Genomic DNA, 57671 nt, shown 5'->3' on the forward strand with positions numbered 1-57671 from the left:
TTTGAAAGAAATTCCTAAAAAACTAGTTGTAATTGGTGCTGGATATGTTGGAACAGAACTAGGGACTGCTTATGCTAACTTTGGTACAGAGGTTACATTCCTAGAAGGTGCAAAAGATATTTTAGGCGGATTTGAAAAATCGATGACTCAATTAGTTAAAAAAGGTCTGAAGAAAAAAGGCGCTACAGTGATTACAGAAGCAATGGCTAAAGGCGTGGAAGAAACAAAAGATGGTGTAAAAGTTTCATATGAAGTAAAAGGGAAAGAAGAAATAATTGAGGCGGATTATGTCTTAGTAACTGTAGGCCGTCGTCCAAACACAAGTGAAATTGGTTTGGAACAAGTGGGTATCGAATTAGATGAAAAAGGTCTTATTAAAGTTGATAAACAATCCCGTACAACTGTGAAGAACATCTATGCTATTGGTGATATTGTACCAGGTGCTCCATTAGCGCATAAAGCTTCTTATGAAGGTAAGATTGCTGCAGAAGCAATTAGCGGTGAAAAATCTGAAGTTGATTATATTGGTATTCCTGCTGTTGCTTTCGTTGAGCCAGAATTGGCTATGGTTGGTCTTACTGAAGCACAAGCAAAAGAAGAAGGCTATGACGTGAAGGTTGGTAAGTTCCCATTCGCGGCAAATGGCCGTGCATTATCCTTAAATAATACAGACGGTTTCTTAAAACTTATTACTCGTAAAGAGGATGGATTAATTCTAGGAGGTCAAATCGCTGGACCAAACGCTAGTGATATGATTTCTGAAATTGGACTAGCTGTTGAAGCTGGTATGACTGCAGAAGACTTAGCACTTACTATTCATGCTCATCCAACATTAGGTGAAATTACAATGGAGGCAGCAGAAGTAGCGTTAGGTTCTCCAATTCATATAATGTAATTTAAATTAAGAAGATAACCCAAGAGTCATCTGGGTTATCTTCTTTATTATGGCTCTAAAATATATGTTGGGGTTTTAATAAAATTTAAGCATAAAAAAACACGCAAGCTCCTATATCCTTTAAACTTGAATTGACGAGAAACAAGTGGATAGGAGTTGCGTGTATATGTATTTTAACATGAAATTACCTGGATTAGAAGAAATGAAAATAACGAAAACAGAGGAGATAGAGGGATCCTTTCATATTCATGTTCAGTTGCCAAAAAAACCTCATAAATGCCCTTCTTGTGGGGAGATAACAGAGCGTATTCATGATTATCGAGTGCAAAAAATTCAGCATTTAAAATTGTTTGAACGTAGAACCTATATTTTTTATCGTAAGCGTCGTTATAGGTGTGAGTGTGGAAAGAGGTTTGTAGAAAACAATAATATTGTCTATCGTTATCAGCGACATACGGTGGAATGGAATCAGGCGTTAGGTTTTCGAGTGATAAAGGGGAAGAATTTCAAGGATACTGCTGCCCAATTTCATACGTCATCCAATACAGCTATGCGACGTTTTGATAACGTATCAGCTGGTAAATTACGTGAGGTTAAAGCTCTGCCACGGGTAATAGCGATCGATGAATATAAGGGCGATACAAATAAAGGTAAATATCAGACCATTATCGGTAATGGTGAGACAGGTGAGCCTTTGGATATTCTTCCTGATCGGTCCGTAAAAACGGTGAAAAAGTATCTACAGGAAAAGGGAGAAAAAGTAGAAATAGTCATTATGGATATGAGTCATAGCTTTAAATCAGCTGTTCAACAAGCATTGGGGAATCCTATTATTATAGCGGATCGATTTCATTTCTGTCGTTATATTTATTGGGCACTCGAACGTGTGCGAAGACGAGTTCAAAAAGAATTCCACCCTTATGATCGTAAAAAGTGCAAGCGAATGAAGCATGTATTTTATAAGCATTATGAAGCCCTTAGCGCAAAACAACATTGGTACTTAGAAAGATATTTAGGGTTATCAGAAGATTTGAGAACAGCTTATGGGTTAAAAGAATCTTATCGAACTTGGTTTGAAGAAGCAAAGAAAATAGGAAAAGATAATATGAAAGAGGTTAAAGAAGGGCTGTATCAGTTTTATACGCAAGTAAAAGATGCGGGTTTAGAGGAATTTGAAAAAGCGATACAGACGCTACAAAATTGGCAACCTGAAATATTGAACAGCTTTGCCTTTGGGTATAGTAATGGGTTTATTGAAGGATTGAATAATCAAACAAAGGTTATCAAGAGAAATGCCTTTGGATTCAAGAGATATGATCGATTGAGATTAAGGGTATTATTACACCATCAATTTAAATCCGTAGCCAATTCAATAGGTTAAAGGGGTAGGAGCTAATAGCCCCACCCCAACATTTGACTTAGAACCAAAAAATCAAGCACCATCAAAGTGCTTGATTTTTTGTTTGTATGAAAAGTCCTGGGAACCATATCTATTTCTTCACTTTTGCAACGGTAACAATATAGTTGCCGAATGGTACCTTTGTAATAAGTTGTACGGCTAAGATGGATATAATAACCGTTAATCCATACGAGATTGGTAATAGGTACGATTGAAGGAAGAGTTGTGGTATGAATTTATTTAATAATACAATAACGATGGGATGGACTAAATAGATGCCCATGGATAGATTCCCAATTTTTACTACCATATTCTGTATACGTGGTTGCTTATTTAGTAGGAAATATAGTCCTGAACCCGCAACAAAAGCAATGGGTATATAGAAAAAGTTAAGACGGTAATTCGAGCTTAACCATCCGTTTAATTCAAGCTGTATGGTAGATACTACAACAATAATCACGCCTAGGATAAAACATGTTACACGATTCTTGTTAATCCAGTTTGACAGAGAAGACCAATAATATGCAAGTAATCCGCCAATCATAAAGTAGAAAATCCATTTCAAGATAAATACGTGATCATTAAAAAATTTATCGAAAATACCTATCCCAGTAGATACATCAAATTGAATAAAGTAAAGATTAATAAAGAATGCTATTAGGGTTGCAATTAATAGATGATTGATCTTCCGTAATAACTGAAGAAAAGCAAACAGAATATAAAACTGTACCACTATCGCTATAAAATATAGATGATAATAACTTTCCCCGGTTAAAAAGAAATAAATAAAGTCTTTTATTTCTTTTGCGGTTTGGAAGCTTGGCAATGTATACGTCTGAAAATAATGACGGAACAAGACGTAAAAGATGCTCCAAACGAGAAAAGGAATCATTATTTTAGTGAATCGGGATTTGACAAAATAGGATAGCTGAAATCCACGATTGTTTACCTGGTTAAATAGTAAAAAACCACTAATAAGTGCAAACATAGCGGTCCCATACCTTGTTATTTGGTTAAAATAATAGACTAAAGTAGGTTCGGCATCCATCTCATTAATGAACATGGCTGTTACATGTATCATGACAATACATAAACTAGCAATCGCTCGAACGAAACTAACCTCAAAGAAGTATTTTTTCTTTTTTGGCTTTTCCGTCCTTTCCATAATATTTAATGTATTTGTACTTTCCATTATAACAACTCCAAAATAGATATTAAGATTATAAATTCTATTATATAGGATACATACAGTTAAGGTAGATTTAAAGGTTTTTTATATTTCAGTTGGATTACAAATTATTGCAGGTTAGGGGGCAGTAATAAGTTGTAAAGAAGGATTTTGGAAAAATTTGTCGTATATTGATATATTGATAGAAAAGGGGGATGAATATGGTTAGAAATAGGGAGAGTAAAAGCAGGATCGTTGTAACTTTTATTCTAGCGATTACTTTTTCACTTGTAGTGACTTCTCATGTGAGTGCTGCAACTTTTTCGGATGTAGACAGTGTTCCTTGGGCAGAAGAAGAAATAATATTTTTGCATGATGAACGTATCATAAATGGACTCCCAGATGGTTCCTTTGGTGTATCGGATCATATTTCACGAGCAGATGCAGCTTTAATGTTAGCGAGGGCGAATCATTTACAGGACGACAATGTATTGGAGGAATCTCCGTTTTCCGATGTGGATGAATCGGCCTATTATTATGAGGGATTACAATTTGCCGTCCATGCAGGATATATGATTGGGTATCCAGATGGAAGCTTTGGACCACAAGATCCATTGACGAGAGAACAAATGGCAAAAATCATTGCAGAGGCATATGACCTGGAAGGAGTTTCTGGCGATTATTTTACAGATGTATCCAGTAGTTGGGCTGAGGAGTACATAAATAGTCTTGCTGTAAATGGCATCAGTAATGGTACGGCTGATGGAACATTTCATCCATCAGAAAATATTTCACGTGCGGAATTCGCTGTGATGTTGGCGAGAGCCATGAATGATGATTTTAAATTAGAACCTGCTGAGGTAGAAGTGGGGACGTCACGAACAAATCCTGCAGGAACTGGAGAAGTGATTACCGTCGAGAAAGATGACTGGTTAAATGGGTATCAAAAATATGAAGTAGAATTACTTGATACGATTTCTGGCGATGAGGCATGGGAGATAGTATCTGATGCCAATCCATTTAATAACGCTCCAAATTCAGGGATGAAATATGTACTTGCCAAATTTAGAGTAAAAGTTTTAGAACTGGAAAATGAACCATTTCAAATCAACCATGCAAAATTTGATGCAGTAAGTCAAGAAGGGGTTAAATATGAACAGTTCATTTCTATATCTGGTCTAAGCCCTGAATTACGAACAGATATTTATGAAGGTGGGGAGCATGAAGGTTGGACTTATTTTATGGTACATGAAGACGATGCCCCATTCGTTGTATTTAATCAAAACTGGGATGACGAAGTTTGGTTTGATTTAAGTAAGTAAATGAATGGATTGGAGATGGTTCTGTAGGGTACCCAAAAGTTAGAATATAACGTTGGGGCACCTCAGAACCGTCCCTCTATGAAGTGGTTAAAGAAGCTAAAGGTGATTTTACGTTTTTTAACCAATGAATAATAGTACTCCCCTTCATTAAATCTACATTTGGTTCTAATAGTTTTATATGACCAGACGTATGAACCAAGATGAAAGCTTTTAGATAATGGTCGATAAATTCCAATTCTACTTCATATATTCCGCTAGCAGGCAGCATTTTCTTTTCAAGCTGCACAAATCGACGGCCATTCCACATAGCTTTTACCGTGTAATCTTTTCCAAGAAAATGGTAAATTTCATGTACATTTGCTGATGATAGTCTTTGACGTATGGCTGTGGAACTGATTTTTTCCCCCTTATAATCATGACATTCTACCTTTGTTACGGTAATTTTGTGGTCGGAGTCATCCACAATTTGGTTGAGCTTTGCTGCTCCTTTTGCTCCATAGGAAAAATCAAATCCTGCTACGGCATGCACTACCTTGAGGTTAACCAAGTAGTCTTGGACAAATTGTTTTGGTAAGAGTTTAGCAAAATCAGGGGTGAATTCTACCAGATAGAATAGATCCACACCTAATTCAGCTAATATGGTTTGTTTTTCAGAAAATGTGGTTAAATGTGGAACCAATCGTTTACCACCAGATAATACATTAATAGGATGTGGACGAAAACTCATTACTGCTAGTGGTAGACCTCGGTTATTTGCTTCTTCACGCGCTTCGTTTATTACCTGCTGATGTCCTAAATGCACTCCATCAAAATAACCCAATGCCATGACACATGGTGTTGCTTGCTTATGAACGGTCTGTAAATTTTTGGCATTCATTAAAATGGTTTTCATCAAGCAGCCTACCTTTCAAACAAATTAGTCTCTAAAAATCAGAACGGTTGCTCTTACACCGTTACACCATTTATTGCACCAGAAGGAACCGTCCCTGCCACACCCATTAACTTCAAAGGGTGCAAGAGGAACCGTCCCAAAAAGCACTGGTGCAAAGGGAATTGTCCCTCTACTACCACTTTACACGTCTGCGAATTCTTTCAAATGACTATATTTACCAGAATAGAATAGTAATGGATTGCCATCTTTCACGGCGATATCCTTTACTTTACCGATAAATAAAGTGTGGTCGCCTTCTACATAGGTAGAAGATACTTCACAAGCTACCTGAGCTAAGGAATCTGGAATTACGGGCATACCAGCTAAACGATCAAAATAAACCTGTTGATCTTTGATTTGTCCGGCGAAAGTTTTGGAAATATCCTCTTGTTCGGCAGATAAAATATTCACTGAGAATTGATTTGATTCCTCAATTTTTTGGAGCATACGTGCATCTTCCTTAATAGAAATTACCACTAATTTTGGGTCAAGGGAAACAGACATAAAAGCATTTGCTGTCATTCCATGCTGCTCGCCATCTAATTCCGTTAAAATCACGGTAACTCCTGTTGCAAATTTACCCATTGCATCTCTAAATAAACGATTATCCATTAAAAATTACCTCCTACATATAATGAAAGTGTTTGCTAAGAGGGACGATTGTCACTTTTCCATCGATTTTTCATGTGTTATAATCATTTACAATATGAATATAGTGAAATTTATAAATGTTAAAACTTGTAAACGTTATCAATATAGTATGGATAAAAAGTGAATGGTCCCTCTAACCCTGATTCATACCTTTTGGAATCTGACAACTAAATCGTATCATCAATTTTAGTGTAATGAATCCTATGATTAGTATTAATTTTTAAATTATTTTAGTGTGAAACGTTTTAATTCTATGAAAAATGAACGATTTACGATTCATTTTGGAAGGGTGGATATACATGAACATGAATCTCGGCACTACCAATTTAAATGATATATTTGAATTACCTAAGGAAGAAGCGTTAAAGGCTTTTTATGATCGGATGGTTACCATTCCCAGTACTGCCATATCGGCTTTAAAAAGAGAGCTCGTTGTAGCAATGGGAGAAGATCGTTCCAAGGGGATCTTTATTCGTTATGGTTGGCATAGTGGTGTTAGTGATGGAAAAAAGGCGCTGACATTTCAATGGGAAGATGAACTTGATCTGATTCGTTCTGGGCCAAAGTTGCACATGGCACATGGTTATTTGGGTGATGTCGTAATAAATGATATTAAATATGATAAAGAGGGCGACTTGGAGTTCATCGATGTATCCTGGCTTCATTCATTTGAAGTCGATGAGTATTTAAAGGATGGGACTTATAGTAAACAAGCTGTTTGCCATATCCTGTGCGGGTATGCGAGTGGTTATTTATCAACGGTTTTAAAAAGGCCAATCCTTGTCAAGGAAACCAAATGTGGAGCAATGGGCTATGATAACTGTGAGGTTATTTGTAAGCCCATAGAAAAATGGGGGGGAGAACAGGAATGCGAATATAGCTATTACCAATCCACTAGTATGATTCAGGAACTGGATGAAGTCACCGAAAAATTAAAAATGGAACGTGACAATTTAACTACAGCGTATAACGTTCATCGGAAATTAATTGAAGGATTACTTTCCAAGAAAGGGCTACAACGAATTGTTAATCTATTATATAAAACAACAGGCCTCCCTACATTTATTGAAGATGAATACAATCAGATTATGGTGAAGTCTGATGATGTGACCATTGACTTTGATTTGAATAAGTTAAGTGAAGATAAGGTTCATTTTATCCAAGTTTCACCTGAAATCGGAATCCTCCGAACCCCTATTTTCTTTGAACAACAGGTGAAAGGGTATTGTTCGTTTCTTTATACAAAAGATGAGAAGCCAAGTGATTTGGAGCATATGATTCTCGAACAAGCTTCCCTCACGGCATCCATTATATTATTAAATGAAAATATTAAAATTAATACAGAACAAAATATTAGACGTGGTTTTTTAAGTGATGTTTTAGAAAACAGGATAGAGAAAGAAGAACTTTATAAAATCGCCTATTATCTACATTTTAATCCAGAAGACTCCTACTGGATGCTCACGATGGAAAGAAATATCAATCATTCGGATATGAAAAATGAAATTGAAGTCAATGAAGGATTAGTCCGCCACATTAATTCATTTTTTAGGGAAAGAAATATCAATACGATTGTTTCGCAAAAATCAAGTGAAATTATTATGTTAGTGGAGTATTCTTCATTCCAAGAGTTATATATGAAGCAGTCCAAATTCATTCAACAGTTATTAAAGCATTGTTCACGTCGTTTCCCTGGCTACACTTTTCATGTGGGGGTTAGCTCCGTGGTGGAAAACATCGATCAGATATCCACTTTGTATGAGGAAACACTGGCAGCATTAAAGGCGAAAAATCCAAAAAAACGGGTTCAATATTATGAAGACTTAGGAATCGAGAGTGTTTTATTTCAAATACCTGATGAGACGTTAATCCATCGCTTTGTTCATAAACAGGTTGGGGAATTGCTCGAGGTTGATAAGAATCTAGACTTAATTCAAACGTTATATGCTTATATCGAGAATGGTATGAACATTAATGGTACAGCGAAGGCCATTTCTATGTCAATTAGTGGATTGCGGTACCGATTAGAAAAGATTAGTGATATTTTAGGGATAGACTTGGATGATACGAAAAGTGTTTTTTCTGTTTATATGGCATTAAATATTTTAAAGGCGAAGGGAGAAATTGCAATATAACTAACTTCCCGACCTTAGAAGAAAACAGTGAGTAGGACTGTTTTCTTCTAAGGTTTTTATTTTTTAGTAAATAGGTAATTACCAATGGAAAAAATAAGAATCATTTGCGGCACATCTACTACGAATCGGAAAAAACAGAATATATGAAAACAACCTTACAAACTATTGATATCCCCCTATCTTCCAGTATTTTAATCCCCCTTCAAATGATTAATTCGCATTTATAATCTAAAAATTAACATATTTTCGTATGTTTCATATCTATCATCCCAATAATGATGCAACTATAATAATAATTAATCAAAGCGCTTACAAAGTTATCATGATAACGTTTACAAACCTGAAGGAGGAATTTCCATTGACGACCAATACGTTAGATATTCAAAAGACAGTGAATAGAGAAGAGTTGATTCAAAAAGCAATAGAAGTTGGGGAATTAGCAGAGAAGCATGCTTTACAAGCAGATGTTGATGCAAAATTACCAGATGTAGTTGCTGACAAAATAAAAGAAGCCGGATTTCATAAGCTCCATCGACCAAAAGCATATGGTGGTCAGGAATTAGACTTCTATACATTTGGCGATATCATTCGAACAGTAGCCAATTATAGTGTACCAGCTGCATGGATCACGTATTTCTCTATTATCCATGAAACGTGGCCAGCATTTTTACCAAAACAGGGTCGGGAGGAACTATTCAATAGTAACGCCTTAATGGCTGATGTCTTTGCACCAGTTGGAAAAGTGACGGACGACCCAGATGGAAAAGGCTATCGAATTAGCGGTCACTGGAATTTCTGTAGTGGCGTGTTGTGGTGTGATTGGATTGCTCTTGGCGCGATTCATAAAATGAGAGATGCCGAAGAGCCAGAGCTAAGCTTGTTTATCGTTCATAAAAAGGATGCAGAAATCATTGATAACTGGGATCCAATCGGACTGCGTGGAACAGGTAGTAACGCGGTTAAGTTAGACGATGTATATGTCCCACCGCATTATGTTTTCCCGTTAAAACGAGTAGTGGAAGGCGCAACTGCCCCAGATGGCAACTATGAAGAGGACTACCAGCTTTTCAATGTTCCTTATATCGCTTACTTCTTATCTGGATTTCCACAGATTGCCATTGGTGGTTTAGAACGTCTTATTCGCGACTTTGAAGAAAAGACAAAAGGACGCATTCGTATTTACAATAACAATGCAAGCGAAAAAGATGGTGGTAGTGCTCAGCGCACGCTTGGAGAATTAAATGTTCAATTAACTTCCTTAAAAGCGATGGCTAAACAATACATGGATAAATTAACGTATTGTCAGGAAAACGGGATCCGCGTATTAGAAGAAGAAGAGCGAGAGCAGTTGTTCGCGATGCGTGGACATATTGCGAAAACAGCAGCAGAATTGGGAACTCGGATTATTATCACACTTGGTGGTAATTCAATATACAGAGATAAGCATTCCGAACGATTTGTTCGTGACCTCATTGCCGTTGCTGCACACCCATCCCATTTATATGAAGATGCAATGGTAGGATACGGTAAAACAGTTCTTGGCTATGATGGTCATCCAATGTGGTAATAGAACAAAAGCACAAAAGAACAAGCGCCCGTTTAGCGACGTGCGGAGGTAAAGGAAGACTCGGCTGTCGCTGGGCGTGGCTATACTTTTAATCATCATTAATCATACAGACTTAGAATTTTATAATTTCTTACTATATAAAAATTTTATCGGAGGGATATTTCATGGAAAAAGAACCAATTTTTGATGTTGCTCAGCTAGCTCATTTTGAAATTTACAGTCCTAAATTAGAGGAGTCTGTAACGTTTTTTTCAGACATCTTGGGAATGGAAGAAGTACATCGTCAAGGAAAATCTGTTTATATGCGTGCTTATGAGGATCAGTATCATAATACATTAATTATCACGGAAAATGATGAGGCTGGATTAGGCCATATGGCATTAAGAGCTAGATCCCCTCAAGCATTAGAGCGTCGTGTAGAAGCCATTGAAAAAACAGGCTATGGTATCGGTTGGATTGATGGAGATATCGGTCATGGCCCCGCATATCAATTTACAACACCAGATGGTCATAAGGTTGAGATTTTCTGGGAGGTTGACTATTATGATGCGCCTAATTCTCAACAAACAGCATTATTAAATCGCCCGCAAAGACGCCCGAAACGTGGTGTACCTGTACGTCGCTTAGATCACATCAATTTACTGGCAAAAGATACAAATAAAAATGTGGAATTCTTAGAAGCAGTACTAGGCTTTAACGTTCGCGAGCGTATTTTAGCTGAAGATAATAGTGACATTGCTACTTGGTTAAGCGTGTCTAACTTGGCACATGACGTTGCTATTATGGGAGATGCTTTAGGAGAAACCGGACGACTTCACCATATTTGCTACTGGTATGGCTATCCACAGCATTTACAAGATGTATCCGATTTACTAATTGAGGATGGTTATGAAATTGAAGTAGCCCCAATCAAACATGGTATATCTCAAGCATCTTGTATGTATGTTTACGAACCTGGAGGCAACCGTGTTGAGCTATTTGGTGATGCAGGCTATTTAATCTTTGACCCAGATTGGAGAACAGTGGAATGGAAGGCGGAAGATACGAATCAAGCTATACTATGGCATGGCGGCTCTAATTTGCCGAAAGACTTTTTCGAATATGGAACCCCTTTAAGAAGCAAGGAGCCAGTGGAGAATTAAGGATTCGTTGATTTCAATGTAGTTGAAAAAGAAGATTGCGCAGTGGATATTATTTGTGCAAACAGTGATACTGCCACATTATTTTATAGAAAATTACTAAAAATGATTTGATTCAAATTAATGATGTTGGTAGCATGAAAGAGGAAGGGATAGTTGGGTGTCCTCTTTCTTGCTAGTTATGAAAAAGATTATAGGAGGGTTTTACTTGGAATTCAGTTCAAAATACATGAAAATCAATGGAATCAATACCCATTACCATGAGGAAGGTTCAGGAAAAGAAAAAATGATCTTAATACACGGTTCAGGCCCAGGAGTGTCCGCTTTTGCTAACTGGAGACTTGTTATACCGCGTTTAAGTGAGTCACTTACAGTATTCGCTCCCGACATCGTTGGGTTTGGTGAAACAGATAAGCTTTCTAAAGATGAATACACCCTTGATCTGTGGGTAAACCATCTGATTGGCTTTATTGAAGCAGTATCCGATGAACCCGTATACTTAGTAGGAAATTCCTTCGGCGGAGCTCTATCCCTTCATGTTGCACATAGAAGACCCGATCTAGTGAAGAAATTAATCTTGATGGGAAGTGTAGGGGTGCAGCATAAAGTATCCTATGGTTTAGATCGCGTTTGGGGGTATGAACCAAGCCTTGAAAATATGCGTGAATTAATTCAGTTATTCTCTTATGACGAAAAAGCTGCGAATAATGAAGAATTGGTTCGTTTACGTTATGAAGCTAGTTTAAAACCTGAGACGAGGGATGCCTTTAAAGAAATGTTCTTTGATTCTCGCCAAGAAAGATTGGATGAACTAGCACTAGCGGATGAGGAAATTAAAAAAATTAACACAGAAACATTAATATTCCATGGTTTAAACGACCAAGTTATAAAATTCGAAGACACAAGCTACAGATTCATTCAGCTCTTACCACATGCCGAGCTACATCTATTTAACGAATGCGGCCACTGGACACAAATCGAAAAAACAGAGCCGTTTATCAATCATATCTTAGCATTTATTAATAAAGAGAGTGTACCTGTTTAATCGTGAATGCAGTAGGGATGGTACATCATAGTACATTTAACTGCCTAAGATAGAATAATTTTAGATTGTAATATCCCCTTGCAATGCTACATATTTCGTAGTAGTTGCAGGGGTTTTTATATTTTGAAACGAAAACTGTAGTGAAATCCATGCTAAGAACGAAAAGCTACTTATCGTTTTACTTGAGCCAATGTTTGGTTGAATCCTTGCATTTAGCATGTCGAAGTATGACGGAATTACCGTCGCTACGTCATCACCTACCATGCCACTTATCACACCACCAATTCTGAAACGCCCATCCATAGACCTGTACCCTTCTACCTACGTTTATTTACTGAAGTTTCAGAATATGTCAATTTTTGGTTAATATTGTTTCTCCATAATAGATAGTGAGTGGATTATGTCTATTAGGAGGAGGTTTTTATGAGTAGGTCAAAGGGAAGGAAGAAGTTTTTAGCTAGTTTAGTGATTAGTACGGTCCTTTTTACTGACATCGCAATGGTGTTGCCGGGTGACCGTGCTTTTGCAGAGGAGAAAGTGGGGAAGGTTACAACGGATCATGTACCTTCAAGTGAAGCAGCTAATCAGCAGGAAGATGGAAAGGAAGCAGCTTCTGAATCAGAAGACAGACAATCGTGCTGATTCTGAGAAGGATAATTTACCTGAAGAGAAACAAACCAATGAACATGATTCATCATTAAAAGAAGAATCGCCTTTAGAAGGTACTCCTACCAATGAAACAGTAAAGGAGGACAACAATTCAGAACAGGAAACGAAAGTAGAAGAAACGGAAGCAAAGGCTAAAATCGCGGAGTCCAACATGCAAGAGCAAACGAATTTCGATTCGAACCCACCATTATTAATTACAGAAATCTCTCCAAACTCAGAGGGTGGTGGGACGGACTACTATGAGTTTTTTGAACTCAATAATAATACGAATCAGCCATTATCTTTAATGAATTATTCCTTTGTTTATCGTTATACGAACACGGGAGAGGACCTTGTATTCCAGGTGCCACCTGTTACATTGGAGCCTCAGGAAACAGTGGTACTCTGGTTTAACAATGGAAATCTTACTTTACAAGATTTTAACGCGAATCAAGTTTGACAAGTGACCAAGTGGTGGAGTTTACCTCCGTCTTTCCAGGATTTAGTAATGGTGGGGATCGTGCCATTGTCGTGAAAGATAAGGACAGTACGGAAATCATCTCTGCTAGTTATTTGGGAGAAGATAATGATAATTCTGGAGCGGATATCCATTACCGCTATCCGACAGATGGGAAAGAGATGAGGAAGGAGCAAGGGTCTGCAATCCCTACACCTAGGACGATTGAAGCTTCCCAAGTTCCAGAAACACCTGTTACAGTGCCTGAAGACCCAGATGACGAGGAAGCACCAACCATCGAACATATGCCAATCACAGAAAGCAGTTCTTTTTTGCTGGTAGAGGTCGAAGCGACGATTACCGATAATACAGCCGTACCTTTAGCAACACTGTATTTTAAAGAAAAAGGAACGGATTCTTTTACATCCGTAACAATGAATCCGAGTGCAGAAGACCCAACCATCTATTCAGCGGAAATTCCGAGTAAAAGCGTTCAGACGGATGTTGTTTATTACATAGAGGCAACAGATGGTTGGAATGAAGCGAGAACAGAGGAGTATACGATATCTGTTGAAAAAGCGGATATTGATTTTGAAACGATTCCACCGTTTTTAGTAACCGAGGTGATGCCAGATACGGCCAATATCGGTGGTTCGGATGGGTATGAGTTTATCGAAATCTATAATAATACGAATCAAGCAATAGATTTTTCAGATTATAAACTGAATTACCGCTATGACAAGGATCCATCTCGTGATGTCATTTGGCCATCTGTACCAGAGGATGTTGTGATTCCTGCGGGAGAAACGCTCGTATTTTGGATTATCAATGCTAATAATGGCAATGCGACGGTTGCGGACTTTAATGCTCACTATGGTACAAATTTAGTAGAAAATGAAGATATTGTTCGTATTTATAGTGGGGGAATGGCCAATGGTGGCTCTCGTGGTCTAGTCGTGAAGACCAATGTGGGAAAAGAAATTTCTGTTTCTTATTATAATGATACGACCGCGGACGACACTCAGCCAGATAAAGGGATTGTGTTCAAGTATCCAGAAGATGGATCTATCGAGGCGATGAAAGTAAGTGCTGGTGTGGAAGATGGTACTCCAGGAGCGGTTGAAGTGTTTCAAGTTCCGGAAGATCCAGCCCCATTCGTAGAGGATTCGGTGGCACCAACTATTGAAAATGTAACCGAGTCTACAGAAATGGATGAAAAGGAAACGATTCAAATTGCCGCCGATGTACAAGAAAAACGAATTGCAACAGATTACTTCTCCGTGAATGTTTATACGGATACTGAAATTGGTAAAGTTGCTGATGTTCCTAGTGGTGAAATAGCTGACTGAGGTTGAATGGACTGGATTGGAAGCAGGTAAGCCCTATGCATGGTACGCTGTCGCAACGGGTGAATTTATCCGGAAAAGGGACTTCTGACATTTGGACCTTTGGAAAAGGTGAAAATGCAGAAGAGAATCCTGGTGAAGATGAGGATTCAGAGGATCCTGAAGATAGGCCTACTGTGGAGGTGAAACCGAAGAAAAATAATGGAACAGCAACCGTCCATTCACGAGACTTACGAGCTATCGAACACGGATCGATTGTAACCATTGACATAACCAACAAGAAAAAGAAACGTCGATTATTACTAACTAAAGATTGTTATAAATGGAGATCAAGAATAAACATTTGAAATGAGCAATGTAGATGTGAAGAATAAGTTTATAGTGGAATCATAGATGGTCGACTGCCTTTTTGGATTATTTGGGGACGGTTCTCCTACGAAGGATATCTATCTGGTGTACTAGAATCGTTCCTATTTATCCAACAATTCACCCGATTCCACAAAAATATAAATTTTCTGTTGACAGATTCCTAAGTTGTCAGGTATGATGATATCAATTCCTACTAATTGAATATGATTTTTTCTTATCAAGAGTCGGGGGAGGAACCTGGTCCGGTGATCCCGCAGCAACCGTTACGATGTAACAAGGTGCTAATTCCAGCAAGCTGATGCTTGAAAGATGAGTATGGGACATACATATTGCCTCTTCCTCATCGGAAGGGGCTTTTTATTTGGGAAGCCACGGACATTCTTTATGAATAAATGAATGAAATGGGTGGCATAAGAACCGTCCCTACCATACCATCAGCCACATCATGAGCAGAACACCACGAAGAAGTTCATCACCAGACTGACCCTCATACCATGACTTGCATCTATATATCATAGTAAAGTGAGAAAAATCTATTGAAAGTAGGTTCATTATTAGGGTTCCGTTCTCACTATTACCAACGTACTAAAGGTTAAATGATAGTAAGAGAACAATCCCGACTAAACCAAAGGGAGAGATTAGGATGACAGTGACAAAAACAGATAGCTTGTACAAGAAAGAGTATTTTGGAAGAATTGCAGAATTAAATAAGTATGCACCGGATGCTTTTCAATCATTTATGAAATTTAATGACCAAGCTTTAGCAGCAGGTAAGCTTACGGTGAAGCAAAAGGAATTAATTGCGGTAGCGGTTGCCCATATTACTGGATGCCCGTATTGTATTGATTTACATGTTGGAAATGCGAAGAAAAATGATTCTAGCAAAGAGGAAGTAGCGGAGGCTATTTTTGTTGCAACAGCATTGAAGGCTGGTTCTTCAGCAGCACACGGTGTTAGCGCATTGAATGCTTACGATGGTAAGGGAGACGATGAACTTTATAAAGCATCTTATTTTGCTAGACTAAAAGAATTTGCAGAGCTTAATGGAGAAACATTTAAAGCTTTCATAGACTTCGACCAAAAATCAATTAAAGCACAAAATATCACAGAAAAAGATAAAGAGCTTATCGCTGTAGCTTGTGCCCATACAACTGGATGTGCGTATTGCATTGACCTTCATACAAAAAATGCGAAGAAAACAGGTGCAAGCCTAGAAGAGATTTCTGAAGCAATATTTGTTGCTGTAGCATTGAAAGCAGGATCTGCCTTTGCACACAGTGTAAATGCCTTGAACGCGTATGATGAAAACTAATTAGAAAGCTGTTTTGTTTTTAAGGAAGGAGAAAGCAAGGGTCAAAAATGGTTCGGGAGGGACGGTGTTCTTACTGACGCACAAGGTGTAAAGAGGAAAGAAACATCCCCACCCAACCAAATGACTCTTCCATCCACCACTCCTTCTTCTTTCATCTTAAATCAAGATAATACATCAAAAAGGAGTATCAGAAAAATGACAAAGAAAAAGCAAATTCACTTAAATGGTTTTGTGCAGAATTCTCCTTCTCCACATTCGACTGGATTGTGGAAGCATGCTAAGGATAAGGGGATTCATCATAATCGGCTTCAATACTGGACAGAGACAGCGAAGGTTTTGGAACGCGGTAAATTTGATGCTGTTTTTATTGCAGATGTTCTTGGAACGTATTCGAAATATGGAAACAGCCATGATGCGGCAGTACGAAATGCTGTTCAGCTACCGGCACATGATCCACTTATGCCAATCACTGCGATGGCTGCGGCGACAGAACATATTGGCTTCGCTCCAACAATTTCGGCTACCTATGCACAGCCGTATTCCTTGGCACGCCAGCTTTCAACACTTGATCATTTGACAGAAGGCCGTGTGGCATGGAATGTAGTTACATCTTACTTAGATAGTGAAGCGATTAATCTCGGATTATCTGGTCGTATGCCGAAAGAGTTGCGCTATGACCGTGCGGATGAATTTTTAGAAGTCGTGTATAAGCTTTGGGAGCATAGCTGGGAAGAGGATGCCGTCGTGTATGACCGCGATAGAGATGTTTTTGCAGATCCGGAAAAAGTGCATGGCATTAACCATGAAGGGGAATTTTTTCAAGTTCCTGGTATTCATTTAACCGAACCGTCTCCTCAACGTACTCCCGTGTTATTCCAGGCAGGTGCGTCACCAAGGGGAAGAGACTTTGCGGCAAAACATGCGGAGGCTGTATTTACGAAGGGGCATTCACTGGAAGCATTGAGAAATTACTCCCAAGACCTTCGTCGGCGTACGGTGAGACAGGGTAGAAATGCCGATGATATTGCTATTTTCCCAATGGTATTACCGATTGTTGGTTCTACAGAAGAAGAGGCCATTTCTAAATATGAGGATTTGCAGAGTCATGTTAGCTATGAAGGAACAGCAGCAATGCTTTCCGGTCATACTGGCATTGACTTTTCACAATATGATCCAGATCAATATATAGAAGACATGGAGACAGATGCGGTACAAGGAAACTTGGATATGTACACGAAGGATCCGAATAAGAAATGGACATTACGCGAAGCAATTAAAAATCACGGTCTTGGCAATGGTACAGCTCGATTTATTGGTACTCCTGAGCAAATCGCAGACCAAATCGAGGAATGGGTAACTGTGGGGGATGCAGATGGCTTTAATATTGCACAAGGCTATTCATTAGAAACCTTCCGTGAATTTGTAGACCATGTTGTGCCTGAATTACAAAAGCGTGGGATTTATCGAACAGAATATGAAGGAAAGACACTTCGCGAAAACTTATTTGGACGTGGGTCACATTTGCCTGATAATCATCCGGCAAGAAAACTAGGGGTTCGTGTTGAAAGCTAGTATTTACTTTTTAAAAAGGAAAGGAGAAAGCCATGAGTGCGGTAACTTTATATACATGGATAGGGTTTGGAATATTCCTAGTTGTTATGCTTACCCTCGGGTTTGTCAGTGCCAGGAAAACAAAAAGTGTTAGTGATTTTGCGATTGGCGGGGGGCTAGGGCCATATGTGCTCGGGCTTTCCTTTGCCGCTACTTATTTAAGTGCAGCAACTTTTCTTGGCTATCCGGGGTGGTCCTATGATTGGGGACTGGCTAATCTGTGGATCTTTTTAGCGATGATTGGCGGTGGACCAATTGGTGTCATTATGGTTGCGAAAAAGGTTCGAAAATTAAACACCAAACAGAAATCACTATCCTTACCAGATTGGCTGGGTGATTTTTATAATAGTGACATTTTACGAGTAGGAACAGGATTGATTCTCCTCTTTAATATCTTTTATATTTCGGGGCAACTTGTAGCAGGTGCAAGGATTTTTGAATACTTACTAGGGATGAATTATACCACTGGTCTTATCTTCATCACGGCGATTGTCGTTTTTTATGTGTACATAGGTGGCGCTTTCGCTGATATTTATACAGATGCCGTTCAGGCAGTGCTGATGGCGATTGCTGGTCTGACTATCTTTATTTCTGGAATTGTTCTATTTTGGAACGGTGGAATTAGTGATACATTTGCAGGAATTGCAGGGAATATTGCTGAACAGGATGCAAATCTTGTAAAGGTGTTTAACCCAGATTCGGCTCACTTCTTTTCGGTTGGAGCAGTAATAGGTGCCATTGTCATTCAGTGGGCATTTGCATCTGCACCACACTTATTTAATAAAGTTCTTGGTTTGAGAAATGAAAAGGATCTTGGAAAAATGATTATCACCTATGTGGTGACAGCCTCCTTTTGTTTACTTGTCTTGTTTGGTGGTCTCTATAGTAGAGCGGCTATTGGCGATGGTGTCGTAACTGCTGACTTGGCTTTGATGGAGTATGTGACATGGGCCTTTCCAGCAATAATCGTTGCTATATTCGGTGTTGTCATTTTAGCAGCGGCGATGTCAACTACAGATGGGCTATTTGTATCCATTTCAACGGTGTTTGCTAACGATATTTTTCTGAAGTTTCTGGTAAAACGCGGTTATGTGAAGGTTAGTGATGAAAAGGCACAGAAAATTGCACTGCAATTAAGCCGACTATCTGTACCACTCGTTGGTCTTGCGGCATTTCTAATTGTGTTAAATCCACCAAAGTACATGGGAGATGTTATGTGGATAGGGATATCCGGAGTAGCTGCCGGAACACTCGGACCGATATTATATGCAGTATACGGGAAGCGCCGAGCTCCAGCCCGTGCCGCGGAAATATCCATGGTTGCCGGGTTGGTATCGTACTTGGTCTTGTATTTTGGGGGAATCATACCAAGTACCATGTCAGCAGGCGCTGTCGCAACATTTATTGGAATAGCTACCATTGCCTTGCTTGCAAGAGTAATGAAAGAACCCGTAAAAGAAGAAAAAGAAGTTGCATGACGGTAGGTTGGTTGCAAGGGGGACGGTACTTGTGTGACAAACCTGGTGCTTCCCCCTACCAAATAGTGAAAGGAAGATTGCTGATGTTTGTTAATGAGATGCTTTCAGTTTGGTTATATGGTTTAATTTTCATTTATGTAATCATAGGGTTTTCCCTGTGGAAATGGTATTTTGGGAAGTAAAGAGGGAAGATCTAAAAGCATTATGTAAACGAGTAGATAGGGGCGGTTATTTTTTGTATCGGTTGTTTTTTGGTACATTTAGAACCGTCTCTTTTTGTTTCAGCTGAAGAGAATGTAGTGCACCCCTAAGCCATCGCTCCATTGCCCCTCTGTTCCATATCCCTTTGCTTATCAAAAATGAATCAAAAGAACCGTCCTTATTGTCCTTACACTAGAACCGCCCCCTTGCATACGATACATGGGAGGAGGTTTGAAATGAAGTTATATATTGATCCAGGTCATGGGGGGGCAGATTCTGGTGCGGTAGGTAGTGGGCTATCGGAGAAGGATTTTACCTTACGTGTTGGTTTAAAAATGCGTGATATCGCTAATGCAGAATATGAAAATGTGTCCGTTCGTATGTCGCGTACAACGGATCAAACGGTCAGTTTGAATCAGCGGACCAACGATGCGAATACATGGGGCGCGGATTATTTTGTATCGATTCATGCCAATTCCTCTACCAGTTCAAGTGCAAGTGGATATGAAGATTTTATTTTTAATGGAAGAACTAGCTTCCTCACAAGAGAAGCTCAGGATGACATTCATCCGAGAGTGGTTAGAGCGAGTGGAATGAGGGATCGTGGTCAAAAAGAAGCTAACTTCCATGTGTTAAGAGAAACGACGATGCCTGCTATCCTAACCGAAAATGGATTTATCTCCAACCAATATGACCTTTCACGAATGAAGGATAATAATTGGATTGAAAAAGTAGCAAGGGCACATATGGAAGGAATTGCGGAGACCTTTAACCTGAGAGGAAGGGAAGAGGAGATGGAACCATCTGACGACAATAAGTATCGGTTAAAAACAGGTGTATTTCCTGATGCTGCCGCTTTAGCCAGTGGTAAGGCTCGAATCAATCAAAACTATAATTGGTTACTTTATGAAGTTCCAGAAAGTATGAGCTGGAATCCAGGCTATCGAATCGTAACTGGAACGTTCGTAGGAAGGAATATAGCTGAAAACTATGCAGAAGAATTAATCCAACTGACGAATTGGACGGTTTATGTTATAGAAGCATAGAATGGTGTTGTGGGGACGATTCCGATGCACGAAGTAGTTGCATCGGGACCGTCCCCATTTCAACATTTCTAGGAAAAGGAAATTGTTACCAAAGTATGAGATGAAAGCAAGAAGAGTGGATGCAGAATAGTTATTTATTACTAAAAAATCAAATAATTATTGAAAATTTTTTCATAGGGTGATAGTCTATTAGAAAATAGTTTGTTTGGTCACCTAATAAATTTAATGGAAGATAATTAGTTTGTTTGGTCATCTAACGAGTTATGACTTATTTATCATTTTAGGTGAGGGATGAAAGAAAACCCCGCTGTTGGAAGTTTCACTTTATATCCTATAAGAATTACATAAATTTTTTTCCACTTAATTGGTAGCGTTTTCTATTAATAGAATATGAATAGATTGTTAAAAGGTTATGAGGAGGTGATTTTTTTTCGTTAGCTTTTAAAAAAATGAAAACGCTTCATGATAGTAGAGGGGGAGGATAAACATGGCTTCAGTACTTAGAAGAATTAAAAATTCAAAACTGAAGAGAAAATTAGCGGTTGGTACATTAGCAGTATCCTTATTGCTACCAGTCCATTCACCAGTAGTTTCTGCAGCAACAGACAATGAAGATTTAGGATATGCGGAACAGGATTTTAATACAATCCCATATAACGATGCTGGGGAAGTAGATACAGTTATCGTTCCAAAAGCGAAAGGGCAGCCAGAGATTGAAGTAGCAAATGAGGAACGAATTCTAACTATCGATGGGAAGAAATTCAAAGACTCCAATGCAAATGGAGAGCTAGACACGTATGAAGATTGGAGATTATCCGTTGATAAGCGTGTAGCAGACCTCGTTGACCAGATGTCTCTGGAACAAAAATCCGGATTGATGCTTATCGATACGCATCGTATGATAGAGGATTTTGAAGACGGTGTATATGTCGAAGCGGATGATGAGATGATTGTTGATAAGGACATGCGTTATGTTATTTTCCGTCAAACACCTAATTTAGGATTGGTTGCGAATTATAATAATCAACTTCAGAAAATAGCGGAGGAGCAACCATTAGGAATTCCGGTAGTGATTACTTCCAATCCGCGTAATCACGCTTCAACTGATTATACAAACATTGGTGTAGCTAAAGGTCAACATACATTTTGGCCTGGACCATTAGGATTTGCTGCCGCAAAAGATGAAGAGGCAGTAAGAGAATTTGCAGAAATTGCAGCGAAGGAATGGAAAGCAGCGGGAATTCGCAAAATTTATGGGTATACAGCAGATATTGGAACAGACCCATTATGGGCAAGAATTGAAGACACATTTGGGGAAAATCCTGAAATTGCTGGTGACATGATTTATAATATCGTGAAAGGCTTCCAAGGTGATGAATTAGGCCCGGACAGTGTTGCTATCACCGTGAAACACTTCCCTGGTGGTGGGGCACGTGATGATGGACAAGACCCTCACTTTGAAAATGGTAATTTCAATCCTTATCCGACAGAAGGAAGCTTATTGAAATACCATATCCCGCCATTTGAAAAAGCAATTGAAGCGGGTGTATCTTCTGTGATGCCTTATTATGCATACCCAAGTAATACAAGTGCAGATCAAGGCTTAGATTGGTACAAGCAAACCCAGCAATTTGAAGAGGTTGGTTTTACATTAAATGAAGGTATTTTAGGATTTTTACGGAATGACCTTGGCTTTGAAGGCTATGTAAACTCCGATACTGGCGCTGTTGGTGGAAATGCATGGGGGGCAGAAGCTTTAGAGCCGCATGAAAAAGTTGCAAAAGCGATCAATGCTGGGACAGATATCATGTCTGGTAACGATGATCCATCTCTACTCATTCAAGCAGTCGAGGAAGGGCTACTTACAGAAGAAACCGTTAACGAATCCGTTGCATTATTGTTAACGGAAATGATGAATCTTGGCCTTTTTGAAGATCCATATGCTGACCCACAAGAAGCACTTGACGTTGTAGCAAATGAAGAAGCACATGAAAAAGCGTATGAAGCACATCAAAAATCTGTTGTTCTTTTACGGAACGACGAAATTAATGGTGAAAAGCTACTTCCATTAACGGATGAAAAGATTGATGATGTGAAATTATATGTTGAAGCATTTCCTAGTGGAGAAGATGGAAAAGCGACAGAAACGTTAAGAACGCAAATTGAAACACATGATGAATCTATTACACTAGTAGATAGCCTTGATGAAGCTACACATGCGTTTATTTCGGTAAAACCAGTACAATCCAACTGGGATAACAACCCACGTATTACCATTGGTGAGGAAACAGGAATCGAGAAAGTCGATCGAATTCTTGAAATCCAAGAAGCCGTTCCAACGATTATGGACGTTAATTTTACGAACCAGTGGGTACTCGATGAAATTGAACCAAATGCTGCGGCCTTAATCGGTACATTTGGTACACAGCCAGAAGCAGTGATTGATGTCATCCGTGGTAAATATGAACCAACTGGAAAACTTCCATTCGCACTACCAGCAGATATGGATGCAGTTGATGCGGAAATTGGAGACATCCCTAGCTATGATGAAGACCCATCTTTTGCCTATGTAAATGCAAATGGTGATGCGTATGCGTATGATTTTGGTCTCACATATAATGAAGAAACAGAAAAAGAAGAGGACGAAAATCAAGAAGATGAAAATAATGAAGAGGAAAATAACATGACATTCTCTGATATCGAGGATAGTTGGGCTAAAGAATATATCGAAAAGTTAGCTTCCGACGGTATTATTAAGGGATATGTAGACGGAACATTCAAACCAGCTCAAGATATGACTCGATCTGAATTTACCGTTCAACTTGTACGAGCATTAGATCTTGAAGGAGAAACGTACGATAATCGCTTTTCTGATGTTACTGGTGATGAATGGTTTAACAAAAACGGAGAATTAATGGCAGCCGTACATGCTGGTATTATCGAAGGAAATGAAAAAGGTGAATTCGCTCCGACAGATGATATTACTCGTTCCGAAGCAGCTGTGATGATTGAGCGTGCATTAGAATTGGTGGACTTGGATTCATCTACATTCGATGAAACGAAAAAGGTATCAGACTTTAACGATGCTAACATAATCAGTGACTGGGCAAAAGATTCCGTTGAAAAAGTGTATCAAACTGGAATTTTTGAAGGGAACCCAGATAACGAATTTGATCCAAATGGAAAAACAACACGCGAACAAATGGCTAAAATTGTAGCAGAGTTCTTGGAATTGTAATTTTAGAGAGACGGTTTTGATTACACCCTGTTGCATCAGAACCGTCTCTTTTTCATTCTCCTCCAAATTACCCATTAGTCTCTAAATTCTTAACATGCATTTGGGAGCAAATGGGGTACTATAATTTTACATCCCCGGGAAATAATGTATGTGGCTACTAGCACATACCATAAAAGTAAAAAACTACCATGTGGAAATTTGCCAAAACCCCTTTATTTTTGAAGATGCTGACATCAAAGATGCACAAGATGTTGCTCAAAAAGCAGAAGTTACTGTAACTAAATAATAGAATAATAAGTTATTGAATTATAATTTCAAGTTTATGGGAAACTTCGTAGAGTTATTCTACGGAGTTTTTCTTTTGGAGTTTTTTAGGAAATGTTCTAATAAAATATAATAATCAAATGAAATAAGTATTATTTAAACGTTTGATGGACAAAAAAAGAATAAAAAGAGGATTAAATTAAAATAGCTGAAATCAGTTCAATTGGCCGATTTATTAGGTTGATGCCATATGTATCCCTCCTATAAATATAACAAGCGTGGTACTTGAAATCATGAATTGGTAAAGGTATCACGCTTCTTGTATTTAGTATACCCACAAAGCCTGAGCCTTCTTAATTATACAGTCCTGATTCCCTATTCACACTAATCCCGAAATTAATCCAAAATAACCATTTTTTTACTATAAATAGTATATCAATCTATTATACTGTAAAATAAATATATTAATAGTAGTTAAAGAGGGTGTTTATTTGACGGGAAAAAATCTAAGGACTATATGCCGCATGGTTTTATTATTATTATTACTTACCTATATCTTTCCAAGCTCCACCTCCGCATCCAATGGGTCTGTAATGGAAGGCCAAGAAGGAGTTTTGAATTCATCCGTTACAGATTATCGCGATTTACAACAAGCGCTTAATCAAATACACAACCAAGCAGCATCTTCTAAGGCAACTACCCAAGATTTGGATGAACGTTTTGAAGACTTCCAGAAATCCTATGTGAAAGAGAAGAAGAAGTTTAGGGTTCAGACTATGCCTCAAATTGATCTAACAAAGGTAAATGATCGTAGGATTATAGTTCGTATCAAAGAAGGGGAATATTTCAACTATAAAAATTACCCATTAGTAAAACAGGAAACTTCAAAATTGTTACAGGAGAAAGGGATTTTTCTATTTAAGGTCCCTAAAGTAAATGATTATAATCAAACATTATATCGCTTAAAACAGGATACAAGCTTATGGTCGGCTGAACCTGATTATCTATTAAGGTCTTCCTATGTACCTAACGATTCAGAGCTTGATCTACAATGGTATTTAAATCAAATACATGCATTCGATGCTTGGAATATAAACAAAGGTTCCAAGGATGTAACGATTGCCGTATTAGATACCGGTGTGAATAAAAATCACCCGGACCTGGCTGGTAGAGTGTTACCTGGCTATGACTTTGTAAATGATGATAAGGATCCTGCAGACGATAATGGCCATGGCACCCATGTGGCTGGAATAATCGTTAGTAACCAAAATGACATGGGGGTTGCTGGCATTGATTCAAAAGCAAACATTGTACCTGTGAAAGTTGCTGATGAGAATGGTGAATTGACTACTGCAGATGTTACGAATGGTATATATTATGCAATAGAGCAGGGTGTTGATGTAATCAATATGAGCTTTGGGGCATACCGATACCAGAAAACGCATGCAGACGCTTTATGGGAGGCACAGAAAGAAGGAATAGTTTTAGTGGCAGCAGCTGGAAACGAATCCTCTGAGACCTTTTTCTATCCTGCATCTTACACACCGGTCATTAGTGTCTCAGCAACAGATAAGCAAGATAATCCTGCATTTTTTACGAACTATGGTAGTTACATAGATATTGCTGCACCAGGTGAAAGCATTTATAGTACCGATCATAATGGTGGTTATAAAATGGATGATGGAACATCCTTTTCAGCACCGATGGTTAGCGCAGTTGCTGGTTTATTAATAGCGGAACAACCAAATTGGGGTCCGGAAAAAATTGAATGGGCATTGCAATTAAGTTCCGATCACCTTGCTGAGGAAGAATGGGACAAGTATGTCGGATATGGAAGGCTTAATGCATATGAAGCACTCAAGACAGACCTTCCATCCTTAAACGATGATGTAGAGGATAGTAGTAAAAAAGCAAAGGAATTGAGGGATGGTACTTCATACACTAATCGTATCCATTTGCCAATGGATAAAGATTGGTATAGGCTTGATACTAAGAAAAATACAACTGTAACAATAAACTTGCAAAATAACACAAAACATCTTGATTTAGTGAGTGTGTTGTACAAAATGGATGAAAATGGTGAGGCAGTAGAGCAACATGTGCTTGATGATAACTTATCCGGTGCGAATGAAAATTATACATTTGAAGCAAAACCGGGAACGTATAAGCTTGCCATTTATGATTTTTATAATCATTGGTCAATGGAACCTTACGAAATAAAGGTGACCACCAATTCAACGATAGAGAGTGATTCTGACACAGTAAGTTTCTCAGATACAGATGAACATTGGGCGGAAGAGGAAATATTATATTTAGCCCAAAAGGGAATTATTTCCGGATATCCAGATGGACGATTTGGACCGAATGACCATATTGACCGGGCTTCTGCAGCAAAGATTATTGTGGAAGAGCTAAAGTTACCTATAGAAAATGGCCATACGTTTAAAGATGTACCAACCGATCATTGGGCATTAGGCTATATTGAAGCGGCAGCAAAAGAGGGAATTATTACTGGTAACGAAGATGGTCAGTTTCATCCCAATCATCCATTGACAAGAGCGGAGATGGCTGCCATCCTCACTCGTGCTTATGATTTAAAAGGAAGTGCGGAAATGATATTTCCAGACGTAAATGAAAGAGCATGGTCTTATCCATATATTGAAAAGCTAGTAGCTAATGATATTACAACAGGATTACCTAATGGAAAATATGGACCTAAAAATAAAATAACAAGAGGCGAATTTGCGGTTATGATTACTAGAGCAATCCAATAAGGTGCTTCATATTAGGCTGTGGATATTGATTTCACAGTCTTTTTTGTTTGAAATCTAATGAAAACCACCATAAAAAAAAGAGGCTGGGACAAAAGTGTTTATATCAAGTGAAAACCGAACATGGTCGTACATATAAACCGCTACGGAAATACACTACGCGCACCTTAGGGCGTTGCTGAGCCTACTTCGAGCTATCGCTCTTCGTAGTCTCACCTAGGCTTTTTTTCCCGCAGGAGTCTTCGTGTATTTCCTTCGCTAGTGTGATGCAATGTTCGGATTTGGGCTAAACACTTTAGTTATGTCCCAGCCTCGCTTCTACCATTTACAGTTCAAGACTTTCTACATCAAATTCTTCAAAGCCCTCTTCAATTGGTCCGAATAGTTCTTCAAATGGTACGACATCTTCTTCGTTTGGCGTTTCAATGGTAACTGGTTCATTGATTTCGGATTTACCTTGGTCAAAGGAAAGAGTAATTCCTATCGTTTCCCCTTCAGCTGTAATATCCAAATCTACATTTACTGCACTATAACCAATTTGATTGTCTTGGTTAATAACAACATACTCCTCGAAGTTATTAATTGTTAATACTTTATTAATTTCTTCCATTAAGTCTTCAATCGCTACATCATCTAATTGTCCTAATTGTTTCTTAAGGTTTTGTAATTCCTCTTCAGGAATGCCAAGTGCCTCTGAGTATGCTGGGTTATCTAGTAACTCAACAAACCCAGGAATGAAACCATGAACGAATGTCTCTAAGAAGGATTGTAAGTTTTCATTGTCTAATTCGAATTTCAATACTTGTTTAACATCTACATTTTCTGGTACATCCACTTCTGCTTCACTAACTCTGTTATAGAAATCCGAGAAATGGGTTGCAAACAGGTTATAGATATCTAGTGCTAGTTCTGTTTGTACTTCCATATCCATAGCTGGTTGTCCTTCTAACCCAGCAAGTTCTTCTAAATCAAATTCAACGTATTTTCCAGCTAATTCTGGATCAGGAGAGAACATTGGTGGGAATTTAATCCACATTTTTGTTTCTGTCATGACCATAGAAATTGGAATGGTCATTTCTACATCACTTTGTACCGTTAATTTCATCTCTGCATCCATCATCATCGGGTCTTTCTGATAAGATCCAGTAATATCTACTTGAATATTTTCTAGTAATTGTGAAAGGGATTCTTCTAAAGCTTCCTCTGATTCATCAAATAAGGAATCAGGTAATTCAACACCAAGGTTCATACTACCTTCATATTGATAAGATTCAAGCTCCATTTCATTCGCATATACTTCTTTAAGTAATTCTTCAATGGTTTGCGGATTGTCTGTTGCTCTTGACACAATCGTTGCAAACTCTGCACGAGTGATGTCATCTTTTGGAGCAAATTCGTTTCCTGGTTTACCAGTCATTAAGCCATAATTTACTACCACTTCTACAGCATCTTTCGCCCAATCAGCAATTTCTCCATTATCCTCGAAGTTAATGCTTGTTCCTTCTTCTAGTTCAAATACATTGACTAAAACTTTTGCTGCTTCAGCTCTTGATAATTCATCTTGAGGATTAAAATTCTCCCCGTCCCCAACCATGAGATCGTTATGAATTACGGCAGCCATATATTCGTAGTAATCCATTTCACTATGTAAATCTTTATAGTCAACTGGATCTACATTCTCTGTATCAAGTTCAAGTACACGAGAGATAATAATCGCTACCTCTAAACGGGTAATCGTTTGGTCAGGACCAAACTCCCCATTCCCAATACCTTGCATAATTTCTTGTTCATTCATTTCATCAATTGCTTCTTTTGCCCAGTGGTCGCTAGAAACATCTGAAAAAGCAGATCCCGCGCTTACTGCTGGCGCAAATAAAGCAAAGATAACGGCCAATGCTGTCAAAATCATACTGACTTTCCTCATTGGTTTCCCCCTCCTAAAATATGAATAATTGGTAAATCCAAAAATTACCAACCAAAGTAAATTATATCACAAACAAAGGGTAAATTTGTTATAAATTTGTAAAATTATTATTTTTGCCTCATTGTTTTATGTGTTATTCACTGTATAGCTTTATGGATGATTTCAGGTCAATAGAGGTAAGGGTATGATAGAGAACGGTGATAAAAAGTTGAAGTGTCATCATCAAGGAAATGGAAAAGGGGGATGAAAGGACCAAACCGGTCGGTGAATATGGGAACCAAGAGGACAACCCAATAAACACCCCAAATTGGCAAACCCAAAATAAAAAGCTAACACCCTATTTATGTGTTAGCTTAGTCCTTATTGATATTGCTTTATTTCACTTTCTAATGCATTAGATAATTTTCGGAAGTTGGTGGAAACGGTACCTGGTGACGTTTCATATTCTTTTGCAACTTGGCTTTGTGTCAGGCTGGTATTGTTTAAGAATGTTTTTTGAACAAGGTATTCTAATGCTGCTGCATATGGTTCAATTTTTTGGAAGGAAGGCTTTTCCTCTTTACAATACTTATTCCATAGCTTAATTCCATTTAGAATGGTTTCATCATGGATATCCTTATTCACTAGGTGGTTTGCAAATAATTGAGTTACTTTTTCATACATTTCATTATCCAGCTCATTACCACTCATCCCAAGAACTAATGCATCTGCTAAAAAGTCAGGGAAATGTTGTTTCATACCACCTTTTTCTGCCGCATATTTTTTATATAAATCAAGTACAGCTGCTTTTTCATGGCGGTATAGCTTAATCATACTGTAAAGGAAGTTATGATGATCAACAAATGGTAGTAATGTTCCGACTACAAGACTTCCTTCTATATAATCATCGTTTTCTTGTCGTGGAATATTATAGGTTTCCTTTGTTTGTAAATCCTTTACCGTTACAAATTTCTCTTCTTCGGGATCAAATGGCTGTATCTCATAGACAGAGGGGACAGCATTTGCCCAGGTGGAAAATATTTGTTTCAAAGACCCACTTAGTTTTGGAGCGATTTTTCGAGAAAAGATATCGAATAAAGTTTGCTGTTGGTTAAGCGATGTGGCATGTAATAAAATCCATATCGTTAAACCAGTATGATATACATTTACGATTTCATCATTCTCTTTAAAATCGGATTTATCATGTAATTTGATTTGTTCTTGGATTGTTTTCTCATAGTTGCTCATTACAAAAGAGATAAATAATTGATGTAATTGATAAAGTCGTTGCGTTACTACCTGTGGGTTTAACCCAGATTTATTAGGAGCTCCACAGCATTTTTTATATTTTTTACCACTCCCGCATGGACAAGGGTCATTTCTTCTTATCTTACTCATACATTAGGCACCCCACATTAAATTTATTTTGCTATATTATTATGAGGGAAAATATTCATTTCTTCAAGTTAATAGTGATATAATTGCATTTTTTAAGATTAAATTCTCATTTATTCGACGCGTTGCTTGCACTATATATGCTACTCTTATAAACTAATAGTAGCAATTTGTCGTAAAGTCCAACAACATTAGAGGAGAAATAAAATGAAGTCCTTTGGTAATATTCTTGTATCCTTTTTATTTGTAGCATTTATCTTCTTCTTTGGAATTACCACATTTCTCACTCCAGATAAAGAAACTTCGGATACGGAAAATCGGACATTAGCACAGCGTCCCCCCATAACCCCTGAAACAATTGTAAACGGCGAATATACAAGGCAATTTGATTCCTATTTAACCGATCAATTTTATTTAAGAGATGGTTGGATTAAAAGTTACCTATCCTGGCAATTATTAACCAATCAAACCTTTGTATATGATTATTATGTTCAAGATGAATGGGTTTATCCAAAACCATTTACAGAAATCGACAAAAATGCCATTCAATTTGCAGTGGAAAACATGAAGGAATTGAATCATTATACCAAAAAGAATCAAATAGAGTTATATTATTTTTCAATTCCAGATCGAAGACATATGCTTCATGAAAGCTATCCACGATGGGTTGATAATAGCTTAGGACAGGCTGATAAGGAATTATTTTTATCTTCCCTACCTAAGGACCATATAAACATAATTGATATTGGACAACAATGGAATAACCAGTGGGGGGATAAAGATTACCATTCCTTTTATTTCAGTACTGATCATCACTGGAATATGTATGGAGCTTTTGCAGGGTATGAAGTGATTCGTGAGACACTTCAAGAGAATTCCTCGATTTTCCATGATGGACCATTGGATAAGGAATCCTATCATATGCATTGCCTAAATGACAGGAATTTTCTCGGTACCTATAATCGACAATTATTCGGCATGATTGACGCATCAGGCGAGGCATTATGCTATGTAGAAAACGAACATGTAAATATAGAGGAATGGACAACCTATGTAGATGGCATGTCTGAAGAACATAAGGTCCACTTTTCAGATGTATATGGCAAAGCGAAGCAATCTGATGATGACGAGTTAGTGACTTATACAGATGTTTATGCAGGGGACCATAGTGAAGTTCATATTTTAAACCCTGAAAAAGCAAACGATAACACGAAAATTTTATTTTTAAAGGATTCGTATGCTAATACACTGCTTCCATTGTTAGCTGAGCATTTTTACCATACAACCTTTTATGATGTTCGGCATAATGAGGGAGAGAGTCTTTACGAGTTCATCGAGAAGCATGATTATGATGCAGTAGCCTTTTTATATAGTAATGGTAGGACATTGGAATATTTATATGACTTTGAGCAAAATACGGATAAATAAGAGGCTGGGACATTTGTGTTAGAATAACACTTTTATCCCAGCCTCTTTGTTGTTAAAAACGAAAATAAATAAACGGATTATACGTGGAATTTACGAGAAACATCGTTACTAATACAAGTAATCCAAAGTACAAAAATGGTCCTGCCCCATAGCGAATGGGGGAGATGACACGGTTTACTCTCCTATTTTCCTGAAGCTGATTCATTTGCTTAATAAACCATGGATAAATCGGCAAGCTAAATACTAATCCTAGTACATATAAATAGGATTGATCATGTAAATACAGGAGGGCTGTACTGTCAAGTATCGTTGTTCCATTGAAGCCAAACATCGTCTGAATGAATTCAAAGGAATAGGTGAAATTATCTGCCCGGAAAAAGACCCAGCCAACCATTACAATCAATAATACATAAACATGCTGTATCGGCTTCCAGGTTTTTTCGATAACCCGACGGAATCCCGCACGTTCCACACTAATTAAAATACCATAGTAAAATCCCCATGCCATGAATGTCCAACTTGCACCGTGCCAGAATCCTGTCAACGTCCAGACAATTAAGAGGTTACGGTATGTTTTCCATATACCTTTTCTATTCCCACCAAGTGGAATATAGACATAATCACGGAACCATGTTGAAAGGGAGATATGCCATCTTCTCCAGAATTCACCGATGCTTCTTGAAATATAGGGGTAATTAAAGTTTCTTAAGAATGTAAAGCCAAACATTTTCCCTAAACCAATGGCCATATCACTATACCCAGAAAAATCAAAGTAAATTTGTAGGGTATATGCTAGTATCCCTAACCAAGCCGTGATGATACTAAGCTCATTCGGGTTTGTTGCAAAAACTTGATCAGCAATTTCCCCCATGGGATTGGCGATTATCACTTTTTTAGCCAAACCAATTATAAATTGTCGTACCCCTTCTGAAAATAATTCCAACGAAACGATACGATTTTTTATTTGTTCGGCAATGGTATTGTAGCGAACAATCGGTCCAGCAACTAATTGCGGGAATAACGATATGTATAAAGCAAGATTAAATAGGTTCTTTTGCACCTTCGCATCATTCCGGTAAACATCGATAACATAACTCATGGCCTGGAAGGTGAAAAAGGAAATTCCAATGGGCAATGGCAACTCTTTATTTGCGAGACCTAAGTCAAACAGCCTGTTCAGATTGTCGATAAGAAAAGGGGTGTATTTATAGTAACCAAGAATAGCCAAATTCCCAATAATCGACAACGTTAAAATCCATTTCCTTTTGGAAGTATCGCCTTCGTATTTACTAATCAGTAAACCGAAGATGTAGTTAAGAATGATAGAAACAAACATTAAAAAGATATACATTGGTTCGCCCCATGCATAAAAGAAGAGGCTAGCAAGTAGTAAAATAAAATTTTTCAATGCCTTTGGAGCAATAAAATAAGCCAATAAAATAATTGGCAAATAAACAAATAAAAAAACAAGACTACTGAAAACCATGGTGACACCTTCATTCTAGGTCCTATTAAAAACAATTCAATACACTAATCGTAATGATAGAGGGCATACTTGTCAATTAGGAGTACGTGTTCCAGATGATGGTTGGGTGGGCATTGGTGCGGTTTTTACATAACGCATTCAAGAGTGGACGGAAGAATGTAGGGAACCTATCAAAATAGAGCATAAAACCGTCCCTGATTTACCAAAACTTATTGTTTGCTAAACTTTCTATTCATATTCTATTGGTATGATTAAAATTGGTAGAAGTTTCCCGTAGATTAAGAGGAAGTAATACCTCACCTCATTGAGGAAAAGCTAAACATTTTCAGTGGTTGATGGAGAACCCCTCTCTGATTGAAGGTTCATTTTATTTTTCATAGGAGTATTCTATCTATTATTTTGATTTTTATTTTCGAGGAGGATATAGTGGATGGCAACAAATAAAAGAAGGAAAGCCTCTGTAATGACATTGGGGGCAGTTATGGCTACAGCAACACTTGTACCGGCGGTTAGTGCTAGTGCGAAGATGACATTTCCTGATGTTGCTGAGGATCATGAAGCATATCAGGAAGTGAAGGATTTGGTGCGAGCAGGTGTTGTTAATGGATATGAAGATGGTACCTTTAAACCAGAACAATCGGTTATTCGTTCAGAAGCTGCGAAAATGCTTGCGGTTATTCGTGGGATGGAAGGTGCAGAAGGCCATGCTCCGTTTTCTGATATAAACGAAGGTAGCTGGTATGCTGATGCTGTCCATGCACTATATGCGGACGGGGTAATCCATGGATATGAAGATGGTACCTTTGGGCCGAACGAGACGATGCTACGCTCTGAGTTTGCTAAGCTCGTAGTGGAAGCTTATGATATGGAAATCGTTCGAACAGAGCTTCCATTTAAGGATGTTGCGGAAAATAAATGGTATGCACCATACATAGAAACACTGTATGCGAACGGATTAATAAAAGGAACAAGTGAAACGACATTTAGTCCTAACGATGAAATGAGACGAATTGATTTTGCCTTATTATTAGCCAATGCTGACTATAAGTTTGGAGATAAGCTACCAAAACCTACCTTCGAATTATCTGTCATGCATACCAATGATACCCATGCAAATTTAGATAATGCTGCGAAAAAGGTAACTGCTGTAAAAGAAGTTAGGGAAGAAAAACCTCATGCCTTGCTTGTTGATGCAGGGGATGTTATGTCTGGAACCTTGTATTTTAATGAGTTTCAGGGAATGGCAGATTTACAGTTTATGAATCTGATGGGCTATGATGTGATGACATTTGGAAATCATGAATTTGATTTAGGCTCCAGTGAGGAGGGGCATCAGGCGTTGAAAGACTTTGTAGAAGCAGCACAATTTCCATTTGTTAGTGCCAATGTTGATTTTTCAAAGGATGAAAAATTCACTGGATTATTTAGTGATACGGTCTCCAGTGATCCGGATAACGGGAAAATCTATCAAGGAATTGTCAAAGAAATAGAAGGAGAAAATGTTGGTATTTTCGGATTAACGACTGCAGAAACAGTGGATTTATCAAGTCCTGGAGCGATTGAATTTGAAGATTATATAGAAGAGGCAGAAAAAGCAGTAAAAGCGTTTGAAAAACAAGGTATCGATAAAATTATTGCTGTGACACATATTGGATATGATGACAATGTTGCTGTGGATAATGATCAAGCGTTAGCTCAGGAGGTGGATGGCATCGATTTAATTGTTGGAGGACACACGCATACGAAATTAGACGAACCAGTCATTGTTACGGAGGATGATCATGGCGTAGAAAAGGACCCGACTGTAATTGTTCAAGCGTATCAATATAATGACTATCTTGGCACGGTGGATGTGCAATTTAATGAGAATGGTGTTGTTATCGGTGCAGCTGGTGAGTTGATAGAAGTAGGGGAAAAAGAGGAAGACCCTGAAGCAGCGGAAATGCTAGAAAAATATCAGTCAGCTGTAATTGAAGTTTCTGAACAAGAAATTGGTGCAATAGCAATGGAAGCACTTGTCAATCCGAGAGTATCCGATGAGGGTAATGATGGAAAAAGTGTGAGAAATAGTGAAACACCACTTGGTAACTTAATTACGGATGGCATGCTTGCTAAGGCGAAAGAATATAATGAAGATGTGGTGATGGCCATGCAAAATGGTGGTGGAATCCGGGCTGGGATTGACCAAGGGCCTATTACCGTTGGAGAAGTTATCACCGTATTGCCATTTGGTAACACATTAGCAACCGTTGAAGTAACTGGTGCCGAGCTTAAAGAAGTCTTTGAAACTAGTTTCAAAGAATATCCAGCAGAAAGTGGTGGATTCTTACATATAGCTGGTGGTGTTGTTGAATATGATTCTTCTCAGCCTGCTGGGGAGAGGATTGTATCCATTTCCATTGAAAAAGAAGATGGAACATTAACAGAAGTGGAGGACGACCAAACGTATACGATTGCAACCAATGCCTTTACAGCTAAAGGTGGAGACGGTTATACTACGCTAGCTAAGGCGTATGAAGAAGGAAGAGTAACCGACTTAGGCCTTTCCGACTGGGGGAATTTTGCTGAGCATTTAGCAAGCATCGGTGAAATCGTTCCAGAAGTAGAAGAAAGATTAGTGGATGTAGCAAAATAAAATGAGGCTCTTTTCGTATATTTTGTTGTTTTTTACTTCGCATTTGAAGGATGATGCGCAATAAATTATTAAGATAGTTGCTGGTGCGTTTACCGCTGCGGAAATACACTACGCACACCTTAGGACCTCCTCGGAAGAAAACCACTTCCTGCTCAGTTCTAACACGTGCTTTTCCCGCAGGACAAGGAAGACTTCGTCAGCGAAACATCGCACGTAGAAAATCGGCTTTTATTTTCAAGGAGTCGACTGCCCTCCAAACCAGCGGAGGAAATGCACGGAGACTCCAGTGGGATGAAAAGCCTAGGTGAGACTTCGGAGAGCGTTAGCTCGGAGAAGGCTCAGCAGCGCCCACGGAAAGCGTAGTGTATTTCCGTAGCGGTATTTACGAACAGTCTACTGTGTATTCTATTTTGTGCAAAAAGCAACAATCTTTTAGAAAATGGCCTAAAATGAAAAGGAGACGGTTCTCTTGCTCCAGTCGAAAACTGAAGTGGGAGAACCGTCCCTTTACTTATTTTATTCTAAATTCCTCATTCAACGACCTTGCTAAAAATACAGCAAATTGCTCTCTAGAAACGTCCATACGTGGTGCAAAGGTGTTTACTGAACCTGCACCGTTTGTAATTCCTGCTTCATATAAATCTGCCACCGCATCACTATACCACCAAGAATTAGGATCAGCATAAACATCGTCAAATGGGTGGGCTTTGGATGCTTTAGGAAACGCATAGATTCTATCTAATGCAGCTGCCATTTCGCTTCTTGTTAAGGTCTTTTCTGGTTCAAAGGTAGAATCAGAAGTACCATTGAAATAGCCCTCATCGACAACTGCTGCTATTTCTTTTTCATATTTGTGGCCATTAACATCTGTGAAGTCAGGAGCAGGACGGTTATTTAAGGATAGATTTTCCGCACGCGTTATCATCAGTGCAACCTGCCATCTAGTAAGCGGTACACCATTTATACCAAACTTATTATTTCCTATCCCTTGTATGACACCACTATCCACTAAATAATAGATTGCTTCTGCCGCATAATGATCAGCAGGTACATCTGTAAATCGTTCTCCTAGATAACTAGAAGCAATATAGCCAGACTTTCCATCACTTGTTTTTACCGGATACCATACAAAATGATTGTTCCCATTATGCTTATCATATTCAAAGGTCCCATCAATCGTTAGACTAGCCCCTTTGGATACATTCCTATGTTCACTAGTTGTTGTTGGAAGAGCTCTTAATCTAGTATCAGTAGTAGCCCGTACTGCCTGGCTATCTGTAAAGTTGTGCTTCGTTTTTGTTAATGGTAGGGTAAATTGATAGTTCATGGTAGTAAAATCGATATTTTCATCGCTTCCAGGATGATAATCAAAGTCTTCTCTAGTAAATGGAAGCTCTTGTAAATCTATTAAACCATTTTTATCAATCTTGGAAAAAACTTGTTCTTGATATGCATCTGTATTACGTTCTCCTGTAGCCTGAACAATTGGACTGTTTACAGGTTTCGTACCATTGTAGGCCATTATAGCAAAATACCAGTTTTCAATCACATCACGTTCTCCATCATTAATGGTAGGAAGGTCATTTCGTTCAAACATATGGTTAAGAATCTCCACACCTGCTTGAATGTTGTATACAAGATCTGTCTTTAACCGCTCTTGGTCATAGCCCGATTGATTCGTAATCTGCATTAGACCAATTCCATTATCATCCGAAATGATTACTTCTCCGTTTTCATCGAAATGATTCCAACCTCCGTTTTCTTTTTCCGCAATTGCTTTTACAATCTCAGGTGGAACATCATAAGCTAAAGCGGTTTCTGTTAGTAGGCAATTAATGGTTGCCTTATCTGGATTGACACCGAATTCCGCTTCATAATCACAGGTCGTCGCTACATCCGCTGCACTCACCGCGAATGGATTTAGCATCAAACCTACCGAGCAGAAAAAAGTCAAAAATAATCGTTTCATAGTTTAAAAGACTCCTTTCCTTTCCTATTTTCATAGGTAAAAAAGTATGTAAATAGACAGTTCTAAGCTTCGGGTGGAAATAGGAGCATTAGAACTGTCCCTTACACTCACCCTAAACGGTGTAAAAGAATCGTCCTTATCACACCATTATTGAATTGGATAAACCTGCCATTTAGATAGGTCAATGTCTTCTTTTTTGATCATGGAGGCTGGGAAGATAAAGGTCCATGGTTTGCTTGTGTTTGCTTTAACGGTGAAGTTATCTAGTTTGAAACCACCTCGGGCAATTTCTTCTTCACTGGCATCTTTTATGCCTAGTGGAATTTGCTGGAGGGTGATATTTTTTTCGGATCCATTTCGAATGAGGATGGTAACTGCTAATTCTCCGTTGTCATGTTGTTTGGCTTGGACACCCATAAAGTTTACTTCACCAGGTTTTAGTGGTTTGGCATGTTGAACGATTTTTTCTAAATTCGATTTTGTTTCATCTGCTATGGATTTTTCCCATGATTCTTCTAAATCAAGCTGATGCTTTTTCTTCAGTTCAAATGCTAGTGACCACTCACTTGGAATTTCTTCCACATCTTTTAACAAGTCGTCCTTGTTAAAAATAAACTTCCATGGTCTTGCACTGTTTGCTGGAATGGTACCAGCCTTTTCTAAATCAAATTCTTTCTTAGCAATGATTTCTTTGTCCGGGCCAAGTAATAAAATGGTTGTCTTACTAAATTTGATATTCTTTGGTACAGTATTACGAATTAATCCATTTGCCACAAACCCTTTATTCTTTAATTTATTCAGCTCCGTGCCATAAATGGAAATTTGGTTTATTCGCAATTTAGGGCTTTGGCTATTATGGAACGCAAATACATAGCGTTCTTCATTAGGCATTTTCCAATCGGAAGGAACAGACAATTCGGTTTCTAGTTCCTCCGTATTAGAAGATTCCGTTTGGGATTGTAAGTATTCATTTGCATCGATGGATTCCTCTTGTTTCTTCTTTTTCTTTTTTTTAGGAAAGCCGAGCATGTTTCATTCCTCCAATTTTATTTTTCCTTCGCTTCATTTTCTTTATCAATGATTCCTTGGATTAATCCTTTAAGACGATAAGCTAATTCATATTCAATGTCATTAAAGGTAGCTTCAAACAGTTTGTATCCTTCTTTTTGGAATAATTGAATCGGATCTTCTTGCTGATATTGCCTAATTCCAATCCCTTCTTTTAATTGATTCAATCGTTCTAGATGTCGTTTCCAGAGTGTATCAATCACAAATAAGGAAACGCCTTTTGCAGACATTTGAACCTTTTCCTTGTCTTCATATTGCTGAATGATTTCAAAATGCTCTTCTACAGAAGGCTTAACAAATGCTTTCAATTCATCTATGTTATTAAATTCCTCATCTTGTAGAGTAGGAGGGGAAAGCAGGATATTGGCTAACTCTTTTTCTAATTGTTCCAAATCCCATTCTTCAGGGAGCATATCATCCGTACAAAATGCTTCGATAATATGGTTTGGCAATTCTTCAATTTGTTTTTTAATAAACTGTAAAATATTCTCTGATTCTAAAATGTTATCACGTAATTGATAAGCAACTTTTCTTTGTTCGTTCACCGCATCTTCCAGTTTTAAATTATAATCACGGAATTGGAAATGCACGCCTTCACTAATTTTCTGTGCCGTATCCACAAACTTGTGTACATTTTCCGATGTAATCAATCCATCTTGATTTGATTTGAATTTCGGTTTCATTCGTTCTAATTCATCCTGCGCATAACGAATAAACAAATAATCGTCTAGCGAGATAATGAATTGAGTAGAGCCAGGATCACCTTGGCGAGCAGAGCGTCCTTTTAATTGATTATCAATACGTTTGCTTTCATTTCTTTCGGTTCCAATCACATGGAGACCACCTAATTCCTCGACACCTTCGCCAATCATAATATCTGTACCACGGCCAGCCATATTTGTCGCAATGGTAATTTGTCCTTTTTGCCCGGCTAATGCAATGAGATTTGCTTCTTGTTCGACACTTTTCGCATTAAGGAGCTGATATGATAAATTTTCTTCATCTAACGCATGAGCCACTTCCTCGGATTTAAGGATCGAAGTGGTTCCAATTAAAATGGGCTGACCTCTTTTATGTCTTTCTTTTACTTCTTTTACTAGTCGCTTATATTTTTGTTCTAAGGTCATAAAAACTAGGTCAGGAAGATCCTTGCGTTTATTTGGTTTGTTTGTCGGAATTTTAACAACATCCATCCCGTAGATTTTAAGTAATTCTTCCTTGTCAGATTTAGCTGTACCTGTCATCCCAGATAGGGTCGGGTACATCCGATAATAGTTTTGAACAGTAATGGAGGCATGTGTTTTATTTTCCTCCGTATTGACAAGTCCTTCTTTTGCTTCAATTGCTTGATGAAGTCCATCACTTAGGGAACGACCTTCCATAATTCGTCCGGTGTTCATATCGACTAATTTGATTTCGCCGTCTTCTACGATGTAATCGACATCCCGTTCATATAGAACCCTTGCACGTAATGCTTGTAGAAGGGCATGGAAAAGGGAGCTATGTTCCAGGTCAAAGAGATTGTCCAAACCAAACGTTTTCTCACACTTGTTAATGCCTTCATCCGTAAAGTTGACCACCTTCAGCTCTATATCATATGTAAAATCATCGTCTTTCTTTAGACCTTTCACAACAGAAGAGCAAACCTTGTACAGTCTATCACTTGGCTTATCTTTTCCAGCAATAATCAGAGGTGTCTTTGCCTCATCAATTAAAACACTATCCACTTCATCGACGATGGCAAAGTGATAGGGGCGTTGTACCTTTTGGTTGATATGTTGTACCGTGTTATCCCGAAGATAGTCAAATCCAAACTCCGTACCGACCCCATATGTAATATCGGATTGATAGGCCTCTTGTTTGATGAACGTACTAATTCCTGGTACATTCAAACCAACTGTTAGGCCAAGGAATTCATGAATTTGTCCGATCAGTTGTTTATCCCTGCGTGCTAAATAATCATTAACGGTTATAACATGGACACCTTTACCTTCAAGGGCAACTAAGTAGCTTGGTAGGGATGCGACAAGCGTTTTTCCCTCTCCTGTATTCATCTCAGCTATATTCCCCTCTAAGAGAACAAGACCGCCAAGTAATTGCACATCATAATGACGAAGCCCTAATATACGCTTTGAGGCCTCTCTGACTGTAGCAAAAGCATCAACGGCAATATCATGAATGGTTTTTCCGTTCTGTAGTTGTTCCTTAAATTCCGCCGTTTTTGCTTGTAATTCCTCATCGGAAAGCTCAACGTACTCTGCTTCTTTTTGATTTATTTGTTCAACAAGTCTATAATATTTTTTTAATTCACGTGAAGATTTATTAAATGGTTTAAGAATGCTCATTTGTGTAAAAACTCCTTAGTATTAATAGGCATACCCTTATAGTATAACATGAACAAAAGAGGAATACATTATCATCTGATATGTTAATGATTGTTCATATTGGACCGTTTTTTTGCTGTTGAATTGGCATAAAAAGGTGTGATGCGCAATGTATTACTGCTACGAAAATCCTCGATAAAAACTAATTTGATATGGACGATGGTTAATGGAGGAAAGCTAGTCAAATCCCAGAAAGCGATAAACTTCAAATGATCAGAAAAAAGCTCTACCAACACTGGTAGAGCTACGAGATTTCTAAATGTTCTTTTAACATGAGTTTAATTTCTTCTAGTACCGTTTCATCTAATTTCCAATAGTATACACTACCTGGTTGGTAGTCAGAACCTTCTAGTGTATACGTTTCGATATCGAGATTTGTTCCGCTTGTCCCGTATGAGATTAAGCTTTTTATCTCACTGAATGTCATGTTGGTTGTCATGTTGTCACCAACTGCTTCGATGACATCGTCGTATTTGAAAACAGACCCTACGGAAATGGCTTTATCCATGGCAGCTTTTATGATTTCCTGCTGTCTTTTACCTCGTTCAATGTCATTGTCCAGTTTTCTTGTTCTAGCGAGTGCAAGCGCTTGTTCCCCATTTAACTGTTGTTCTCCAGGGAGCAGGTGAATGGCACCCTTTTCTCCATCTGAGTTTTGCTCGTATAATTCGTATGGTACGTCAACGGTAATTCCGTTCAGCGCATTTACTACGTCGATGAATGCTTCAAAGTTTAGTGTCACATGATAATCGACAGGGATATCTAGTAAATGTTCCACTGTTTCAATTGTTGCTTTGGCACCGCCATAGGCATATGCGTGATTAATTTTGGTTTCCCGGTCAACTTCAGGGATATAAACCAAAGAATCACGTGGAATGCTAACAAGTTTTACACTTTTATCTTCTTTATTAAATGTAGCTAGCATTAAGGTATCTGAACGTGCAGCACCTTCATTGTCTCTTTCTTCACTTTCATCGGCTCCGATAATTAACATAGAGAAATTGTCCTTGGAAGGATCGACAGCCGTTTCGCGTAATTCCGACTTTTCTCTTCCGACCCCTTCATAGGATTCAGACATAACAGAACCAGCTTTTACATAGAGGTATGCTGCATAGGATGCAACCACAAAAAATGCAATAAAACAAAGGACTAAAAGAAAGTATAGCCTTCTTCTAAATTTACGTCTTCTTCTCTTTCTAACTAAACGCGATGGTGTTTGATTTTTATCAGACATTTGTATATTTCCCTTCATTATTAAGCATTTAGCTTTAAAAAGTATAAATGTTTTCTTATATTTAGTACTTCAAAAATTTTTATTCTATATATTAACTTAATATTAACTTAGCTTTATACTAACTTAACGTAAAAAAGCCTCCTCTATTTTACTATGAATAAAACGCATCGTAAATGATAACTTTCTAGATTAAAATTTGATGACTACTAATTTATTAGACGATGAAGTAGTAAAATAGATTCACTTTCCTTAGATATTATAACAGGAAATTGTTGGAAAATGGGGAAAGGTGTCATAGGAGGGCAATTCTCGCGTCGCAAGAAGAAAAGAGACGTTTCTGATGCAACATCCATATGTGCAATTCGAAACGTCCCCCGATTATACATGAATCTTTCCTCTTTCTTCCGTTGTTTCCTCGGTGTTTGTGACAAAGCGAGCTAGGGCCATACTTGAGTTCCCAATAGAGAACGTGTTCCATTCAGCAGCGAAATGTTTTACTTGGTTACGATCAAATGAATGGAACTGAATCACTTCTATAAGTTCATCCGTTGTAAATACAACTGGTCCAGGCATGGTTTCCTCGAAATGTTGAATAAGACCACTTTCCTGCTTATATTTTTCCAAATCATAAGCATAGAAAATCATTGGCTTTTCTAATAGAGAAAATTCAAATGAGATGGATGAATAGTCACTGATTAACGTATCGGTAACTAAAAGTAGTTCATTGATTTTATTTCGTGATACATCATAGACGAAACCTTTATAGTCATCCGTTAAAGAGCAAGAAACAGCAGGGTGAAGCTTAATGAAAAGTACATATTCATCGGAAAAAGCCTCATAAAGTTTTTTTAAATCAAGCTCAAGCTGAAAACGAGAAAGCTGATTATTTCGATAGGTTGGCGCATAAAGTAATACCTTTTTTTCTTTGATAATAGGAAACTTATTTTTCATTTTTTCATAGATTTGTTCGTGCCTATCGTGGTCAAAGAAAAAGTCCGTTCTCGGGACACCGGTTTTTAATATACGGTCATCCGTTAAACCAAAGCTTTGTTTAAACACTTCAGCCATTTTATCTGAACCGACCACCGTATAATCAAATCGATCATATACAGCCTGAAATCGGTTATTCGCTTTCTTGCTTCGTGTGGGAATAGTCGGATCTAATAATCCAAACTGTTTCAATGCTCCAGCCGCATGCCAAAGCTGGATGCACTTCGTACCTGGTCGGAAATGACACACAGCAAGAAATCCATAATACGTATCGACAAGTACAGTGGTTGCGGTTGCTAAATGGTAGATAGATTTTAAAAAGGAAAATGGGTGTTTGATGCTAAACGAAAGAATAGTACCAATGGAAGCATCAAATTTGAACCTGCAGGATGGATCCTTTAAAATAATAATTTCTTGTGATGATTGAGTGTGGATTGCGCGTGTGGCATAAAAAATATTGTCCCCAAACGAAGCAACACCGACTGTTTTCTTCTTTTGGGGACATAGTTTAAATAGAAGAAATAGAACTCTGAATACGAATAAATAAACAGAAATTGCCATTTCCCTAGCCATTATTCACCTTGAATAAATCATTTTTAATTTTCGTTGTTGAGATCCCTACAGTTCTCGGTAAATACACCACTTTGCAAAAATCCTTGAGAAAATCAAATTTGCCTTTCCAATCATCACCCATCACAAAAATATCGATATGATGCTTTTTCACATCGTCAACCTTCTGCTCCCAATTATGCTCTGGAATAACTTCATCGACATAGCGAATTGCTTCAAGGATAACTTTTCTATTTTCATAGGAATGGTAAGATTTTTTATTCTTTAATTCATTAAATTCATCAGTTGAAACGGCAACTACTAAATAATCGCCAAGTTCTTTTGCTCGTCGAAGTAAATTAATATGACCATTATGAATTAAATCGAATGTGCCATACGTGATTACTTTCTTCATCGGCAATTCCTCCATTGCGAAGTTTTTAAAACTCCAAAACATGATATTATTATTATAATAACACATTATTAAGTGAAGTTAATATTTAATTAACAATTGGTTAATATTTCTTCTAACCGTATAAGAATTGTATTATGATAGAAGTATAAAAATGAACGATTTCTATTAAGAGTTGCTGATTGTCGGTATGGGTAGTAGCACACCACAGAGGACGGTTTCAATCTTCCTTGGAAGAAAACAACTCCCTTGAAAAGTTAGTCGTTTATTCTCGCAAAGTTGTTTCACTGTCGAAGCGTTCCCTTGTATGACAGGAGATTCAGCCATGTGCTTTCCTTAGGATTCGACTGTCCGCCATTTCAATCATAATGTGAACATGTATCAAATAATGGAACAGACCAATAAACGTGAAGGAAGTTGCAAAGCATCAAACCAGCGAAGAAACTACATGAAAGAATCCTTTAATAAGGTATTTACCTTTTCTGCGTGCGATGTAATGCTGACGTAGTGGCACAAGTCCAAGAAGGCTTACCAACCACTTTGGGTGCGTAGGAGTGTATTTCTGGTTTGGTAAACGCCGTACTACCACACATTTTATTTCAAACTACGACAACGAAATTAATTATATGAAAAGAACTAGGATAAAAAGAGGTGCACGATGAAGCTTACCAATAGAAAGATAACCGATATTCATCTTTTAGAGGATACGTATTCTATTTCGATTGCTATAAAAAAGACTTATCTAGAGAGATGGGATAACTATTATTTTGCTTTGAATCAGCGTTATATAGGAGTGGAATTACCGCTGGATTATTCGAAAAAGAAAAGAGAGGGGGAATACTTTCTCTTTCAAGTAGATTTTCCATATCACTCGTTTGCTTCCTATTTCAACGAAGGCGAAGCATTGGATCTATATATTGTACGTGAACAGGGGGATGAACGAACACGCTCTCGGATAAAAAGTAATGATGATCATCTGGAATTTTTACAGTTACGTGTAGATAATGGTCAAATTTTTCATCCATTTACAACTAGAAAAGGGAATGTCAGTTTTTCGAGGAAAGATCCCTTCTTGTTTGGGCGATTGGAAAATGTGGATTTAACGAAGGATGGAATGCTTCATTTAAATGGGCTATATCATTATCCAGATTTGGAAAAAGTGATAAACTTGCAGCTGGTGATTACGTCCAATCTACATGATGATGTGATGGTATTCGATATCGTACAAGAAGACATACCGAAAACGTACAAGAATTATGATTGGTATAAGGCGATGAAGCATCAAGCTTTTTCTGCAAAGTTTGACTTGAAAACATATCTCACCCTTGGGAAAACACAATACTTCAAATTTTATTTGCAAATGGAAGTGAACCAGGATAACCGAACAGAAATGGTACAAAGTTCACGATTAAAGGTAAATACCTTAAAGCAAGAGTACCCAGTCACATTAAAACGCAAATTTGCTGGGAAGAAATTTAAGATATATTGTAAGCCAACCAGAAAATCAAAATACCTTTCCTTGTCTGTGGCTCCATTTAAGCCGATTCCTTCGATGCTTCGACGCTTGAAGCGAAAATGGGTTGAGATTCGCCGTAGTGATGAACTATTGAAATTATATAAGGTGGCCTTTTATTTACTTGGCAAAGTACTTCCGGTTCAGAAAAATCTTGTTGTGTTTGAGAGTTTTCATGGTAAACAATATAGTGATAATCCACGGGCCATTTATGAATACATGAAAGAACATAGGAAGAAATATCAGCTCGTATGGAGTGCGGATCGTAGACATATAGCAATCTTTCAGGAGAAAAATGTTACCTATGTTCGCAGGTTTTCCATACGCTGGCTATGGTACATGACTCGTGCCCGTTATTGGGTAACCAATGCGAGACTTCCACTTTGGATTCCGAAACCAAAGCACACGAAGTATTTGCAGTCTTGGCACGGAACGCCACTAAAGCGTCTGGCAGCAGATATGGAAGAGGTGCATATGCCTGGAACCAATACGAAAAAATATAAGAAGAACTTTATAAAGGAAGCAAGCAAATGGGATTATCTTATTTCACCAAACGCTTATTCCACGGAAATTTTCCGGAGGGCTTTTCAATTTGATAAAGAGATGATTGAATCTGGATATCCGAGAAATGATTATTTAACCAAGAGTAATCATCCCCGTGCGATAGAGAATCTTAAGGAAAAATTAAAGCTTCCTAAGGATAAGAAAGTGATTTTGTATGCTCCTACTTGGCGAGATAATCAGTTTTATCAAAAAGGGAAATATAAATTTAACCTTGAGCTTGACTTGGATAGGTTGTATGAAGCATTTGGCGATACCCATGTGATGGTTCTCCGGATGCATTACTTGGTGGCGGAAAATCTGGACATCTCAGCATATAAAGGATTTGTTTATGATTTTTCCAATTATGAGGATATTCGTGATTTATATTTAATCGCAGATGTATTAATTACCGACTATTCTTCGGTATTTTTCGATTATGCTAACTTAAAACGACCTATGATTTTCTTTGTTTATGATATCGACGATTATCGGGATCATCTCCGAGGCTTTTATTTTGATTTTGAAAGGAAGGCCCCAGGTCCATTGGTACAAACAACAGAGGAAATCATTGAGGAAATTCAGAAAATCGAGGAAAATGGATTTATGCCATCTGAAGTGGAGGAAGCATTCTATCAGCGATTCTGTTATTTAGAAGATGGAAATGCAAGTGAACGAGTTGTGAAAAAGGTATTCAATAAATGAGGGTAAATATGATATAGTATCATGGGTTACACTATTCGACTTTTTTAGTTTGAAGTGTAACAGTCATTAATAAGAAGCGTCATCATCTTAGGATGAGAGGACATAATCATGAATGCAATGATAAGTGTAATGAAAGAGCAGATACAGCATTTCTACTTAATTCGTAGGCTGTCTCTCTATGAAATAAAAAGTAAAAATAAAAATAATTATTTGGGCATGGCTTGGGAGATGTTGAATCCAGGCATCCAAATACTGATTTATTGGTTTGTATTTGGAACATTGCGGGAGAGGGAACCTGTTGAAGTGGCGGGAGTGGAGATACCATTTTTTAGTTGGCTTTTAGCAGCATTTTTCCTCTGGGTTTTCTTTTACCAAGCAACCATTCAAGGTTCGAAATCCATTTATTCTAGGTTAAAAATGTTATCGAAAATGAATTTCCCAATGAGTGTGATACCAAGCTATGTTATTTTCTCCCAATTTTATATTCATCTATTATTAATGGCAATCAGCATCATTATATTGCAATTTACCGGTCATCTGATGAATGTATACTATGTGCAGCTACCGTACTTTATGTTTGCCGGGATTAGTTTAATATTCGCCATTTCCTTAATAACATCGACATTGTCCACTATCATTCGTGATGTGCATATGTTATTAAATTCGGTATTACGAATGCTGCTCTATTTATCCGGAGTGTTATGGCCGATTACATTATTAGCCGATTTTCCAACGATTATGAATGTCATGAAACTAAATCCATTGTATTATTTAATAGAAGGCTACCGTGCATCCTTGTTTGGGACAGAGTGGTATGTAGTGACGCATTGGGAATACACGCTTTATTTTTGGGGTGTCGTAATCGTTCTATATAGTTTTGGAGCGGTATTGCATGTGAAGTTTAGAAGGCATTTTATTGATTATTTGTAGGGGAAGGGAATTTAAATTACCGCTACGGAAATAGACTACGTGCATCTAAGGCTCGTTACCCCTTCCGTGACAGCATCTTATTGGAGCGGAAAAAATAGGATGATAAATACCTTTCTTCTGTGGAGGCGAAATCGTTATGCAAAGGTTCGTCGCTCTATGTTTTAATTTGAATAATAAACTACGATATACCAAAACAGCCGAAAAGGTTTGTGAGTTCAATGGAAAAAGCAATCATTGTAAATAATGTTACGAAAAAATATAAATTATACCAAAACAACAAAGAACGCTTGCTGGACTTAATTACTCCCAAACATTATGGCGAAGATTTTTATGCATTGAATGGGATTGATTTTGAAGCGGAAAAAGGCGATATTGTAGGTTTTGTTGGGATTAATGGATCTGGAAAATCGACATTATCCAACATTATTGCTGGGATCGTTCCGGAGACATCTGGTACGGTACAATTAAATGGACAAGCTGCTTTAATTGCTGTAGCTGCTGGGTTAAAGAATGACTTGACAGGAAGGGAAAACATTGAATTAAAATGTTTAATGCTTGGCTTTAATAAGGAAGAGATTAAGAAAATGGAGCCGGAAATTGTGGAATACTCGGAGCTTGGAAAATTTATTGATCAGCCCGTTAAATCGTATTCCAGTGGGATGAAGTCCCGTCTAGGGTTTGCGATTTCGATTAATATTAATCCGGATATATTGATTATCGATGAGGCTCTCTCAGTTGGAGATAAGGCCTTTGCATCAAAAAGCTTGAATACCATGATGGAATTCAAGAAACAGGGTAAAACCATGATATTTGTCAGTCATTCGACAAAGCAAATGAAGGATTTTACCGATAAAATACTCTGGCTGGAATTTGGAAGAGTGAAGGAATTTGGGCGAACGGAGGAAGTTCTGCCTCGTTACGAAGCATTTATTAAATCATATAAAAAGATGACTAAGAAAGAAAAAGCGAGCTATCGCAAAAAAGCAATGGAAAATAAAATGCTGTTGTAGTGGGAAAATAATGGTACATTGCTTAAAATTTAGTTGAGAGGATATATTATGGCTAATCAATCTTTTTCGGAAAATCTAGTAACAATAATGGGAATTGATTTTATCAATGTGACAAAGGAAGACCTGCTGCAGCATTATCTTTATCCACGCTTAAAGCGAGAGGAAAAAAGCTTTATTGTGACAGCAAATCCTGAAATGGTTATGCGTTCCAAGGAAGATGCGAGCTTTAAGGAAATTATGAGAACCGCTGATTTTACCGTTCCGGATGGTGCAGGAGTGGTGATCGCATCGAAATTTGTTAAGGATCCGATTGTGGAGCGTATTCCTGGTTTTGAGCTTATGTTGGATTTGTTGGAACATGCTGAACGAGAAGGATTGTCTTGCTATTTTATAGGGGCCAAAGAGGATGTAATAGGAAAAACAATCCAAGAAGTGAAACGTAGACATTCCAAACTAAAAATTGCCGGATATCATCATGGATATTTTTCACTTCAAGATGAAGAAGTATTGCAAAATGTAGTAGATGCCCAACCAGACCTTATCTTTGTTGCTTTAGGGTCACCAAGACAGGAAATGTGGATTTCACAAAATATAGATTCCTTTACAAAAGGACTGTTTATTGGTGTTGGAGGTAGCTTTGATGTCCTGGCGGGTGAGGTAAAGCGAGCTCCTCATACATGGATTAAATACAATCTAGAGTGGCTTTACAGGATATTGAAGCAGCCATTTCGTCTCAAACGATTTTGGAAATCAATCAAATTTATGTTACGAATGTTCATATGGAAAGGGTAGAGGAGGGATTCGTATAGCGGATCGCTCTTTTTTTGTTGTCTAGGAAATTATAAAATTCTCTGATTTTGTGGATAACTTCTAAGGAAATCCTTTATCTAAATTTGTTTGTTTTGCTTGTAATAGTAGATTGTGTCATCATGCGGAAAGAAGTATACTGATGACTGGTTTCGAATGGTAGAAAGATATGGATTGTATAGTAGAAGGTCACATCACAAAGTATAACAGATATTAAGTTAAATAAAAATTCTATTCCCATAAGTACTAGAAGGCGGCAAGAATGTTCTCTTCTCCTTCTATATGATAAAATTGAACTGGTAAGGAGGTGCTTAGGTTGGTTACAATGAAGGATATTGCTATGATGGCGGGTGTTTCGCGGTCTACGGTTTCTAGGGTATTGAATAGTTCTGGATATGTGAGTGAGGACGCGAGAAAACGTGTCGAGAAAGTAATTCAGGAGACGGGCTATGTTCCGAATGAGCATGCGAAGTCATTAAGGACGAAGAAGACAAAGGTGATTGGGGTTATTTTGCCCACTATTCAAACGGAAACGCCAAGTAGGATTGTGACGGGACTTGGAAGAGAATTGTCGAAGAATGGATACCAAATTCTTTTGGCAAATACAGATCATGATACAAAGAAAGAATTAGAGTATCTAGATTTGCTGAAGGTTCGACAAGTGGATGGTATTGTACTGATTGCTACAAATACAGAGCCAGAGCTGCTAAATAAACTAAAAGAAATTGATATACCACTTGTTATGGTAGGACAGGAAGCCGATGATGTGGTGCATGTAACATACGATGATTATCATGCTATCAGGGATCTCACTAGACTTTTTATTAAAAAAGGACATGAGAAAATTGGCTTTATCGGGGTGGATGAAACGGACAGAGCAGTTGGTTACATACGGAAAAAAGGTTTCTATGATGAAATGGCAGCTTATGGTTTAACTATCGAAAAGCAATGGATTCAGCAGGGGATTTTTGATATAGATTCTGGTCGAGTAGCGATGGAGAAAATCATGACTCATTATAAGGAGCGACCAACTGCAACGATTGCTGTGACGGACCGATTAGCAATAGGTGCCATTAGTTTTTTGAAAGAACAAGGCATTCAGGTACCAACAGATATGGCGATTGCTGGAATCGGGGCTTCGGAAATGTCGCAGTATATAGACCCGTCGTTAACGACTGTGGACTATCAAAATGAAAAGGCTGGGGAAGAGGCTGCGAAACAGATTCTTGCTTTGATAGATTCCAAACCTTACCAGAAAAAAATTATTTTAGATTATAGACTAATCGAACGAGATAGTGTATGATGAAACTGAAATCGATTCCAGTTTCATATGAACAATGTGGGATCGATTCCATTTCATTATGAATGGTGTGGAATCGATTCCATACACCTTGCTATTTGCATAATAAATTATCTTACTGCAAAGCATATCCATAGTTAATGGAATTATTTTGTTAATCGGTATGGATTCGATCCCATAAAATAAAGGAGAGTGAATAAAAATGTCTGAGAACAAAAAGATAGCAGAAGAATTAGTAAGCGCTGTCGGAGGTTTAGAGAACATTGAATCAGTTACACACTGTGCAACGAGAATGCGCTTCATCATTCAAGACGAGGAAAAAGTAGACAAAGAGCAAGTAGAAAACATAGATAAGGTAAAGGGTGCCTTTTTCAATTCTGGCCAATACCAGGTTATTTTCGGTACGGGTACGGTTAACCGAATTTATGAAGAATTGGCGAAGTTCGATTTGAATACGGCTTCAAAATCGGAACAATCCAAAGAGGCTGCCAAGAAGGGCAACAGGCTGCAACGTGCCATTCGTACATTTGGGGATGTGTTTGTTCCGATTATTCCAGTCCTTGTTGCTACCGGTTTATTTATGGGGCTGCGCGGATTATTAATGCAGGAGCAAATCCTCGCAATTTTTGGGTTGACTCCCGATGATATTTCCAGCAATTTTCTATTATATACAGAAATTTTAACGGATACGGCATTCATCTTCCTGCCTGCGCTTATCGCATGGTCAACCTTCCGAGTATTTGGTGGAACACCGATTATCGGTATGGTACTGGGGCTAATGCTTGTTAGTCCTTCTCTTCCAAATGCTTGGGGAGTCGCAACAGGTGCTGAACCACTTATGTTCTTTGGATTTATTCCTGTTGTTGGTTATCAAGGTGCGGTATTACCTGCATTTATTGCTGGTATTATCGGTGCTAAATTGGAAAGAGTTATTCGAAAACGTGTTCCAGAAGCATTGGATTTAATCGTCACACCATTTTTAACCCTATTAATCATGAGTATCGCATCCCTATTTATTATTGGACCAATCTTCCATATCGTTGAAAATAACATTTTAGATGCAGCTTTATTTGTTCTAGGGTTACCGTTTGGTATGGCTGGATTATTACTTGGGTTCTTTAACCAGGTGATTGTTATTACTGGGGTTCACCATATCTTTAACTTACTTGAGATTCAGTTGCTTGAAAACCTAGGCGAAAATCCATATAACGCAATTATTACTTGTTCCGTTGCTGCACAAGGTGGAGCTGCTTTAGCAGTTGGACTTAAAACAAAGAGCAAAAAATTAAAAGCTTTAGCAATGCCTTCTTCTTTTTCAGCATTTCTAGGTATTACCGAACCAGCTATTTTTGGTGTGAACCTACGCTATGGTAAACCATTCCTAATGGGGTTAATCGGTGGAGGCGTTGGTGGTTTCCTTGCATCCATCCTAAATTTAGCAGGTACTGGGATGGCGATTACGGTTATTCCGGGAACCCTGTTATATCTAAATGAACAAATAATCTTTTACATTTTAGTAAATCTTGTCGCGATTGCCGTTGCTTTTGTTTTAACATGGATGTTTGGTTATTCCGACAAGGACGCAGAAAAAATGAATGCTTAAGGTAGGAGAGTTTTATGAGACAGTCATCTAATGATTTGAAACAACGTGCCTATAATCGAGTTGCTGAGCAAAAAGAGACGGTGGCAAGTGATTCTTATCGCTTGCATTACCATCTCATGCCACCGGTAGGCTTATTGAATGATCCTAATGGGTTTGTTTTCTATAAAGGAAAATACCATATGTTCTATCAGTGGAATCCTTTTGAAACGAAGCATGGTGCCAAATTTTGGGGACATTATATATCGGATGATTTGGTTCATTGGGAAGAAGCACCGATTGCCTTGGCTCCAGATCAGTGGTATGACAAGAACGGATGCTACTCAGGAAGTGCCGTTGTATTGGAAGACAAAATGTATGTGTTTTATACCGGGAATGTGAAAGATGAAGAAGGAAATAGGGAATCCTATCAATGCTTAGCCATTTCGGATGATGGGATCCATTTTGAAAAAAAAGGACCTGTTATCCGTGTTCCCGAAGGATATACCGCCCATTTCCGAGATCCGAAAGTATTTTACAAAAATGACCAATGGTATATGGTACTGGGAGCACAGACAACAGCAGAAGAGGGAGAAGTGGTTTTATACAGCTCCGCTGATCTTATGAATTGGCGTTTTCTAGGATCGCTGGTAGGAAGCGGACACAACGGTTTAGGTTACTTTGGTTATATGTGGGAGTGCCCCGATTTATTTGAATTAAATGACCAGGACATCTTGATTGTTTGTCCTCAGGGGTTAGCACCTAAAGGATATGAATTTCAGAATATCTTTCAATCCGGGTATTTTGCCGGAAAAGTGGATTATGAACAGGTGAGCTTTGACCATGGGACTTTTGTGGAGTTAGATCGTGGCTTTGATTTTTATGCCCCACAGACGACAGAGGATGCGAGAGGAAGAAGAATTCTATTTGGCTGGATGGGTAACGCTGAAGATGGAGATATTACGCACCCGACGGTCAAACATGAATGGATCCATGCGTTAACCTTGCCTCGTGAACTGAAATGGGAAAACGGAAAGTTAGTGCAGCAGCCTGTGGAAGAGCTGAAGAGCTTGCGTAGGGAAGAGGTCCGTCATGATGATGTGGTCATTGAGGGCAATCTTTTGGAACTTCCTGAAGTAGCGGGTCAGATTGTTGAACTGGAATTACTGGTCAAGGACTGGAATGCCTCGGAGTTTACGATTCAAATGGGTGAATCTACTAAAATTATTTACGACCAGGAAGCTAGTCTGTTTACCTTGGGAAGAGCGGGCATTGCTGGAGACAAAGTTGTTGAGTATAGACGTTGTGTCGTTAGAAATTTGGAGCATATCCGAATCTTTAAGGATGCTTCTTCTATTGAGATTTTTGTTAATAACGGAGAAGAAGTATTTTCATCCAGGGTGTTTGATAATCCTGAGGCCGACAGCATTACTTTTTATGTTAATGGCGGCAATGTTAAGACAGATATAAAAAAGTGGAATTTAGATAGAGTGTTTGCATATTAATCTGTGGATAGATTGGAGTTTTTCAGATGTTTGGTAAATTATTTAAGAAAAAAGAAGAAGTAACAGATATTGTTCTCGCCGCACCAGTGACAGGTGAAGTAGTTGCATTAGAAGATGTACAGGATCCTGTTTTCTCACAGAAAATGATGGGTGATGGAATTGCGGTCCAACCTTCTAGCGGGGAAGTTGTTGCACCTGTTAACGGGAAAATCGTTCAGGTCTTCCCTACCAAACATGCCGTTGGAATTCTTGCTGATAATGGCGCAGAGATCCTCATCCATATTGGATTGGAAACAGTAGGCTTGAACAGTGAAGGTTTTACCGCTCATGTAGGTGAAGGAGATATGGTAAAAAAAGGGGAAAAGCTAATAAGCTTTGACCTTGAGGTAGTCCGTGAAAAAGCAAAAGATACGATTACTCCAATGATTGTTACCAATACTGATGACATGAGCAAAATTACGGTATTGGATAAAAAAGAAGTAACAGCAGGACAAGATGAAATTTTAACAGTGAAGAAGTAAAGAGTGAGGATGAATGGGAACGGTTCTCGTTTTGCATTTTAACGGATGAAGCGTGAGTACCGTCCCTTTTATCTAAGGAGGGAAAACGGATGTTAATAGGGGGAATTGAGGCTGGTGGTACGAAGTTTGTATGTGCAGTCGGTGATAAGTCAGGGAAGGTTTTTGATAAGGTCAGCTTTCCGACGGAAGACCCCGATGTGACATTAGCTAATGTGAAGGCATTTTTTGATAAGCATGAGATTGAGGCATTAGGTATTGGAACATTTGGACCGGTTGATTTAGTGAAAGATAGTGCGACATACGGAAATATTTTAAATACGCCAAAGACGAAATGGCGAAACTTTCCATTACTAGATAGGTTAAAGGCTGATTATTCCGTTCCAGTTTATTTGGACACAGATGTAAATGCTGCCTGCCTTGGTGAATATACTTATGGAGTGGGACGGGATGTAGACAGCTGTCTTTATGTCACAGTCGGAACAGGTATTGGTGCCGGTTTGGTGCAAAATGGGAAAGTGTTTCAGGGAAGGAACCATTCAGAAATGGGGCATATCTTCGTACCGAAGCATGAACATGATCCATTTGAAGGAGCTTGTCCAAGCCATGGTGCCTGTATCGAAGGACTTGCATCTGGTACGGCGATTGAAAAGCGCTATGGCAAAAAGGGCATTGAATTAGTAGATAATGATAAAGTATGGGAAATCGAAGCTTATTACTTGGCACAAGCCTGCATGAATTACTTCGTTGTGCTGCAGCCAGCGAAGATTATTTTAGGTGGAGGCGTCATGAAGCAGGAGAAATTATATGAAATGGTTCGAGGGAAATTTATGGAGTTGTTGAATGAATATGTGGAAGTTCCAGATGTAGATAATCTGATTGTGGCACCAGAGCTTGAGGATGAGCAGGGAGTTATGGGTGCGATGGTGCTATGTATGAGGTGATGGAAAAAGCATTGGTTTCGGTACCGGTCACCTCCCGTATCCTGTCGAAAAGTAAATTTAAAAGTGCAGAGACAGAGGGATAGGTACCTTTCCCTCTGTCTCGTACTATGTCCAAGAAACAATAAACTCTGCCTTTCCGGAAAATTCGTATTTCTTGATTCCATAAGGTATGATAAAGTTATTTCCCTTCGTAATAACAAAGGATGTCCCTTCAATGGTAATCACGGCATTCCCCTCAATAACACTAACTTGTAAAAAGTCTTGTTCCAATCTCTGAGTAGTCTTTCCATCCAATTGCCAATGGTAAACGGAGAAGTACTGTTCTTCTACTAACTTCTTCATTGTCAATCCATCTTTGACCGTTTTTGTTTGTTCAATCTTAACATCCTTATGTGGGACGGTAGTAACTTCTTTCGCTCTTCTCAAATGTAGTTCACGTTTATTCCCTGCTGCATCGGTGCGATCATAGTCATAAACACGATACGTGATATCCGAGCTTTGTTGTGTTTCTAATATTACAACTCCTTTTCCAATGGCATGTACTGTCCCACTGGGAACATAGAAAAAGTCACCGGCTTGTACAGGAACGCGTTGCAATAAATCGTCCCATTTTCCGTTATCCATCATGCTTTCCAGCTCATCACGGGTTTTGGCATGATGCCCTAAAATAAGCTCTGCACCTGTTTCAGCACTTAAAACATACCAGCATTCTGTTTTCCCATACGGAACCTTCTCTACTTCGCGAGCAAATTGATCATTCGGATGCACTTGGACAGACAAATCGTCTGCAGCATCTAATATTTTAATTAGGAGTGGATACTCCTCTTTATTGTCTGCCTTTTTATTAAATAATTCCCCGTGTTCATTCCAAGCATCTTCAAGTGTTTTCCCCTCGAGAGGGCCATTCTTGATTACACTTGGACCATTTGGGTGAGCAGATATAACCCAAGCCTCTCCTGTTTTTGCGGTAGGAATTTCATAGTTATATTCTGTTTTTAATTTTTGTCCTCCCCAAATCCTTTCTTGAAATACTGGTTGTAAAAAAATGGGTTCATTGTACATCTAATTTACCTCCTAAGTTCGCCATCATGTTAACTATTTCTAATTAACGAACCTTTTAAAAGGCTTGTAAAGCTTTTTAAAATAGCAAATATTGATATTACCAAGGGTAACATTTCTTACCTAAAATAGTCTATTCTACCCCTCTATTGATTCACCAGTTAGTTTCAATCCAAGAACTGCAGTGTGGATACAGGTGGGCCGGTTCTTGTGAAGTCCGAAATGGTTACCACATGGAAATGCTCGCTCTTCATGAAACCCCCAGGCCTATAAAAAAAGAGCGATCCTTCTAGAATCGCTCTTTAATACGTATAAGGCTGTATTTCTTTGTTATCATCTACGCTAAGTTCGGTTTCAATACTTTCCTGGATTTGTAAGTCTAAATGATTTCTTAATTCATTGGATATGGCTGTTTTGCTTTCATCGTCTACTTGATAATACCATAACCCGTCATCCATATAACCGCCACTTCCTTCCAACTTAACGGATGTGATGTCAACATCGGTATTCATTCCGTATGAAGCAAAACTTTTCAATTCATCAAAGGAAAGGTTTGTTGCCATATGATCTCCCACTGCTGTAATGATGTTTTCCAGCTTTAATAGGGATGAAGCGGATGTGGCCTCTTTCACAATAGCCTTAATAATTTCCTGTTGTCGGTATCCTCGTTTAATATCATTGTCATATTTCCTTGTACGGGCAACCGCTAATGCTTCTTCTCCGTTCAGTTTCTGATAACCAGGCTCAAGGTGAATGGACCCTTCATTATCTTCGGAATCTAATTCTGTCATTTCATAAGGTACATCAAAGTAAAT

The 57671-nt window shown here is 38.2% G+C and carries 44 protein-coding genes and 1 riboswitch (1 of these 45 cut by a window edge); of the genes, 29 read left to right on the forward strand and 15 right to left on the reverse strand.

Features of this window, described 5'->3' with window-relative positions; genetic code table 11:
- Together CAO17_RS01150 and CAO17_RS01155 are read left to right on the forward strand one after the other, a co-directional pair.
- Window positions 1-895: FAD-dependent oxidoreductase (locus CAO17_RS01150; RefSeq protein ID WP_179151856.1), on the forward strand; the 895-nt coding region annotated here is incomplete at its 5' end.
- Between the two features lie 160 nt (window positions 896-1055).
- The gene (locus tag CAO17_RS01155) at window positions 1056-2276 is read left to right on the forward strand and encodes an ISL3 family transposase (RefSeq protein WP_085991018.1); all 1221 of its coding nucleotides are present in this window, start codon (window positions 1056-1058) and stop codon (window positions 2274-2276) included.
- 109 nt (window positions 2277-2385) lie between these two features.
- Here CAO17_RS01155 and CAO17_RS01160 read toward each other — a convergent pair whose 3' ends face one another.
- Window positions 2386-3486 carry an acyltransferase gene (locus tag CAO17_RS01160; protein ID WP_085991019.1) on the reverse strand — a complete coding sequence of 367 codons (1101 nt, stop codon included), beginning with the start codon at window positions 3484-3486 and terminating at the stop codon, window positions 2386-2388.
- A gap of 197 nt (window positions 3487-3683) precedes the next feature.
- Here CAO17_RS01160 and CAO17_RS01165 point away from each other — a divergent pair, with 197 nt between their 5' ends.
- Entirely contained in the window at window positions 3684-4784 is a 1101-nt protein-coding gene (locus CAO17_RS01165) for an S-layer homology domain-containing protein (protein ID WP_179151857.1), read from the forward strand.
- Between the two features lie 76 nt (window positions 4785-4860).
- Here CAO17_RS01165 and CAO17_RS01170 read toward each other — a convergent pair whose 3' ends face one another.
- Together CAO17_RS01170 and CAO17_RS01175 are read right to left on the reverse strand one after the other, a co-directional pair.
- On the reverse strand, window positions 4861-5676 hold the full coding sequence (locus tag CAO17_RS01170; protein WP_085991021.1) for an adenylyltransferase/cytidyltransferase family protein: 816 nt from the start codon (window positions 5674-5676) through the stop codon (window positions 4861-4863).
- Window positions 5677-5856: 180 nt separating this feature from the next.
- Entirely contained in the window at window positions 5857-6327 is a 471-nt protein-coding gene (locus CAO17_RS01175) for a flavin reductase family protein (protein WP_085991022.1), read from the reverse strand.
- 338 nt (window positions 6328-6665) lie between these two features.
- Here CAO17_RS01175 and CAO17_RS01180 point away from each other — a divergent pair, with 338 nt between their 5' ends.
- The 4 genes from CAO17_RS01180 (at window position 6666) to CAO17_RS01195 (ending at window position 12252) form a co-directional block, all read left to right on the forward strand.
- Window positions 6666-8501, forward strand: a complete 1836-nt coding sequence (locus tag CAO17_RS01180; protein WP_245831733.1) for a helix-turn-helix domain-containing protein — start codon at window positions 6666-6668, stop codon at window positions 8499-8501.
- Between the two features lie 358 nt (window positions 8502-8859).
- A complete protein-coding gene (locus tag CAO17_RS01185) occupies window positions 8860-10068 on the forward strand; it encodes an acyl-CoA dehydrogenase family protein (protein ID WP_085991023.1) in 1209 nt (402 codons plus the stop codon).
- A gap of 164 nt (window positions 10069-10232) precedes the next feature.
- Window positions 10233-11210 (forward strand): catechol 2,3-dioxygenase, encoded by a 978-nt coding sequence (locus CAO17_RS01190; RefSeq protein ID WP_085991024.1) that lies wholly within the window; start codon window positions 10233-10235, stop codon window positions 11208-11210.
- Window positions 11211-11388: 178 nt separating this feature from the next.
- Window positions 11389-12252 (forward strand): alpha/beta fold hydrolase, encoded by an 864-nt coding sequence (locus tag CAO17_RS01195; protein ID WP_085994362.1) that lies wholly within the window; start codon window positions 11389-11391, stop codon window positions 12250-12252.
- A 60-nt stretch (window positions 12253-12312) separates the two neighbouring features.
- Here the strand turns inward: CAO17_RS01195 and CAO17_RS01200 are convergent, their stop codons facing one another.
- Window positions 12313-12555, reverse strand: a complete 243-nt coding sequence (locus tag CAO17_RS01200) for a hypothetical protein (RefSeq protein ID WP_085991025.1) — start codon at window positions 12553-12555, stop codon at window positions 12313-12315.
- Between the two features lie 120 nt (window positions 12556-12675).
- On the opposite strand from CAO17_RS01200, the gene CAO17_RS20660 reads away from it, so the two are divergent.
- The 11 genes from CAO17_RS20660 (at window position 12676) to CAO17_RS01245 (ending at window position 26996) form a co-directional block, all read left to right on the forward strand.
- Window positions 12676-12894: a hypothetical protein gene (locus CAO17_RS20660; RefSeq protein WP_143833696.1), complete on the forward strand. Its 219-nt coding sequence runs from the start codon at window positions 12676-12678 to the stop codon at window positions 12892-12894.
- Window positions 12848-13360 (forward strand): lamin tail domain-containing protein, encoded by a 513-nt coding sequence (locus CAO17_RS01205; protein WP_179151858.1) that lies wholly within the window; start codon window positions 12848-12850, stop codon window positions 13358-13360. Before CAO17_RS20660 ends, CAO17_RS01205 begins: the two co-directional genes overlap by 47 nt.
- The gene (locus tag CAO17_RS01210) at window positions 13357-14706 is read left to right on the forward strand and encodes a lamin tail domain-containing protein (protein ID WP_218775515.1); all 1350 of its coding nucleotides are present in this window, start codon (window positions 13357-13359) and stop codon (window positions 14704-14706) included. The genes CAO17_RS01205 and CAO17_RS01210 overlap by 4 nt, the downstream gene beginning before the upstream one ends.
- A gap of 35 nt (window positions 14707-14741) precedes the next feature.
- Window positions 14742-15050: a hypothetical protein gene (locus CAO17_RS01215; protein ID WP_085991028.1), complete on the forward strand. Its 309-nt coding sequence runs from the start codon at window positions 14742-14744 to the stop codon at window positions 15048-15050.
- Window positions 15051-15283: 233 nt separating this feature from the next.
- A riboswitch (SAM riboswitch) is annotated at window positions 15284-15388 on the forward strand.
- 327 nt (window positions 15389-15715) lie between these two features.
- Window positions 15716-16384: a carboxymuconolactone decarboxylase family protein gene (locus CAO17_RS01220; RefSeq protein ID WP_085991029.1), complete on the forward strand. Its 669-nt coding sequence runs from the start codon at window positions 15716-15718 to the stop codon at window positions 16382-16384.
- Window positions 16385-16579: 195 nt separating this feature from the next.
- A complete protein-coding gene (locus CAO17_RS01225) occupies window positions 16580-17956 on the forward strand; it encodes an LLM class flavin-dependent oxidoreductase (protein ID WP_085991030.1) in 1377 nt (458 codons plus the stop codon).
- 32 nt (window positions 17957-17988) lie between these two features.
- Window positions 17989-19473, forward strand: a complete 1485-nt coding sequence (locus CAO17_RS01230; protein WP_085991031.1) for a sodium:solute symporter family protein — start codon at window positions 17989-17991, stop codon at window positions 19471-19473.
- Window positions 19474-19910: 437 nt separating this feature from the next.
- The gene (locus CAO17_RS01235) at window positions 19911-20720 is read left to right on the forward strand and encodes an N-acetylmuramoyl-L-alanine amidase family protein (RefSeq protein WP_179151859.1); all 810 of its coding nucleotides are present in this window, start codon (window positions 19911-19913) and stop codon (window positions 20718-20720) included.
- 487 nt (window positions 20721-21207) lie between these two features.
- Entirely contained in the window at window positions 21208-23958 is a 2751-nt protein-coding gene (locus CAO17_RS01240) for a glycoside hydrolase family 3 N-terminal domain-containing protein (RefSeq protein WP_085991033.1), read from the forward strand.
- A gap of 148 nt (window positions 23959-24106) precedes the next feature.
- Window positions 24107-24244 (forward strand): hypothetical protein, encoded by a 138-nt coding sequence (locus CAO17_RS20910; protein ID WP_179151860.1) that lies wholly within the window; start codon window positions 24107-24109, stop codon window positions 24242-24244.
- Between the two features lie 502 nt (window positions 24245-24746).
- A complete protein-coding gene (locus CAO17_RS01245; protein WP_143833698.1) occupies window positions 24747-26996 on the forward strand; it encodes a S8 family serine peptidase in 2250 nt (749 codons plus the stop codon).
- A gap of 322 nt (window positions 26997-27318) precedes the next feature.
- Here CAO17_RS01245 and CAO17_RS01250 read toward each other — a convergent pair whose 3' ends face one another.
- Together CAO17_RS01250 and CAO17_RS01255 are read right to left on the reverse strand one after the other, a co-directional pair.
- Window positions 27319-28917 carry an S-layer homology domain-containing protein gene (locus CAO17_RS01250; protein ID WP_085991035.1) on the reverse strand — a complete coding sequence of 533 codons (1599 nt, stop codon included), beginning with the start codon at window positions 28915-28917 and terminating at the stop codon, window positions 27319-27321.
- Between the two features lie 360 nt (window positions 28918-29277).
- Window positions 29278-30294 carry a YecA family protein gene (locus CAO17_RS01255; RefSeq protein ID WP_085991036.1) on the reverse strand — a complete coding sequence of 339 codons (1017 nt, stop codon included), beginning with the start codon at window positions 30292-30294 and terminating at the stop codon, window positions 29278-29280.
- Between the two features lie 204 nt (window positions 30295-30498).
- Here CAO17_RS01255 and CAO17_RS01260 point away from each other — a divergent pair, with 204 nt between their 5' ends.
- The gene (locus CAO17_RS01260) at window positions 30499-31719 is read left to right on the forward strand and encodes an alginate O-acetyltransferase AlgX-related protein (RefSeq protein ID WP_085991037.1); all 1221 of its coding nucleotides are present in this window, start codon (window positions 30499-30501) and stop codon (window positions 31717-31719) included.
- A gap of 52 nt (window positions 31720-31771) precedes the next feature.
- On the opposite strand, the gene CAO17_RS01265 is transcribed toward CAO17_RS01260, so the two are convergent.
- Window positions 31772-33205, reverse strand: a complete 1434-nt coding sequence (locus tag CAO17_RS01265) for an MBOAT family O-acyltransferase (RefSeq protein ID WP_085991038.1) — start codon at window positions 33203-33205, stop codon at window positions 31772-31774.
- Between the two features lie 430 nt (window positions 33206-33635).
- Here CAO17_RS01265 and CAO17_RS01270 point away from each other — a divergent pair, with 430 nt between their 5' ends.
- Window positions 33636-35840, forward strand: a complete 2205-nt coding sequence (locus tag CAO17_RS01270; RefSeq protein ID WP_085991039.1) for an S-layer homology domain-containing protein — start codon at window positions 33636-33638, stop codon at window positions 35838-35840.
- A gap of 511 nt (window positions 35841-36351) precedes the next feature.
- Here the strand turns inward: CAO17_RS01270 and CAO17_RS01275 are convergent.
- From CAO17_RS01275 to tagD, 6 genes are all read right to left on the reverse strand, one after another.
- The gene (locus CAO17_RS01275) at window positions 36352-37809 is read right to left on the reverse strand and encodes an S-layer homology domain-containing protein (protein ID WP_085991040.1); all 1458 of its coding nucleotides are present in this window, start codon (window positions 37807-37809) and stop codon (window positions 36352-36354) included.
- 147 nt (window positions 37810-37956) lie between these two features.
- Entirely contained in the window at window positions 37957-38838 is an 882-nt protein-coding gene (locus CAO17_RS01280; RefSeq protein ID WP_085991041.1) for an accessory Sec system S-layer assembly protein, read from the reverse strand.
- A 17-nt stretch (window positions 38839-38855) separates the two neighbouring features.
- Window positions 38856-41222: an accessory Sec system translocase SecA2 gene (secA2, locus tag CAO17_RS01285; RefSeq protein WP_085991042.1), complete on the reverse strand. Its 2367-nt coding sequence runs from the start codon at window positions 41220-41222 to the stop codon at window positions 38856-38858.
- Between the two features lie 283 nt (window positions 41223-41505).
- Window positions 41506-42495, reverse strand: a complete 990-nt coding sequence (locus tag CAO17_RS01290) for an LCP family protein (RefSeq protein WP_085991043.1) — start codon at window positions 42493-42495, stop codon at window positions 41506-41508.
- 378 nt (window positions 42496-42873) lie between these two features.
- Entirely contained in the window at window positions 42874-44046 is a 1173-nt protein-coding gene (locus CAO17_RS01300; protein ID WP_245831734.1) for a CDP-glycerol glycerophosphotransferase family protein, read from the reverse strand.
- Between the two features lie 4 nt (window positions 44047-44050).
- Window positions 44051-44449 carry a glycerol-3-phosphate cytidylyltransferase gene (gene tagD / locus CAO17_RS01305; protein WP_085991046.1) on the reverse strand — a complete coding sequence of 133 codons (399 nt, stop codon included), beginning with the start codon at window positions 44447-44449 and terminating at the stop codon, window positions 44051-44053.
- Window positions 44450-45104: 655 nt separating this feature from the next.
- On the opposite strand from tagD, the gene CAO17_RS21805 reads away from it, so the two are divergent.
- The 9 genes from CAO17_RS21805 to CAO17_RS01350 all read left to right on the forward strand — a co-directional run bounded on the left by CAO17_RS21805 (window position 45105) and on the right by CAO17_RS01350 (window position 55797).
- Complete coding sequence (locus CAO17_RS21805; protein WP_085991047.1) at window positions 45105-47204, forward strand: CDP-glycerol glycerophosphotransferase family protein; 2100 nt, start codon at window positions 45105-45107, stop codon at window positions 47202-47204.
- A 108-nt stretch (window positions 47205-47312) separates the two neighbouring features.
- A complete protein-coding gene (locus CAO17_RS01315) occupies window positions 47313-48134 on the forward strand; it encodes an ABC transporter permease (RefSeq protein ID WP_085991048.1) in 822 nt (273 codons plus the stop codon).
- A gap of 218 nt (window positions 48135-48352) precedes the next feature.
- Window positions 48353-49144, forward strand: coding sequence for a teichoic acids export ABC transporter ATP-binding subunit TagH (gene tagH / locus CAO17_RS01320; protein ID WP_085991049.1), 792 nt, complete (start codon window positions 48353-48355; stop codon window positions 49142-49144).
- 48 nt (window positions 49145-49192) lie between these two features.
- Window positions 49193-49936: a WecB/TagA/CpsF family glycosyltransferase gene (locus tag CAO17_RS01325; RefSeq protein WP_085991050.1), complete on the forward strand. Its 744-nt coding sequence runs from the start codon at window positions 49193-49195 to the stop codon at window positions 49934-49936.
- A gap of 331 nt (window positions 49937-50267) precedes the next feature.
- On the forward strand, window positions 50268-51254 hold the full coding sequence (locus CAO17_RS01330; protein WP_085991051.1) for a LacI family DNA-binding transcriptional regulator: 987 nt from the start codon (window positions 50268-50270) through the stop codon (window positions 51252-51254).
- Window positions 51255-51453: 199 nt separating this feature from the next.
- Window positions 51454-52854 (forward strand): sucrose-specific PTS transporter subunit IIBC, encoded by a 1401-nt coding sequence (locus tag CAO17_RS01335; protein WP_085991052.1) that lies wholly within the window; start codon window positions 51454-51456, stop codon window positions 52852-52854.
- Window positions 52855-52868: 14 nt separating this feature from the next.
- The gene (locus tag CAO17_RS01340; protein WP_085991053.1) at window positions 52869-54335 is read left to right on the forward strand and encodes a glycoside hydrolase family 32 protein; all 1467 of its coding nucleotides are present in this window, start codon (window positions 52869-52871) and stop codon (window positions 54333-54335) included.
- Window positions 54336-54361: 26 nt separating this feature from the next.
- Entirely contained in the window at window positions 54362-54856 is a 495-nt protein-coding gene (locus CAO17_RS01345) for a PTS sugar transporter subunit IIA (protein WP_085991054.1), read from the forward strand.
- An 89-nt stretch (window positions 54857-54945) separates the two neighbouring features.
- Window positions 54946-55797, forward strand: a complete 852-nt coding sequence (locus tag CAO17_RS01350; protein WP_085991055.1) for an ROK family protein — start codon at window positions 54946-54948, stop codon at window positions 55795-55797.
- A gap of 105 nt (window positions 55798-55902) precedes the next feature.
- Here CAO17_RS01350 and manA read toward each other — a convergent pair whose 3' ends face one another.
- Together manA and CAO17_RS01360 are read right to left on the reverse strand one after the other, a co-directional pair.
- The gene (gene manA / locus CAO17_RS01355) at window positions 55903-56859 is read right to left on the reverse strand and encodes a mannose-6-phosphate isomerase, class I (protein WP_085991056.1); all 957 of its coding nucleotides are present in this window, start codon (window positions 56857-56859) and stop codon (window positions 55903-55905) included.
- A gap of 299 nt (window positions 56860-57158) precedes the next feature.
- Window positions 57159-57671, reverse strand: partial view of an LCP family protein gene (locus CAO17_RS01360; protein WP_085991057.1) — the 3' end only. It continues 549 nt past the right edge of the window; the window shows 513 of its 1062 coding nt (coding positions 550-1062); its start codon lies off the right edge, out of view — the gene reads right to left on this strand; the stop codon is at window positions 57159-57161.

The sequence above is a fragment of the Oceanobacillus senegalensis genome, assembly GCF_900176885.1.
GTDB lineage: Bacteria > Bacillota > Bacilli > Bacillales > Amphibacillaceae > Oceanobacillus > Oceanobacillus senegalensis.

Coding starts and splice junctions, on each gene's coding strand:
- CAO17_RS01160 (WP_085991019.1), bottom strand. CDS start 3,486: ATGGAAAGTACAAATACATTAAATATTATGGAAAGGACGGAAAAGCCA.
- CAO17_RS01165 (WP_179151857.1), top strand. CDS start 3,684: ATGGTTAGAAATAGGGAGAGTAAAAGCAGGATCGTTGTAACTTTTATT.
- CAO17_RS01170 (WP_085991021.1), bottom strand. CDS start 5,676: ATGAAAACCATTTTAATGAATGCCAAAAATTTACAGACCGTTCATAAG.
- CAO17_RS01175 (WP_085991022.1), bottom strand. CDS start 6,327: ATGGATAATCGTTTATTTAGAGATGCAATGGGTAAATTTGCAACAGGA.
- CAO17_RS01180 (WP_245831733.1), top strand. CDS start 6,666: ATGAACATGAATCTCGGCACTACCAATTTAAATGATATATTTGAATTA.
- CAO17_RS01190 (WP_085991024.1), top strand. CDS start 10,233: ATGGAAAAAGAACCAATTTTTGATGTTGCTCAGCTAGCTCATTTTGAA.
- CAO17_RS01195 (WP_085994362.1), top strand. CDS start 11,389: ATGAAAAAGATTATAGGAGGGTTTTACTTGGAATTCAGTTCAAAATAC.
- CAO17_RS01200 (WP_085991025.1), bottom strand. CDS start 12,555: ATGGATGGGCGTTTCAGAATTGGTGGTGTGATAAGTGGCATGGTAGGT.
- CAO17_RS20660 (WP_143833696.1), top strand. CDS start 12,676: ATGAGTAGGTCAAAGGGAAGGAAGAAGTTTTTAGCTAGTTTAGTGATT.
- CAO17_RS01205 (WP_179151858.1), top strand. CDS start 12,848: ATGGAAAGGAAGCAGCTTCTGAATCAGAAGACAGACAATCGTGCTGAT.
- CAO17_RS01215 (WP_085991028.1), top strand. CDS start 14,742: ATGCATGGTACGCTGTCGCAACGGGTGAATTTATCCGGAAAAGGGACT.
- CAO17_RS01220 (WP_085991029.1), top strand. CDS start 15,716: ATGACAGTGACAAAAACAGATAGCTTGTACAAGAAAGAGTATTTTGGA.
- CAO17_RS01225 (WP_085991030.1), top strand. CDS start 16,580: ATGACAAAGAAAAAGCAAATTCACTTAAATGGTTTTGTGCAGAATTCT.
- CAO17_RS01230 (WP_085991031.1), top strand. CDS start 17,989: ATGAGTGCGGTAACTTTATATACATGGATAGGGTTTGGAATATTCCTA.
- CAO17_RS01235 (WP_179151859.1), top strand. CDS start 19,911: ATGAAGTTATATATTGATCCAGGTCATGGGGGGGCAGATTCTGGTGCG.
- CAO17_RS01240 (WP_085991033.1), top strand. CDS start 21,208: ATGGCTTCAGTACTTAGAAGAATTAAAAATTCAAAACTGAAGAGAAAA.
- CAO17_RS20910 (WP_179151860.1), top strand. CDS start 24,107: ATGTGGCTACTAGCACATACCATAAAAGTAAAAAACTACCATGTGGAA.
- CAO17_RS01245 (WP_143833698.1), top strand. CDS start 24,747: ATGGTTTTATTATTATTATTACTTACCTATATCTTTCCAAGCTCCACC.
- CAO17_RS01250 (WP_085991035.1), bottom strand. CDS start 28,917: ATGAGGAAAGTCAGTATGATTTTGACAGCATTGGCCGTTATCTTTGCT.
- CAO17_RS01255 (WP_085991036.1), bottom strand. CDS start 30,294: ATGAGTAAGATAAGAAGAAATGACCCTTGTCCATGCGGGAGTGGTAAA.
- CAO17_RS01260 (WP_085991037.1), top strand. CDS start 30,499: ATGAAGTCCTTTGGTAATATTCTTGTATCCTTTTTATTTGTAGCATTT.
- CAO17_RS01265 (WP_085991038.1), bottom strand. CDS start 33,205: ATGGTTTTCAGTAGTCTTGTTTTTTTATTTGTTTATTTGCCAATTATT.
- CAO17_RS01270 (WP_085991039.1), top strand. CDS start 33,636: ATGGCAACAAATAAAAGAAGGAAAGCCTCTGTAATGACATTGGGGGCA.
- CAO17_RS01275 (WP_085991040.1), bottom strand. CDS start 37,809: ATGAAACGATTATTTTTGACTTTTTTCTGCTCGGTAGGTTTGATGCTA.
- CAO17_RS01280 (WP_085991041.1), bottom strand. CDS start 38,838: ATGCTCGGCTTTCCTAAAAAAAAGAAAAAGAAGAAACAAGAGGAATCC.
- secA2 (WP_085991042.1), bottom strand. CDS start 41,222: ATGAGCATTCTTAAACCATTTAATAAATCTTCACGTGAATTAAAAAAA.
- CAO17_RS01290 (WP_085991043.1), bottom strand. CDS start 42,495: ATGTCTGATAAAAATCAAACACCATCGCGTTTAGTTAGAAAGAGAAGA.
- CAO17_RS01300 (WP_245831734.1), bottom strand. CDS start 44,046: ATGGCAATTTCTGTTTATTTATTCGTATTCAGAGTTCTATTTCTTCTA.
- tagD (WP_085991046.1), bottom strand. CDS start 44,449: ATGAAGAAAGTAATCACGTATGGCACATTCGATTTAATTCATAATGGT.
- CAO17_RS21805 (WP_085991047.1), top strand. CDS start 45,105: ATGAAGCTTACCAATAGAAAGATAACCGATATTCATCTTTTAGAGGAT.
- CAO17_RS01315 (WP_085991048.1), top strand. CDS start 47,313: ATGAATGCAATGATAAGTGTAATGAAAGAGCAGATACAGCATTTCTAC.
- tagH (WP_085991049.1), top strand. CDS start 48,353: ATGGAAAAAGCAATCATTGTAAATAATGTTACGAAAAAATATAAATTA.
- CAO17_RS01325 (WP_085991050.1), top strand. CDS start 49,193: ATGGCTAATCAATCTTTTTCGGAAAATCTAGTAACAATAATGGGAATT.
- CAO17_RS01335 (WP_085991052.1), top strand. CDS start 51,454: ATGTCTGAGAACAAAAAGATAGCAGAAGAATTAGTAAGCGCTGTCGGA.
- CAO17_RS01340 (WP_085991053.1), top strand. CDS start 52,869: ATGAGACAGTCATCTAATGATTTGAAACAACGTGCCTATAATCGAGTT.
- CAO17_RS01345 (WP_085991054.1), top strand. CDS start 54,362: ATGTTTGGTAAATTATTTAAGAAAAAAGAAGAAGTAACAGATATTGTT.
- CAO17_RS01350 (WP_085991055.1), top strand. CDS start 54,946: ATGTTAATAGGGGGAATTGAGGCTGGTGGTACGAAGTTTGTATGTGCA.
- manA (WP_085991056.1), bottom strand. CDS start 56,859: ATGTACAATGAACCCATTTTTTTACAACCAGTATTTCAAGAAAGGATT.